Origin of the sequence: Leptospira gomenensis (assembly GCF_004770155.1) — a bacterium.
GTDB classification, from domain to species: Bacteria; Spirochaetota; Leptospiria; order Leptospirales; family Leptospiraceae; genus Leptospira; species Leptospira gomenensis.
Window position 1 is genome coordinate 237,501 of sequence record NZ_RQFA01000037.1, and the last position, 51,200, is coordinate 288,700.

General features: G+C 45.8%; 50 protein-coding genes and 3 pseudogenes (1 of these 53 only partly in view). 19 read left to right on the forward strand and 34 right to left on the reverse strand.

Going from position 1 to position 51,200, the window contains the following annotated elements; all coding sequences use genetic code 11:
• A protein-coding gene (locus EHQ17_RS09600) for a hypothetical protein (protein WP_167881169.1) crosses the window boundary here: on the reverse strand, positions 1-55 show its 5' portion. Its footprint begins 971 nt before the window's first position; 55 of the gene's 1,026 nt are visible here — the first part of the coding sequence; it begins with the start codon at positions 53-55; its stop codon lies off the left edge, out of view.
• A gap of 25 nt (positions 56-80) precedes the next feature.
• Here EHQ17_RS09600 and EHQ17_RS09605 point away from each other — a divergent pair, with 25 nt between their 5' ends.
• Complete coding sequence (locus EHQ17_RS09605; protein ID WP_167881168.1) at positions 81-1,079, forward strand: DMT family transporter; 999 nt, start codon at positions 81-83, stop codon at positions 1,077-1,079.
• Positions 1,080-1,137: 58 nt separating this feature from the next.
• On the opposite strand, the gene EHQ17_RS09610 is transcribed toward EHQ17_RS09605, so the two are convergent.
• On the reverse strand, positions 1,138-2,142 hold the full coding sequence (locus tag EHQ17_RS09610; protein ID WP_135590011.1) for a hypothetical protein: 1,005 nt from the start codon (positions 2,140-2,142) through the stop codon (positions 1,138-1,140).
• 125 nt (positions 2,143-2,267) lie between these two features.
• Entirely contained in the window at positions 2,268-3,272 is a 1,005-nt protein-coding gene (locus EHQ17_RS09615; RefSeq protein WP_135590012.1) for an alpha/beta hydrolase, read from the reverse strand.
• 86 nt (positions 3,273-3,358) lie between these two features.
• Here EHQ17_RS09615 and EHQ17_RS09620 point away from each other — a divergent pair, with 86 nt between their 5' ends.
• Positions 3,359-3,955, forward strand: coding sequence for a TetR/AcrR family transcriptional regulator (locus tag EHQ17_RS09620; protein ID WP_135590013.1), 597 nt, complete (start codon positions 3,359-3,361; stop codon positions 3,953-3,955).
• Positions 3,956-4,002: 47 nt separating this feature from the next.
• Here EHQ17_RS09620 and EHQ17_RS09625 read toward each other — a convergent pair whose 3' ends face one another.
• Together EHQ17_RS09625 and EHQ17_RS20155 are read right to left on the reverse strand one after the other, a co-directional pair.
• Positions 4,003-4,692 (reverse strand): HAD-IA family hydrolase, encoded by a 690-nt coding sequence (locus tag EHQ17_RS09625; protein ID WP_135590014.1) that lies wholly within the window; start codon positions 4,690-4,692, stop codon positions 4,003-4,005.
• The gene (locus EHQ17_RS20155; RefSeq protein WP_246057505.1) at positions 4,689-4,970 is read right to left on the reverse strand and encodes a hypothetical protein; all 282 of its coding nucleotides are present in this window, start codon (positions 4,968-4,970) and stop codon (positions 4,689-4,691) included. The genes EHQ17_RS09625 and EHQ17_RS20155 overlap by 4 nt, the downstream gene beginning before the upstream one ends.
• Here EHQ17_RS20155 and EHQ17_RS09630 point away from each other — a divergent pair.
• Positions 4,864-5,526 (forward strand): DJ-1/PfpI family protein, encoded by a 663-nt coding sequence (locus tag EHQ17_RS09630; protein ID WP_246057503.1) that lies wholly within the window; start codon positions 4,864-4,866, stop codon positions 5,524-5,526. The genes EHQ17_RS20155 and EHQ17_RS09630 overlap by 107 nt on opposite strands.
• A gap of 149 nt (positions 5,527-5,675) precedes the next feature.
• Here EHQ17_RS09630 and EHQ17_RS09635 read toward each other — a convergent pair whose 3' ends face one another.
• Entirely contained in the window at positions 5,676-6,887 is a 1,212-nt protein-coding gene (locus EHQ17_RS09635; RefSeq protein ID WP_167881171.1) for a serine hydrolase domain-containing protein, read from the reverse strand.
• A 220-nt stretch (positions 6,888-7,107) separates the two neighbouring features.
• Here EHQ17_RS09635 and EHQ17_RS09640 point away from each other — a divergent pair, with 220 nt between their 5' ends.
• Positions 7,108-7,605 (forward strand): LIC_10730 family protein, encoded by a 498-nt coding sequence (locus EHQ17_RS09640; RefSeq protein WP_246057485.1) that lies wholly within the window; start codon positions 7,108-7,110, stop codon positions 7,603-7,605.
• A gap of 162 nt (positions 7,606-7,767) precedes the next feature.
• Positions 7,768-8,100 (forward strand): divalent-cation tolerance protein CutA, encoded by a 333-nt coding sequence (cutA, locus tag EHQ17_RS09645; protein WP_135590017.1) that lies wholly within the window; start codon positions 7,768-7,770, stop codon positions 8,098-8,100.
• 22 nt (positions 8,101-8,122) lie between these two features.
• On the opposite strand, the gene EHQ17_RS09650 is transcribed toward cutA, so the two are convergent.
• From EHQ17_RS09650 to EHQ17_RS09675, 6 genes are read right to left on the reverse strand one after another with little or no spacing between them, the layout of a single operon-like run.
• The gene (locus tag EHQ17_RS09650) at positions 8,123-8,719 is read right to left on the reverse strand and encodes a rhomboid family intramembrane serine protease (RefSeq protein WP_135590018.1); all 597 of its coding nucleotides are present in this window, start codon (positions 8,717-8,719) and stop codon (positions 8,123-8,125) included.
• An 18-nt stretch (positions 8,720-8,737) separates the two neighbouring features.
• Entirely contained in the window at positions 8,738-10,747 is a 2,010-nt protein-coding gene (gene uvrB / locus EHQ17_RS09655; protein ID WP_135590019.1) for an excinuclease ABC subunit UvrB, read from the reverse strand.
• Positions 10,748-10,754: 7 nt separating this feature from the next.
• Positions 10,755-11,423, reverse strand: a complete 669-nt coding sequence (locus EHQ17_RS09660) for an ATP-binding protein (RefSeq protein WP_135590020.1) — start codon at positions 11,421-11,423, stop codon at positions 10,755-10,757.
• 45 nt (positions 11,424-11,468) lie between these two features.
• A complete protein-coding gene (locus EHQ17_RS09665; protein WP_135590021.1) occupies positions 11,469-11,930 on the reverse strand; it encodes a tRNA (cytidine(34)-2'-O)-methyltransferase in 462 nt (153 codons plus the stop codon).
• Between the two features lie 24 nt (positions 11,931-11,954).
• A complete protein-coding gene (locus tag EHQ17_RS09670) occupies positions 11,955-13,142 on the reverse strand; it encodes a S1 RNA-binding domain-containing protein (protein WP_135590022.1) in 1,188 nt (395 codons plus the stop codon).
• Entirely contained in the window at positions 13,139-14,545 is a 1,407-nt protein-coding gene (locus EHQ17_RS09675) for a hypothetical protein (protein WP_135590023.1), read from the reverse strand. Before EHQ17_RS09675 ends, EHQ17_RS09670 begins: the two co-directional genes overlap by 4 nt.
• A gap of 2 nt (positions 14,546-14,547) precedes the next feature.
• Between EHQ17_RS09675 and EHQ17_RS09680 the strand changes: the two genes are divergently transcribed.
• Entirely contained in the window at positions 14,548-15,234 is a 687-nt protein-coding gene (locus EHQ17_RS09680; protein WP_135590024.1) for a histidine kinase, read from the forward strand.
• Between the two features lie 8 nt (positions 15,235-15,242).
• Positions 15,243-16,010 (forward strand): glycosyltransferase family 2 protein, encoded by a 768-nt coding sequence (locus EHQ17_RS09685; protein WP_135590025.1) that lies wholly within the window; start codon positions 15,243-15,245, stop codon positions 16,008-16,010.
• Between the two features lie 57 nt (positions 16,011-16,067).
• Here EHQ17_RS09685 and EHQ17_RS09690 read toward each other — a convergent pair.
• Positions 16,068-16,592: pseudogene (locus tag EHQ17_RS09690) on the reverse strand (DUF1564 domain-containing protein); the annotation flags it as partial.
• Positions 16,593-16,946: 354 nt separating this feature from the next.
• Here EHQ17_RS09690 and EHQ17_RS09695 point away from each other — a divergent pair.
• Positions 16,947-17,553 (forward strand): annotated as a pseudogene (locus EHQ17_RS09695) (flagellin N-terminal helical domain-containing protein).
• A 196-nt stretch (positions 17,554-17,749) separates the two neighbouring features.
• On the opposite strand, the gene EHQ17_RS09700 reads toward EHQ17_RS09695, so the two are convergent.
• Positions 17,750-18,142 (reverse strand): hypothetical protein, encoded by a 393-nt coding sequence (locus tag EHQ17_RS09700; protein WP_100746508.1) that lies wholly within the window; start codon positions 18,140-18,142, stop codon positions 17,750-17,752.
• Positions 18,143-18,349: 207 nt separating this feature from the next.
• Between EHQ17_RS09700 and aroE the strand changes: the two genes are divergently transcribed.
• Positions 18,350-19,222, forward strand: a complete 873-nt coding sequence (aroE, locus tag EHQ17_RS09705) for a shikimate dehydrogenase (protein ID WP_135590027.1) — start codon at positions 18,350-18,352, stop codon at positions 19,220-19,222.
• Between the two features lie 8 nt (positions 19,223-19,230).
• Entirely contained in the window at positions 19,231-20,520 is a 1,290-nt protein-coding gene (locus tag EHQ17_RS09710; RefSeq protein WP_135590028.1) for a folylpolyglutamate synthase/dihydrofolate synthase family protein, read from the forward strand.
• A 40-nt stretch (positions 20,521-20,560) separates the two neighbouring features.
• On the opposite strand, the gene EHQ17_RS09715 is transcribed toward EHQ17_RS09710, so the two are convergent.
• The 8 genes from EHQ17_RS09715 to EHQ17_RS09750 form a co-directional block, all read right to left on the reverse strand.
• Positions 20,561-22,150, reverse strand: a complete 1,590-nt coding sequence (locus EHQ17_RS09715) for a PEGA domain-containing protein (protein ID WP_135590029.1) — start codon at positions 22,148-22,150, stop codon at positions 20,561-20,563.
• On the reverse strand, positions 22,143-22,904 hold the full coding sequence (locus EHQ17_RS09720; protein WP_135590030.1) for an ABC transporter permease: 762 nt from the start codon (positions 22,902-22,904) through the stop codon (positions 22,143-22,145). Before EHQ17_RS09720 ends, EHQ17_RS09715 begins: the two co-directional genes overlap by 8 nt.
• Positions 22,904-23,794: an ABC transporter permease subunit gene (locus tag EHQ17_RS09725; RefSeq protein WP_135590031.1), complete on the reverse strand. Its 891-nt coding sequence runs from the start codon at positions 23,792-23,794 to the stop codon at positions 22,904-22,906. The genes EHQ17_RS09720 and EHQ17_RS09725 overlap by 1 nt, the downstream gene beginning before the upstream one ends.
• A gap of 2 nt (positions 23,795-23,796) precedes the next feature.
• On the reverse strand, positions 23,797-24,258 hold the full coding sequence (locus EHQ17_RS09730) for a PTS sugar transporter subunit IIA (RefSeq protein ID WP_135590032.1): 462 nt from the start codon (positions 24,256-24,258) through the stop codon (positions 23,797-23,799).
• Between the two features lie 86 nt (positions 24,259-24,344).
• On the reverse strand, positions 24,345-25,244 hold the full coding sequence (locus tag EHQ17_RS09735; RefSeq protein WP_135590033.1) for a hypothetical protein: 900 nt from the start codon (positions 25,242-25,244) through the stop codon (positions 24,345-24,347).
• Positions 25,237-26,391, reverse strand: a complete 1,155-nt coding sequence (locus tag EHQ17_RS09740; RefSeq protein WP_135590034.1) for an oxidoreductase — start codon at positions 26,389-26,391, stop codon at positions 25,237-25,239. Before EHQ17_RS09740 ends, EHQ17_RS09735 begins: the two co-directional genes overlap by 8 nt.
• A 6-nt stretch (positions 26,392-26,397) precedes the next feature.
• Positions 26,398-26,679: a hypothetical protein gene (locus EHQ17_RS09745; protein ID WP_100745478.1), complete on the reverse strand. Its 282-nt coding sequence runs from the start codon at positions 26,677-26,679 to the stop codon at positions 26,398-26,400.
• Positions 26,680-26,822: 143 nt separating this feature from the next.
• On the reverse strand, positions 26,823-28,352 hold the full coding sequence (locus EHQ17_RS09750; RefSeq protein WP_342776114.1) for a cellulose synthase family protein: 1,530 nt from the start codon (positions 28,350-28,352) through the stop codon (positions 26,823-26,825).
• Between the two features lie 687 nt (positions 28,353-29,039).
• On the opposite strand from EHQ17_RS09750, the gene EHQ17_RS09755 reads away from it, so the two are divergent.
• Both EHQ17_RS09755 and eat read left to right on the forward strand, forming a co-directional pair.
• Positions 29,040-29,774, forward strand: coding sequence for a motility protein A (locus EHQ17_RS09755; RefSeq protein ID WP_135590036.1), 735 nt, complete (start codon positions 29,040-29,042; stop codon positions 29,772-29,774).
• A gap of 270 nt (positions 29,775-30,044) precedes the next feature.
• Complete coding sequence (gene eat / locus EHQ17_RS09760) at positions 30,045-31,400, forward strand: ethanolamine permease (RefSeq protein WP_135590037.1); 1,356 nt, start codon at positions 30,045-30,047, stop codon at positions 31,398-31,400.
• Between the two features lie 17 nt (positions 31,401-31,417).
• On the opposite strand, the gene EHQ17_RS09765 is transcribed toward eat, so the two are convergent.
• From EHQ17_RS09765 to EHQ17_RS09785, 5 genes and pseudogenes are all read right to left on the reverse strand, one after another.
• Entirely contained in the window at positions 31,418-31,759 is a 342-nt protein-coding gene (locus tag EHQ17_RS09765; RefSeq protein WP_135590038.1) for a DUF1292 domain-containing protein, read from the reverse strand.
• Positions 31,760-31,836: 77 nt separating this feature from the next.
• Positions 31,837-32,115 (reverse strand): annotated as a pseudogene (locus EHQ17_RS09770) (HNH endonuclease); the annotation flags it as partial.
• A gap of 17 nt (positions 32,116-32,132) precedes the next feature.
• Complete coding sequence (locus EHQ17_RS09775; protein ID WP_135590040.1) at positions 32,133-33,125, reverse strand: type I phosphomannose isomerase catalytic subunit; 993 nt, start codon at positions 33,123-33,125, stop codon at positions 32,133-32,135.
• A 5-nt stretch (positions 33,126-33,130) separates the two neighbouring features.
• Positions 33,131-33,853: a J domain-containing protein gene (locus EHQ17_RS09780; RefSeq protein WP_135590041.1), complete on the reverse strand. Its 723-nt coding sequence runs from the start codon at positions 33,851-33,853 to the stop codon at positions 33,131-33,133.
• Between the two features lie 9 nt (positions 33,854-33,862).
• A complete protein-coding gene (locus EHQ17_RS09785) occupies positions 33,863-34,567 on the reverse strand; it encodes an LIC_12936 family protein (RefSeq protein ID WP_135590042.1) in 705 nt (234 codons plus the stop codon).
• A 122-nt stretch (positions 34,568-34,689) separates the two neighbouring features.
• Between EHQ17_RS09785 and EHQ17_RS09790 the strand changes: the two genes are divergently transcribed.
• The gene (locus tag EHQ17_RS09790; RefSeq protein WP_135590043.1) at positions 34,690-35,022 is read left to right on the forward strand and encodes an STAS domain-containing protein; all 333 of its coding nucleotides are present in this window, start codon (positions 34,690-34,692) and stop codon (positions 35,020-35,022) included.
• Positions 35,023-35,335: 313 nt separating this feature from the next.
• Here the strand turns inward: EHQ17_RS09790 and EHQ17_RS09795 are convergent, their stop codons facing one another.
• A complete protein-coding gene (locus EHQ17_RS09795) occupies positions 35,336-35,926 on the reverse strand; it encodes an LIC10729 family protein (RefSeq protein WP_135590044.1) in 591 nt (196 codons plus the stop codon).
• A gap of 31 nt (positions 35,927-35,957) precedes the next feature.
• Between EHQ17_RS09795 and EHQ17_RS09800 the strand changes: the two genes are divergently transcribed.
• On the forward strand, positions 35,958-36,902 hold the full coding sequence (locus tag EHQ17_RS09800; protein WP_135590045.1) for a bifunctional riboflavin kinase/FAD synthetase: 945 nt from the start codon (positions 35,958-35,960) through the stop codon (positions 36,900-36,902).
• On the opposite strand, the gene EHQ17_RS09805 is transcribed toward EHQ17_RS09800, so the two are convergent.
• A complete protein-coding gene (locus tag EHQ17_RS09805; RefSeq protein WP_135590058.1) occupies positions 36,876-37,316 on the reverse strand; it encodes a globin in 441 nt (146 codons plus the stop codon). The genes EHQ17_RS09800 and EHQ17_RS09805 overlap by 27 nt on opposite strands.
• Before the next feature lie 584 nt (positions 37,317-37,900).
• On the opposite strand from EHQ17_RS09805, the gene EHQ17_RS09810 reads away from it, so the two are divergent.
• Positions 37,901-39,640, forward strand: a complete 1,740-nt coding sequence (locus tag EHQ17_RS09810; protein ID WP_135590046.1) for a SpoIIE family protein phosphatase — start codon at positions 37,901-37,903, stop codon at positions 39,638-39,640.
• 4 nt (positions 39,641-39,644) lie between these two features.
• Positions 39,645-41,441 (forward strand): SpoIIE family protein phosphatase, encoded by a 1,797-nt coding sequence (locus EHQ17_RS09815; protein WP_135590047.1) that lies wholly within the window; start codon positions 39,645-39,647, stop codon positions 41,439-41,441.
• Here the strand turns inward: EHQ17_RS09815 and EHQ17_RS09820 are convergent.
• Positions 41,438-42,394 (reverse strand): hypothetical protein, encoded by a 957-nt coding sequence (locus tag EHQ17_RS09820; RefSeq protein ID WP_135590048.1) that lies wholly within the window; start codon positions 42,392-42,394, stop codon positions 41,438-41,440. The genes EHQ17_RS09815 and EHQ17_RS09820 overlap by 4 nt on opposite strands.
• 18 nt (positions 42,395-42,412) lie before the next feature.
• Positions 42,413-44,332: a flagellar filament capping protein FliD gene (fliD, locus tag EHQ17_RS09825; RefSeq protein WP_135590049.1), complete on the reverse strand. Its 1,920-nt coding sequence runs from the start codon at positions 44,330-44,332 to the stop codon at positions 42,413-42,415.
• A gap of 134 nt (positions 44,333-44,466) precedes the next feature.
• Here fliD and EHQ17_RS09830 point away from each other — a divergent pair, with 134 nt between their 5' ends.
• The 3 genes from EHQ17_RS09830 to EHQ17_RS09840 all read left to right on the forward strand — a co-directional run bounded on the left by EHQ17_RS09830 (position 44,467) and on the right by EHQ17_RS09840 (position 47,491).
• The gene (locus EHQ17_RS09830; RefSeq protein WP_135590050.1) at positions 44,467-45,183 is read left to right on the forward strand and encodes an MIP/aquaporin family protein; all 717 of its coding nucleotides are present in this window, start codon (positions 44,467-44,469) and stop codon (positions 45,181-45,183) included.
• 65 nt (positions 45,184-45,248) lie between these two features.
• A complete protein-coding gene (locus EHQ17_RS09835; protein ID WP_135590051.1) occupies positions 45,249-46,016 on the forward strand; it encodes a hypothetical protein in 768 nt (255 codons plus the stop codon).
• 764 nt (positions 46,017-46,780) lie between these two features.
• Entirely contained in the window at positions 46,781-47,491 is a 711-nt protein-coding gene (locus tag EHQ17_RS09840) for a hypothetical protein (RefSeq protein ID WP_135590052.1), read from the forward strand.
• 554 nt (positions 47,492-48,045) lie between these two features.
• Here EHQ17_RS09840 and EHQ17_RS09845 read toward each other — a convergent pair.
• The 3 genes from EHQ17_RS09845 to EHQ17_RS09855 form a co-directional block, all read right to left on the reverse strand.
• A complete protein-coding gene (locus EHQ17_RS09845; protein ID WP_135590053.1) occupies positions 48,046-48,669 on the reverse strand; it encodes a hypothetical protein in 624 nt (207 codons plus the stop codon).
• A 356-nt stretch (positions 48,670-49,025) separates the two neighbouring features.
• Positions 49,026-49,829 carry a hypothetical protein gene (locus EHQ17_RS09850; RefSeq protein WP_246057492.1) on the reverse strand — a complete coding sequence of 268 codons (804 nt, stop codon included), beginning with the start codon at positions 49,827-49,829 and terminating at the stop codon, positions 49,026-49,028.
• A gap of 92 nt (positions 49,830-49,921) precedes the next feature.
• A partial coding sequence (locus tag EHQ17_RS09855) for a polymorphic toxin-type HINT domain-containing protein (RefSeq protein ID WP_246057494.1) occupies positions 49,922-51,200 on the reverse strand: 1,279 nt, incomplete at its 5' end.

Consider the following 51,200-nt stretch of genomic DNA (forward strand, 5'->3'; position numbering starts at 1 on the left):
ATAAAGAAAGAAAAAGAATACGTGGATCCCGTTCGCCGATTGTATTTCGGATCATTCTTATCATTTCGGAAAGCCTCTTTGTGTTTGCTTTTTACATCTGTCTATCCGCGAATCGAAATTTTAGCAACTCGAATTCGTATAAATCCGACTTGCAGGGCAAACGTTATGCGTCGTTTTATAAACGGGGAGAAGGTATGGGACTATTTTGGGGTTTGATCGGAGTTTTTATTTTCAGCCTAACTTTGCCCGCCACGAAATTTACGGTGGGCTACTTGGATCCTATTTTCGTGGGATTAGGAAGAGCGGTCGTTGCGGGAACTCTTGCACTACTCACGTTATATGTCACCGGATCGCCGATCCTGCCGACTCGATTACTTCCACGTTTGCTAGTCGTCTCCTTAGGGGTGGTCGTCGGATTCCCGGTTTTTTCCGCGTATGCGATGCAATCCGTACCTTCTTCACACGGAGGAGTGATCACTGGAATCCTTCCTCTGGCAACCGCAGCCGCGGGAGTTTGGATCGCCAAAGAATCGCAGACGATTTTATTCTGGATCTCGGGCGCATTCGGTTCTACGTTAGTCGTGCTTTATTCTATTTGGAACGGAGAGATAGATTTAAAAACGGGGGATATATTCCTGCTTCTCGCCGTTTTGTCCGCTTCAATCGGTTACGCGGAAGGCGGAAGATTATCCAAAGAACACGGAGGATGGAAGGTAATTTCCTGGTCTCTCGTAATCTCTCTTCCGATTTCGGTTTTAGCGAGCGCGTTCACCTTTCCGACCGATTGGCTGCGGACGCCCGCTTCGGCTTGGATGGGATTTTTATATACGGCCGTATTTAGCATGTTCCTCGGTTTTTTCGCCTGGTACAAAGGACTCGCCATGAGCGGAATCGGGAAAGTCGGTCAGATCCAATTGATCCAGCCGTTTTTGACATTTCTATTCTCTTCGTTTTTGTTATCCGAAAGGATAGATTCCCTCACCCTGCTCGCCGGCTTCCTGGTCTCGACCACCATATTCATAGGAAGAATCCGCCTCCGTCCTTCCGGAAAAACGAAAAATCAAAAAGAAATCGAATAATATTTTTCTAATTTATAGTTATTTAATTTAAAATTCCATAATTTTATAAAAAATTCGATTAAGCCTCCGGCGTCAATCCGTGTGACGCATCCTCCGTCAGAATTTCGAACGCGGCCTTACCGGAGGAAAAAAGTTTCAGAAACGAAATGTCTTCCTTACGTTTTAGGGAAAGTTCCGCATCGGCGATCTTGCTGTTCAAACAATACTTCCAACCCCCGGGAGGATTCCGATATCGCAAACACGCGAAGTCGTCTCGTTTCGCACGGATCCGACCTTCTAATTGGATTTCCTCCGAGGAAGCCGAAAAACTCCAATCGAAGTAACCGTATTTTGCTCGGCCGAAACTTTTTAAGGGATGATTGAGTTTATAATCCTTACCGCGAAAACGTAAAACGATCGGCGTAATCGAGGGAGTCCAGAACGGACCGATCTTAAGATTGGCCGTAGCCAATTCCAAAAAAGAATCCGGTTCTCCGTCGAAACCGGCCACTTGTCCCCAAGCGTATCGATCCGTATGTTTGGAACCCCAGTTGTGGTTGTGACTCCCGGTCCAATCGGAAATCGAAACATTCATATCGCCTAACAAGAGTTTGCCGGAAATGCGGACCAGCGGATTGCCCACGAGAACCTTGGCCTTAGGAAAACCGCCTTCGTATAAATTCTCCGGAAAAAGGAACAAAGGCTCGTTTTCCCCGGAGAGTTTCAGGTCCCAGAAACAATCTTCCTTACCTTTCGTATTTCCCGCCTTTCCGATCAGATGCACATCCGAAAGAACCGAATCTCCGATTTTGACGGACAAAGGTTCGGCGCCGAACTCGCACACGTCGATGGGGAACTCAGATTTAGAAACCGAGTGCGCGTTTTTTTCACCGTCGAAATAGATCGCCCAAAGTTCTCCGATTGTGTTCTCCGGTTTTTCCCTAGGCGAAAAAATCGTATAACGGATCCAAACTGCTTTTCTTTCCGAAGGATGATTGCCACGCACGAACCAACTTTCGTAGTGTCCCCCACGACCCTCTCGCAGAAAGCGGGCTCGGTTATAATCGGATTTGATACGCGTCATAAAACCTTCTTTGTAATGGAAGCGAAACCGAATCCTAACGCCGAATAAAACGCGGATTTTTTCGCAGTGTTCCGTCTTCGATATACGAAGGAAGATTCTTCCTCAAGAAAAATTCCTCGCTGAACTTATTTTTTCGAACGTATAAATTTTCGTATTTCCTCTTTAAGAACGGACAAGCCGGGCTCTTCGTAAGGAAAATGTCCAGCGCCTTCGAGAAGAACCGCACGTTTCGGTCCGGCGATCTCGTCGAAAAACGGTTTGCTGATTTCGAACGGAGTCCAAGGATCGTTGCCTGGATGAAGAAGCAAAAGAGGACAAACCCGAAAGAAAGAAGGTTCAACTTTAGGTGAAAACTCGGAAGCGGTTCTAAGCCAACGAAACGTAACATGACTGCCTCCTGCATACGGATCCGTTTCGAAAACTTCTGAAAACTGCGGATCATTCGTGATCAAATTCATCTTACTCAAAAAACGGATCGGAATAGGCACGTCGTTTGTGGCGAAAGAAAACCAAGAAGTAAAAGGAATTCCTAATATTCTTAAAATGGGATGAATCGAAACGGCATTCTGCACCTCCGTTTTTCTAAGATCGGCGAGCGTGGTGACGATCAAACCGTCCACGTTTCCGTTTTCGGCGGCCGTTTGATAGGCGAGCATTCCGCCGATGCTAAGGCCGAAAAGAAAGATCCTTTTATCGGGTTCGCGTTCCGCTTCGATCAAGTCGCTTAACAAAAGAACCCATTCGGAATAATCCATCCGGAAATTCAAGGGCGTTTCCGTTAAACCGAAACCGGGAAGATCCGGGGCGACTACCTCGCATCCCGAATCGAAAGCGACCTTCGCCATCGGAGCGAGAACGCGTCCGTTTCCTCCCCCTCCGTGAATAACGATCACCTTACAACGCGAACCTGGATTGGGATAACGATCAAGATGAACGTTAAAGCCATTCCAAGCCCGATATTCTTCCGAAGGACTTTCGTTTTGTTTCAACTTCAGAGTGTCGGGTAAAAATTTACGATAGGATTCTAAAATCGTACCGTTTTTATCCGCATAAAAACCCCCTCGTTGCGGAGGAAAATCGCCGCAGGCGACGAAAAAGAAAATCGCCAAAAGAATCGTATTTAGTTTCATACCTACAAGTCCTTTTCCGAGGAGCGAATCGGTAATTCAAGAAATACGTTTTAGAATTTTCTAAATTATACAGGTGTCAAATTTCAATGTCCGAAAAGATCGAAAAAAATTATAAATCTCTGATAGAAAGTTTTCTCCGTCTTTTTATGACAAAGGATTATTCCGAGATAACTATAGGAGAAGTTTCCGACGCGGCCGGAATGACAAGGGCGAACTTTTACGGTTACTTTACCGGCAAGGAAGAATTGCTCTGGAAAACGTTTCGATACGTTTTTTTGGAATCGAGGGAAACGATCGAAGAAGTCGATCCTTTGACCCTATTGTCCGACGGAAAACCTCTCACGTTTTATCTTTTCGAAAACGTAAGTAAAAATCGGAATTTTTATCGGAAGATATTCCAACAATCGATTCCTTCGGAATTTCATTGTAAACTTCAGGATTTTCTTGCGGCGGAATCCTATCGCACGCACGTTTTTCTTCGCGAGAAATACGAAAACGGAACCTATCCGTACGAATTCGTTTCGCATTATCTTTCCGGCGCCGCTCTGGGCTTGATATCTCATCTGATTAGGAAGGAGTTGGATTGGAATTCGGAAACTCTTGGAGATTGGTTTACTTCCTTGGCCGCGCCGGGAATCGTTGCCGGATTTAAAAACGAAAATTCTTCGGAAGCGGAAAAATAATCATAAGATTAGAATATATCGATATATTCAAGAGTAACAGAACGGCATCATAAAAGCGGAATGAGCTCGGAAAGACTGCTAATATCCCCGTCTTCCCGTTTTAGATACGATCTCCATCCGAGACGTTTAGGAACCACGATATCGAATTCGTATTTATCGCCGCAGTATACGAGGGATTCTCCGGAAAGACCGACAAGACGCATCGCTTCTTCGAAAATTTTCGGAGAAGGCTTTTCATATCCGAATTCGGCGCTCACTATTACAGGATTAAAATATTCTAATATTTTCTTGGCTTCGAGAAGGGATCGAAGACGATGATCCCAGTTGGAAATGACTCCGAGCCCCCATCCGTTTTTTTCGCAATAGTCTCGTAGTTCCCAAAAACCGGGATCGATATCCCAAAGTTCCGGGTCCGCAAATCTGTGATAGATGATCGGAAACGCATCCTCCAAAGAAACCGGCTCGGGTATGCGGCTCAAAAAGTCGGAAAGAAGTTCTTTCCACCAGCCCGGAGTCCCTCCCGGGTGATGTTGATACTTATCCTTATTATCGGGAGGAGCGTTCCCATTCATACGATCCCAGGACGCCGAAAAAGCCTTACGATAGGCGCCGTCTTCGTTAGCTTCCTTTTTGAATCCGGCTTCCCGAAGGATTTCCGAATACGTTTCTCCCGCGGCGCGTTTCAAATGAAGAATGGTGTCGCCCACGTCTAAAAATAAATATCGATCCACGTTCACGGACTCAGTTTTTTATACCCGTACGTTTTTGCACCTAGGTTTCGACTCCCGGTTCCTGCTTCCTTCTCCGGATCGTTCGTTCTTTCGGAATAAAAATGACTTGTAAGTTTCGAAATAAAATGACAGACTCTTCCGGCCATGTCCGATTCATCTTTTTCCATAGGAATTTTCATTTTTCCCGGAGTCACCCAACTCGATTTCACCGGTCCGTTCGAAGTTTTTTCCAGAATTCCCAAAGCCAAAGTTTTTCTTTTTGCACAGAACACGGATCCGATCATGACCGAGTCCGGAATGAAATTTCTTCCCGACTACGATTTTAAACGTTGTCCTAAACTCGATATACTTTTGGTTCCCGGGGGCTCGGGCACGACTCACCTGATGGAAGATCAGGAAGTCCTGCAATTTCTTCGAAAAAAAGCGGAGGATTCGCGGTATGTCACTTCGGTTTGTACGGGTTCTTTGGTGCTCGCCGCGGCCGGACTTTTGGACGGATATAAGGCGACGACCCATTGGTTATCTTTGGATGTATTAAAATTATTTCCCGTTCAGATCTCGGGAGAACGTTTCGTCAAGGATCGAAATCGGATCACGGGGGGCGGAGTTACGGCGGGAATCGACTTTGCGCTTTTTTTGACGGCGGAATTTTTCGGTAAGGAACAAGCGGAGGAGATCCAACTGATGATCGAATACAATCCGGCTCCGCCCTTCACCTCCGGTCATCCGACCACGGCGACCTCTCAACTTGTGGAAAAAGTGAAAAGTAGTCGGGAAACAGCACAAAACAGAAGAAAGGCGGCTGCCATTCGAGTGTTAGGATCGAAAGCGAGGGTATAACGCAGTCAAACCGACGAATCCGAATCGACCGATTCGTTCCCGGAAGCCGGCGCCTCTGGTGCTCGCCGGGCCGGACCGCGGGGTTTAAAACGTCGGAACTCAAAAGTGCCGTGCGAGCGGCGCGGATTGTAGGAACTCCCCGGAACCGATCAAGGACGGGAAACGATCAGATGCGGTTCGTCCAAATCCTTCCAAAGAGCCGAGTTCCCGATCGTCACCGAAACCTCTTGTAGTTCGTGTAGGAATTCCGACTCTTTCTCCGGATTTTTTTTCCTGTCCTTGGAAACCAACGATTCCTGAACGCTCGCTAAAATTTTATCCAACAAAAAATGAATCGGCTTATCCCAGATCGCCGCAGTTACGACGATCACCATTCTACGATGGGGAATCACGTACACGAACTGACTTCCTTTACCGTTGGCCATAAACGTTTTTTTGCCTTCGAACTGATGCGTCCAAAGTTGATATCCGTAATTCTGCGTAGCGCCTGGACGAATCGCTTGACGAATCCAATCGGGTTTAACGATTTTTTTACCTCGAAACGTTCCATTGTCCAGATAAAGAACCCCCAACTTCAACATATCGATCGGACGAAGACGAAGACCGAACCCCGCGGTTTGTCTTCCGGACGGAGACGTATACCATTCATAACCTTCGAAACCGAGCCATTCAAAAAGCGTCTTTTCCGCGAACTTGAGTAAGGTGGTTCCGGACTTATTCTCCAAAACCGCGGCGGCAAGTTGCGAATCTCCGTTGCTGTAATCGAATTTCGTTCCCGGTTTATCCTTTACCTCCGGAAGAAGCGCGATTACGAGCGGATCCTCCGCGGTGCGGATATCGTCGCGTTCGGGGAATTCCGACCAACGCATTCCGGAAGCCATATGAAGAACGTCGCGCAACCGCAACGACTCCTTCCCTTCCAAAAGTGGAAACGGAAGATTGCCGAGGGAACGCAACGAATCCATCACCGGCTCGTCCACCGTTTTCAAAACACCTTCGAAGTTGAGAATTCCGAGCAACGTGGAAGTCACCGTTTTCGTGACGGAATAAACGCTGTGATTGTGGTTTCGAGTCACTCCGCCCGCATAACGTTCCATCGCCAACTTGCCGTCTTTTAGGATCAAAAGCGAACGAACTTCGATTCCTTCTTCTCGAATCGACTTTGAAAGTTTGGTCAAAGGCGTCGAATCCAGACCGACTTCTTCCGGAAGAACGACGGGAAATCCGGCAAACGGAGTTCGATCCAATTGTTTCGGAACGGAACGTCTCGCCACACTTTTTAAAACGACTTCCCCTTCCGAACCGGCGGACGCACAGGACAGAACGAACACGAGCCAAAGCGGAAAAAGCCAAATTCTCATCTTGGAATTCAGTCTTTTCTTAAGGATCGTGAAATCGATTCTTTTTCCGACCGGTTCCGAGTTTTTGAAATTTATTTCCATAAGAAAGATCTCATAGATTCATTTTATAAAAGAGATATAAACTCGGAAAAATTTTGACGGGTTTCTTTCTTTTTTTGACTGTTTTTTACGGAATAGTAGAATACATTCAAGGGAGGGCGAAGGTCCGACACTCGACAAAATGAACCGTTCCCAATTGATTCCGATTCTATTTTTGACGGTCGCGACGGTGTTGCAAATCACGACGACCGCTTGTATCTTTCGGGTGGATTGGGGCGATGCTCCCAAAAACGTCAAAAAAACTCGTTCTCCGGACGCGTATCCTCGGGCAGAAGATGCAAATTTAACGCAGTATGAACGGGACAAACGGAATCGGGAAAATAAAAAGTCGGAACTCCACGCGAATTCGGGGGGAATGGAATTGGTCCATCAGGGAGAAACGAATCGTTCCTTTGAAAAACTCTGCACCCAGCTCCTTTCGAAATGTCAAGCGAATTGTATGGAAGAATGGTATCCGTATACTTCTATTTTTGTTCCGACCATCGCGTATCGATATGCGAAACAGCTACAGTGCATGGATCGCTGCAATCAATTCTGCAATGTTCCTATGCCGAGTCGAATTCTTTCGGGAGAGACCAGGACCACTCCTACCGTTCCCGCCTCGCAAAACTATTACTGAGGAGTTCCTACGTAAGAAGTCCGCCTAACACTCCTCTGACGAAGCCCTACCGAACTACAACGGAGCAGTTCCTACAAAAGACTTCCATCTTTCTCCTCTTCTATAAGAAAATTTCTTGCCATGTTATACAATGAGTCCATTGTTTTCCTTCCGGAGACGAACATGGCAGATTCCAATGAAATCATCGTATTTACGACCTTAAGCGATCGCGATCTCGCAGAAATTCAAATTTCCGAAATGTTACAGGACGGAATCATCATATCGGGAACGATCTTCCCCGAAGTCACTCTGATGTATCAATGGGACGGGAAAATCGCGATGGATACGGAAAACAAAATCATGATCAAAGCCAGATCCGATCAATACCCGAAAATCGAGGAATATATCATGAAACACCATCCGTATCTCGCTCCGGAAATCATCAAAATGGACGTGAGTTTCGGATCGGAAAACTATCGCAAGTTCATCAAAAACAAAATCGACAAAGCAGGCTGACAAGCCTCCGAAAAACGAAAAACTATTCGCCCCCGAAAATTCTCCCCAAAACACGTCTCAAAATTTCCGGATCGAGCAAAAGGGCGAATGCAACGCCGCATAACGCACCCCAAAGATGTGCGTCGTGGTTGATTCCGCTTCCTTCCGAATTTTTGGACGCATAAAACGTATACAACAGATATAAAACCGCGTAAAGGACTCCCGGAATAGGAATCGGAATAAACATCATATACAAGGACATTCCAGGATAAAACAGGATCGTGGCGAACAAAACTCCGCAAACGCCGCCGGAAGCGCCTAACGTTCTGTAATACGGGTTATCAATATTTTTTCTCCATGAAATGGCGCTCGTAATCAGAATCGTCCCGAGATAAAAAAGTAAAAAGCGAATCGGACCGACCGTATATTCCAAATTTCTACCGAAGGAATAGAAAGCGATCATATTGAACAGAAGGTGCATCCAGTCCGCGTGGATAAAACCGGAAGTCAACAGGGTGTAATAATTTTTATCCCGATTCAAACGATACGGAGTCAGGATGAATTTATAGAGTTTATCCTCCGAAGAAAAAGCCCAAATACTCAAGCCCGCGGTCAACAAAACTATCAATAACGTAATCAAATCGAATATCCTTGGATTCTATTTATCGTTCGGGACGGAACCGGTTTCGTCGGTAACGATAGACATCATCTTATCCCGTAAAATGGCCGCCCTTTCGAAATCCAAATCTTTGGCGGCTTTCATCATCTCTTCGCGGAGTTTGTCCCTGAGCTGCTCTTTATTCGCGAACTTCTTAGGATTGAATTTTTTCTCCACGTCTTCCAAAATCAAATCTTCGGAAGTCTGTTCCTTTTCTTCCCGTTCGATGATGTCCGCCACTTCTTTTTTGATGGTCTGCGGAGATATGCCGAACTTCTCGTTATGCGCGGACTGTATCGCCCTTCTGCGTTCGGTTTCTTCGATCGCCGACTTCATAGAATCGGTGATTTTGTCCGCATAAAGAATCGCGGCTCCGTTCACGTTCCTCGCCGCGCGACCGATCGTCTGTATAAGAGATTTATAATTTCTTAAAAAACCTTCCTTGTCCGCGTCCAAAATCGCGACGAGAGAAACCTCCGGAATATCCAAACCTTCCCGAAGAAGATTGATCCCGATCAAAACGTCGTAGATCCCTTTGCGGAGATCGCGAATGATCGCCACACGATCCAACGTTTCCACTTCCGAATGAAGATACGCGACTTTCAAACCGATCTCTTCGTAATAGTCGGTAAGGTCCTCCGACATTTTTTTCGTGAGCGTAGTGACGAGAACCCGTTCTCCCGCGTCGATACGTTTACGAATTTCCACCAAAAGATCTTCGATCTGATTTTTCGTGGGTCGCACTTCCACGATCGGATCCAAAAGTCCGGTCGGACGGATGATTTGTTCCACCTTACGCAAACTTTTTTCCAATTCGTATTCGGCCGGGGTCGCGGAAACATACAACGTTCTCGGAGTAAGCGCTTCGAATTCGCCGAAGTTGAGCGGCCTGTTGTCCAAGGCGCTCGGCAAACGAAAACCGAAATCGACTAACGTCTGTTTGCGGGCCTTATCCCCCGCGAACATTCCCCCGATCTGGGGAATCGTAGTATGAGATTCGTCCACGATCAGAAGAAAATCCCCCCGAAAATAATCGATCAGACAAGCCGGGCGTTCTCCCGCTTTTCTGCCCGTAAGATGTCTCGAATAATTTTCGATTCCGTTGCAATAACCCATCTCCTGCAGCATTTCCAGATCGTAGTTCGTTCTGGAAAGGATCCGTTCCGCCTCGAGAAGTTTTCCGTTCTTCCGAAAAAAATCGACCTGCGCTTCCACCTCCGCGCGGATATTCTCCACGGCTTCCTTAACCTTCGGCCCGGAAGTGATGAAGTGTTTGGCGGGATATATATAAGCTCTTTCTAATTTAAGAATCGTTTGTGCTGTGATCGGATTGATTCTGCTGATCGAATCGATCTCGTCTCCGAAAAATTCGATTCGGATTCCGTCGGTATGATACGCCGGATAAATTTCGATCGAATCGCCTCGGACTCGGAAATTCCCCCTCGAGAAGTCTATGTCGTTCCGATTGTATTGGATATGAAGCAGTTTGCGAATCACCGCGTCGCGTTCGATCGTGTCCCCTACTTTTAGGGAAACCACGGAATTTGTGTATTCCTCCGGAGAACCCAAACCGTAGATACAGGAAACCGAACTTACGATTACGACGTCGTCCCGTTCCAAAAGGGAAGAAGTCGCACGAAGACGCAATTTGTCTATCTCGTCGTTGATCGAGCTGTCCTTTTCGATGAACGTATCGGAAGAAGGAACGTACGCTTCCGGCTGATAATAATCGTAATACGATACGAAGTATTCCACGGCGTTTTCCGGAAAAAATTCCTTGAATTCCCGGAAAAGCTGAGCCGCCAAAGTCTTGTTATGCGAAAGCACCAGAGTGGGGAGGCCGAGTTTTTGTATGACCTGGGCCATCGTGAAGGTTTTTCCGGAGCCGGTCACTCCGATCAAAGTAACTTTTTGTTCGCCTTTCAGAAACGAGGAAGCGATCTGATCGATCGCGTTGACCTGATCGCCGGCGGGTGAATACGCGGAATGAATCTTAAAAATTGCGGACATAAAGAAGTTAGGAGATTTTTTTCTTAGCGGTGAACTGCGCCTGTTTTCTTCCTTCGAGAATTTCCAGATCCAATTCGTCGAATAACTTCTGCATTACCATCATACCGCGCATCAACGTCGCGGTGGACGAGAATTTTCCGCGTTCAATATCCTGTTCGAGATTGAGTTCCTTCAGATTGTTGACCATCTTGATGGAAAAGATCTGACTGCGATCGATCGAATATTCCACTTCCACTTCGGTGCCGTCCCCGTATTTCACGGCGTTTTCCACCGCTTCGAGCGTTCCGATACAAAGATCCATGACGATCTCTTCCGGAGTATCTTGGCTTTTCAGAAAAAATTCCAGTCTGCTTCGAACGTATTGCATCGATTGAAACTCGATCTTGCCGAGAAGAACGTAATTGTCCTTGGCGGGAAATTTTTTTCCGGCGATTTGATCCGGATGAATGTGGAATTCTTTTTGATTGAACTTGCTCTGTTTCGCATAACCGGAAGCGGAGAGGGACTCCAGAATTTCGGTTATCGTGGAAGTTTCGACATCGGGCTCGTCCTTGAATTTACGGAGAGTTTCCATACGGATCCAAGCGAAAAAATCGGCCGCGGCTCCGGTCAACCCTTGCGAAAGCATCGACTGAATCTGCTTTTCGATTTCATCGCGGTTGAGATGGAAGCTCATACTTTATCCATTGAGATGCGTAATTCAGAACGTGTAAATCCGTTTTTACCAGGAGCGGATTTGACGCATCGCCTCGTAGGAAATCACCGCCACCGAATTGCTCAGATTCAGACAACGGGAGGAATCTTCCATCGGAATTTTTAAGATCCGCTCCGCATTCCAGGATTTTTTCATTTCTTCCGGAACGCCCGAAGTTTCGCTTCCGAAAAGAAAAGCGTCACCGTCCTTATAACGCACCGAAGTATACGACCTGGATCCGTAAATCGAAACGAGATACAGATCCGAATCGGAAGGTAACGCAGCTTTATAATCTTCTAAAGAAGAATGTTGTGAAATTCTGACCTTATCCCAATAGTCCAAACCCGCCCTTCGGGCGGCCTTTTCCGAAAGATCGAAAGCCGCTTGACCGACGATATGAAGTTCCGCGCCGAGAGCTACGCAGAGTCTGGCGATATTACCGGTGTTCGGAGGAATTTCGGGGCGATACAAACCTATGTGCAACGACATCGACAGTTCAGAACTCGGTCCGTTTTATTTTCTCTTTTTCGAGGAATGTTTTTCCTCTTTGGAGGAATTTTTGTTTTTGTTGAGCGAATTCTGAAGAAGCGCGCCGAAAGAACTCGTGGAGCCGTTCGAATCCGTACTTAGGTAACCGCTGTAATCCAAACGTTCCTGAATTTCTTTCGCCTTTTGAATCGAAAGCGAAATTTGTTTTCGTTCCGGATTTACTTCCATCACGAAAACTTCTACCGCGTCTCCCGGTTTGAAACTTTGATTGAGGGGAATCCGATTCGGAATACCGGTTTCCCTACCCGGCACGAGACCGTTGAAGTGATCGTCCAGCTTTACGAAAAGTCCGAACGGTTTTAAGGAATCGATCGTACCTTTCACGATATCACCTTCCTTAAACGGAACCGTCTGCGCCCAAGGGTCCTTTAGAAAATCCTTAACCGTTAATGCGAACTTCTGATTCTCCCAATCGATTCGAAGGACCCGCGCTCGCAACGTTTGACCGACTTGGAATTCCTTATCCAAGTCAGGATTTTTTTTATAGGTGGCTTCCGAAATCGGAATCAACGCCGAAAGACCGTCCATCTCCACGATCAGACCGAAGTTCTGGATGGACTTGACCTTACAGGTAACGAACATCCCCTCTTTGAGTTCCTGTTTGAGAACTCCCAACTTCGCTTCCTTGGCACGATCGGAAATTCTTTTTTGGGAAACCACGTGTTTCCCTCTCGTTCCGACGTCCTGTATGAGAAACTTGACTCGTTTACCTACCAATCCCGATTTTTTGAACTCAGGATCGATTTGTGAAAAAGGACAGAACGCGGCGAACTCTCCCATCCTGACTTCCGCTCCGGATTCTCCCTCGGAGATAAACTGTCCTAGGACCGGGATCTCCGCTCGTTTAGCAATTTCTAATAAATCTTTATTTAATATATCAGGATTCAAACAGGTCGTAAAATGGATGTCTCCGTGATCCTCCCTTAGAAAATACGCTTCGATTTCCTCGCCCGGATTCGGAAGCGCGGAATCCGCGAATTCTTCGGAGGAAATGATCCCCTGCAAGTTACCTTCTTTAGCCGTCACAAAGACGAAATCCTTTTTGGCGGCGTTTACGACCGCCGCAACTTTGGTTCCCGCTTCCATAGCGCGTTTCTTTTTAAAGGAAGCGTCTAACATCTTTTCGAAGAGTTCTTTTTCGGATTCTTTCATTTTTTTCCCCTTTTTTTTTGTCTGGAAGTCGGTTCTCTTTTTTCGGGCGGAAAGGAAATCTCTCCGGCGACGACCTTGCGGAGGGATTTCAAATTCTTCAAATCGACGAGAGGATCTTCCGTAAAAACGTTAATGAATGCCGGTTTGCCTTCTCTGATTTTTCCTTCGTGTGGAGCCCCCAGGAAAGAGCAGGTGGATTCGGTCGCGATGCGGATCGTTTCTTCGTTGCCTAGAACCGAAGAAAGAAGTTCCATTTCCTTCCAACCTCCGATTCCGGGATGAACGTGGAGATAACCGGTCCCGGACGCGAGGAGAATTCCCTGACTGAGATTCTTTTGTCTTTTTAGGAACGCGAGATAGGATTTGAATTCCGCCTCGGCGGCGTTTCGTTCCTCTTCCTTCAAGTTGGAAAGTTTTCCGGCGAACTCCGGCTCCGGCGCGATATTTTTGGAAAAGTAGGAACTCCAATCCTTCAGAGCCGCCAGATCCGTTTCCCACTCGGGAGTTCCCGCAAGTTTCTGATAATAATAGACGGACAACATCGGCCCCCAATTCAGGTTTCGAAAAATTCCCGGAGCCACTCTTCCCGAAATCGAATCCGGAATCGGATGAAACAACGTGGGAACTCCCGCGTTGATTCCTTCGAGAATACTGAACTCGTCCCCGAACGCGGATAACGCGAGGGTGACCCCGGCCCCGTCGGCGGCCTTCTTCAACTGATAAAGAAACGGCCCGTCGAAAACGAAGGATTCTCCGTCTTGAAATCTCGAAAAAAGATGCAGAGGAGAATCGGCGTTCTTTTTAAACTTAGACAACGCGTCCTGCGAAGAACGAATCACTTGATAACCGGGAAGGTTTCCTAAATTTTTCGTTTCCGAACTTTCGGCGATCCAAGGAGCGGAAGACTTTCTTATCCAAGGAGCATACTTACCGGCCTTCTGCGCGTCTTTCCACAACGTCCCCACCCACGTAGGATCTCCCACCGAAAACACGGAAGAAAAACCGTGCGCCAAAAAGGATTGAAAGGAAAGATAAACGCCGGCCCGATCCTTTTGACCGCCGAGAGAATCCGCGGAAAGAGTGACGTTCGCGTCGCAAAACCCCGGAAGCGCAAACGAAACTTTCCCCGAAAACGAATTCGCTTTTTTGATAGAAACGATTCGACCGTCTTCGATTCGAATCTCGGAAACGTCGGAATATTCTTTTTTACCGGGAAGCAGATAACGCACACCGTTTAGGGTCAAACTCTCCGCTTGAATCGACTCGAATACAAACGATAGAATGAAACAAAACGCAAACGGCTTAAAAACGAAACGAACGAGTTTGTAATGGGAAAGACGCTTCTTTTTTCCCTTTCTAAAAATCACTCTCTTGACAAACGAAACAGATTCAGGAATGTTCATGGATGATGGGGCAGGAAATCCGAGATATATCCGACAATATCCGGTTAACGATCGAGAACGGAAAAATCCTGTCTCTAAAAACCCATAGGATGACTCATTCTGTCGAAGAGCATATCCAAGAGGCAGTCGGACTGATTCTGGATAAGGTGACTCATCCTACTCTCGTTCCTACGGTTTATACAATAATAAAAGAGTTGGCAATCAACGCCTGCAAAGCAAACCAAAAAAGGATTTTTTTCGAAGAAAAAGGTCTGGATCTCAATAATGCCTCCGATTACGAAACCGGCGTGCGGGAATATAAGAAAATATTCAGCGAAGCGATGTCCGAACGTTACGGAAAAAAGGCGAAGAAAGAAGGTTATTACTGTCTGATCAGTTTTTATTATTCCTTCGACGGAATTCGGATCGAAGTGATCAACAACGCCCCCGTAACATCCCAGGAGGAAAAATCCCTTCGGGAAAAATTGGAAAAGGGGATGCGCTACAATGATATCGCGCAGTTTTATTTGGACAACGCGGACAACACGGAAGGCGCAGGGATCGGACTCGCACTCATACTCATCATGTTGAAAGGGGAAGGAATCGATCCTTCCTACTTTCGGATCATCATCCGCGAGGACGTCACCATCGCGAGATTGGAAATTCCACTCACTCCGGACTTTCAAAGCATTCGAAAAATCAAACCGTAAAAACCTAGATGCCACTTCCCCTATCCGTTTGTATCATCACCCTCAACGAAGAAGACAATTTGGAGCGTTGTCTCAAACCCTTGGACTTCGCGTCCGAAATCGTAATCGTGGACTCCGGTTCCAAGGATAAAACCGTGGAAATCGCGAAACGATACAAGGCGAAAGTTCACGAGCGCCAATTCGACGACTATGTAAGCCAGAAGAATCACGCTTTGTCCCTCGTCAAAAATCGATGGGTTCTCACACTCGACGCGGACGAGGAAGTATCTCCGGAACTCAAACTTGAAATCGAAGAATTGTTCCGGAACGGAGAACCGTCCGCAGACGGATATTCCACTCCCCGCTTGACGTGGTATCTGGGTAAATGGATCCGCCACGGAGGCTGGTATCCCAACCGGAGAATCCGTCTGTTTCAAAAGTCCAAAGGCGAATTCGGAGGAGGCCTGGTCCACGAAACCGTTCAACTCCGAGGCATATGCAAAAAATTGAATGCGCCGGTATATCACTATTCTTATAAAAACATCGGGGATCATATTCGTTTCATCAACGCGTATTCGGAATTGACCGCCCAGGAAAAATACAAGGCTGGGAAAACGAGCGGATTATTCCACGCGTTTTGGGAAGGATTCTACAAGGCTTTTTGGATGTATACGATCCGTTTTGGATTTTTGGACGGGAAGCAGGGATTCATCCTTGCGATTTTCGGATTCTATTATAACTTTCTAAAATATATCAAGTTGTACGAGATGAATCGGAAAGATAAAAAGCGGGACTAATCGTCTGCGTGGAGCTTGTAAAAAGCCCTTTTTTCCTTAAGTTTACGAAGGGAACCAATCTGTGTCGTCCAAAGTGTTAAAATACGATTCTGGGTCGCAGTGTAATGCGCGGATCACCTGATTGTTCGGTAAATCTAGATGCAGAATATAACTGTAACATCTGTGGAATGTGGGAACTCCCTCATTCATAACATTCACGATCGAATTTCCGACCTCGGCGGCTTCCAACAACAACAGATAATTAAAAAGATAACAACGAGATACTCCGTGGGCCTGCGCAAGGACTCCAAAAAAAGTCCAGCTTACAGTGTTAAGCCGAACATTCACTCGTTTCATCTTATGTTTCCCCGGACTTGGTTGATACAAGGTTCGACCGGCCTTCTTTCCAATACGTTTTGTAGCCGTAAGATACTTTCCATAGGTCCTCAAAAGATGAGGAATTTTCTTGGGAAGAGTCCTAACTTCTTTTTCGGAGAAACGAAGCCATGTTTCTTCCGGAATTAAAAGAGTAACGGTCTCCGAACGGCCTTCTTGAAGCGTAGAACTAATTTTCGAGTCAGCATTGAGTAATAAGAATCCCATACAAAAAACGGTTCTCGAAGAAGTATCAATGAGTTAAAAATTCGGATAAAAAAGGATTTTTTTTCAATGGATACGAGTTCTGACTCAAAAAACTCGTTAACAATCAAAGTGGATTGGTTCGAACATTCTATTGCATTAAAAGAACCTACGGAAAAAATACCATGTTATCCCTTGCCAAGCGATATCTCGGATTGAAGATAAATTCTTATAAAAAAATATCTCATACTCACAGAATCATTTAGAGTTTGTACTAAAGCCTGGAAGAAAACTGTGGCAGTTCCCACATTTTTCTAATTTTAGGAAAAACTTTTAAATAAAAAAGATCCCCTTTCCCCGAATAGGCCAGAACTCTCGATTATTTTGTTTTCTTTTTTTACGCAAATTTCCCGCAAATCCTTCGGTGAAGAACGTATTTTAGAAAAGAAAGTTTCGTTCACTCAAATCGAAGGAACTCCAACTTTTCTACAAACACTGGAAATAAATTTTCAGATCATCGCTGAAATCTTACAAAAAATTAGAATATTAGCCGTCGCAAGTTCTCACAAAAATCATACGAAAGAAGATCGAAATCAAATCGATTTAGAAGTTCAGGAATTATTAAAGGAAATCCGTAGAATTCGAGAAAGCGCTCGTTTCAAAAATATTCCTTTGATAGAAACCGAAAATCCATCTCGACCAATAAACATATCATAACAAATCGGCTCGCACAGTTCTTGAATCCTTTTCATTACCTGAATCGCAACCGGAGTAATTCGGTCTTCGTACTGGGAGTTTAAAAAATTTTCAAAGTATCCTAAACGTAAAAATGTATCCTGAAGCGCTTCGATCTATGAATGTTATGAATCAAGCCCTTTCAAAAATATTTTTTGAAAGGGCTACAATCGGAGCTCCGTGGGAGCGATTGAATTACGGAAAACGTTTGCGAGACTCGTCGTCAAAAATGGATCGAAAAAGCCGATAAAATCGAAAACGTAGATCGAAGTAAGTTCTTCTTTTAAGAAAAACTTTTTCGTTCAGTTTGTAAGAGTTCCCACATTTCAAAAAAAATTTTACCGTTGTCGCGAATTGATGAAAACAATCGACGGCCGTTCACAGCAATCCGTTTTATTGAACCGGTAACCCGAATGAACATGGCACAATCCGGGCCGATATGTCTACTAATCTCTTCTTTCTTTGTTGTGATTGATACGGTTCATGATGTAAAGAGCGAGTAAACCGCCCAGTAAAACCGCCAAAAGGTTAACGTTCGAAATCTGGTAAATCCCGAACTTCGGAGAGATCAGCCAAAGAACGACCGATCGAATAAAATCCTGAAGCAGAGAAAGAATGATCAAAGAACCCAAAAGCGCGACGATCAACGCTCCCCAAAATCCTCCGAGTAGATCCTTACGTTTATAATAATAATAATACCAAGAAAGTCCGCCGGAAATACCGACTACAAACAATACGTCTAAGATCGTCGTCCACCACGGAGAGCCTGAAAAAGAAGCAAGCGGCGTCAAAAAGAGTTGTGCGCTCAGTCCGTGTAAAAAAGAATCGGGTAAATTCAGTAGGCTCATTCCAATACAGCATTTTCGGGAATTGTCATTTAGTCGAGACATTTTACGACTTACCCTAAAACTTGCTTCTTTCAGTAAGCAAAAGTCGAGGCTTTCGGTCCTGTCTCCCTCTTTTATAAGAATCTACTCCACACGATTCGGATTCCAACGGACCACGAGACGACTTTTCGAAAACCAAACGGAACGAGAAAATTCGCTTTGAAACAAAACACAACACCTTCCACTAAATCGTTCGGTATAGTAGGATATCCTCTTTCTCATTCCCTTTCCCCTCTTATACACAATTCACTTTATAAGGAGAAAGGAATCGATGCCGCATATTCGGTCTTTGAATCTCCCGAATTGAATCGTAAAAAGATAGAAGAACTGATTTCCGCGGGAGTAGAAGGGATTTCCGTGACCATTCCACATAAGGAAACCGCGTTCTCGTTATCGGATCGGGCCGATTCCGCGTCGGAAATCATGAAGGCGTCCAACACTCTCGTCTTTCGAAACGGTTCGATTAACGCGCATAATACGGACGGAGAAGGAGCCCTGCGCTCCGTTTTGGAATCGTTTCCCGATTCCTTGGAGACCGGAAAAACTCTGATTCTCGGAAGCGGAGGAAGCGCCCGGGGAATCGCCTACAGCTTCGCGAAGTCGAATCGATTGCGGGAACTCCTCATTTGTTCCAGAAACGAAACTACGGGGAAAGAAATCGCGGACTTGATCGGGGAAAATTCTCCGGTTCGAGTCGGATACGTTTCTCCGACATCGATCTTCGACTTCCGGAACGAAATTTCACTCGTAATCCATACGACTCCTTTGGGAATGAAGGGACAAGCGCCCGGGCCGTTTTTAGAGACGGATTTTTTTCATCCGGGAATCGTTTTGTTCGATATCGTGTACAACCCGCTCGTAACACCGCTCGTCTCGGCGGCACAAGAGTCGGGTTGTCGGATTATCCCCGGTTCCGAAATGTTGTTGTTTCAAGCGATGAAACAGTTCGAACTTTTTACTGGAACGATTCCGGACGAACGGGACATCCTCAATACGAGGAAACGATTGGCTCAGGCGTTAAACGGCCGTTAGAATAACCGATGAATCCGTCTTTTTTCGAATTCGTATCGACGCTTTCCAATCTCGAAAAAACCAGGAATTTCGACGTGTTCGCCGGATATTCTCTATCACCATATTCTAATATTCTAAATAAATACGGATGGAATTCGAGGTCTTCCTCCACGCTCTGCAGAATCGGAGTCGTCGGAACCAACGCCAAAGGATCGATCACCCATTATCTGGGGGAATACTTCCGTCTTACAGGATTTAAAACCGGATTGTACACTTCTCCGCATCTGCTTTCACCTACGGAGAGAATCCGTATCGGTTCTGAAACCGAGCCGTTCCGCGAAATCCAGGAAACCGAACTCGACGAATTGTTAAACGAATCCCTGCACGTCGGAGCCGAAGCCGATCTGAAAACGATGTCCTTTTTCGAGTTTTTCACCTCTGCCGCGTTCCGTTTTTTCGAAAAGGAAAAAATCGGGATTCAAATCTACGAAGCCGGTTTGGGAGGTCGATTGGACGCGACCAAACTCGCGGAGCCGGACGTAGTAATTTTGGGAAGTATAGGATTGGATCACGCGGAAATACTGGGAAGAACGAAAGCCGAAATCCTAAACGAAAAGTTAGGGATCCTTTCCGAGAATACCAAAGTTTTGTATTGTCTGGAACAGAAGGAACCGGAACTCAACGAAATCGTCCGAACCGTGGCGGCAAAACGGAAAATCGAATACAACATCCTTCCCGAAAAACCGGCCAACGCGGATTATCTCACCAAAAACCGCAACTTCTCCTTTCGAGTATATAAGAATATTCTAAATTTTGAATGGATGCGAAGATCGTCAAAGGAATCATCCGCAAAAAATCCGTCGTCTCCGAAACCGTCGGCGGAAACGGCGATTTTACGCGTTTCGGAATCGGATCCGCGGGTCGTTGCCCCTCCGGGAAGATTGAACGTGGTCCGAAATTCGCCGCTCCTCGTTTTTGATCCGGCCCATAACCCGGATGCGTTTCGCGAAACCCTACGAAGCCTAAAGATCCTTTACCCCTCTTTGCGGTTTCGCGTCTATGTCGGTTTATTAAAGGACAAGGACGGAGAAACGATCCTGAAAATTCTCCGGTCAACGCTCAACGATGGGGATTTAGGAATTTCCGGATTCCGTTTTCTCGACGAGGAGGGATTTTCCGTTCCGAATTCCTGTTCTTTCGAAGAAATCGAAAACGGCTCCGAATTTCGACGGCTTTTATCCCAAAAGGAAAAAGAATCGGATCCGATTTTGATCTTAGGAAGTTTCCGTCTTTTTGCGATCGTTCGGGATTTCCTTTAAGGAATACGGCCGTAAATCGAGTTTGTCGCGAAAGTATATTCTAAAATCTTAAATTAAATTTTGCGTATGAATCCAGCTCCACGGATTGTCCGGGAATCGCATACGGATTGTTTACTCGGGAAGGAGCCACTCCCACGTCCAAAGTTTCCTCGTCCAAACCCAGAAAGTAGAACGTCGCCGCGAGCACGAGCATCGCAGCGGCTCCGTATAACATCAGCCCGCCCGAGAATTGCTGATGTCTTCCGAAATTTCCCGCCAATCTTTGGTATTTACCGGCGTCTGCGTTGGTTTCCCGTATGATCCGTTCCTCATAAAGATACATCGCGACGAACTGATCCTGAGGAACCGTATTCGCGGCCAGAAAAAGCGCGGTCAAATTCACCCGACTTCCCGCCCGGTCGTAGAGATCGTTGGCCTTAAGATTGAAATAATAATAACCCGCGTAAAACAATAGGGTTCCGTATAGGGAATAAATGGAAAAGTCATTGTATGTATGATCCAAAAACAAGTTCTGCTTGTTTTTATAATACACGACGCTCTCGCCCGGATTCAGTTTCAAATCGAGTTTCGTTTCTTCGTCCTTTTTGATTTCCACACCTTTAAGAATATCGATATGTCCTTCCATTGATAAACGAAGTCGATTGTATCCCGTTTTAACGGCGACTTTCGATAAGGGCGTTTTTCCCAAAAACTCGGAACCGAGATATACGTTCGCTCCTTCCGGATTGGATGCGACGGAAATAAAACCTTCTTTGGGAGTTCGAGTAAGAATCATTTCGAAACTTCCGCCGTTCGATACGGAAACCCTTCTTTCCTCGCTTTTGAATCCGTCCATATAATATTTTACCGCGTGATTACCCGGCAGCAGATCGTTTCTCTGCAACGGAGTTTTACCCAAAAACTGTCCGTCCAAAAATACGAGAACCCCGTCCATAGTTCCGGATTGAAAGGAAAACGAAACGGTGTTTTTTCCGATAAGTTCCTTCTTGATTTCTGATACGACGTTATCCAATTCCTGATACGATCGCCTAACGCTTGTTTTAGCTTTGAATTCTTTTTTGGATGCGTCTTTGGAGGAACGAAGGACCAATCTTAATTCCATCTGAACTTCGTTTTTCTTTTCGTAACTACCGGCGAGATGGTAATAACATCCCTGTTTATTTCCCGATAAAAAAAGAATGTTCTCTTCGGGAGGAGGTTCTTCGGAAAGAAATTCCGTTTTGACGTTGAGAAAACGGGGATCTTTTTCGGGGGAAGTCTCTTTGGAATTTTTGACTTTCTCCAAAGTATCTCCGTCCCATTCCCCTTTTTTGAGACGTTCGTTGCCGGAAGGTTTACCGAAACCGTGTTGTACACTTTTAGGAACTACGTCGGGATCGAAAATTTGAAATAAACCTTTGAGACCGGAATACAAAACGTTTCCGTATCCCTTGCTCAGATAATCCAAGGAGGAATCCGCGTTCTGATTTTTGAGAGGAAAGATGCAGAGTTTTCGTTCGGTTTCGAAGGTGATTCTTTCCCGCATTCCCGCCTCGGGGAAACGGTAGTAATCGTCGATGCCCTGGGCTCCTACGGCGAAGGACGCGCTTAGTATGGATACGATTAAAATAAATGCGGATACTCTATTCATCTTTTTTAAAGTTCAACGCCGTTACCAAACCGACGATCCCTAAAACGGGTAGTAACAACGCCAAAGGCGCGGCATACGCATAATCCCTGGCGAACGAAATCTGTTCCCCCAAACCGGGACCGAACCGATCACCCGCAGCGCTGACTCCCAAATAACTGAAGAGCGCCAATGTCATAACAACCCCCGGCAGTCCTGTAGTAAACAGAACTTTCAACACCGGCAATGTGGAAGGAAAAATGTGGTTCCTAAAAACGTTCGCCCGCGACGCTCCGAAAAAAGAAGCCGCCAACACGAAACCGCTTCCGTCGATTTCGCGGATTTTACTTTGTAACGTCTCGTACACGAAAGCCCAGTCTCCCAATACGAGAGCGATCAACAATACCATAGGACCGCTGCCCAACGCGTGCAGAGTCAAAAGGGCGATCAACAAAGAAGGAACGGAAACGAAAACCGAGGAAATCGGCGCGAACAAAAACCTCCCCGTAAACGGAAGCGCGTATTGGATCATGCAGATCAAGGAACCGAAAAGAAGCGTGATCAACCTTGCGGGAAGGGAAAAAATCAACGTCGAAAAAGCCCCGTACGAAAAAAGGGAAAACACGTCCCTACCCAAACGGTCGCATCCGAACGGATGAATCCAACTGACCGCGCAAAAACTTTCCTTTAAGTAAATCTCCGTCGGAGGGTTTTTCCAAAGAACACCGCCGAACACGAGTAATACGAAGCAGGTTCTCAGAACTCCGGGAACGGACATCAAGATTCGCTCTCCTTACCGGTCAGATTCTCCTGAAAACGGATCGAAAGGCGACCCAAGACGTAAAAGGTAAGTCCGCTATAGAACAAAAGCGCGCTCAAAAGTTCCTCATCCATGGTTTGGATCGCGTAATACATGGATTTTCCTATCCCGGGAAAGAAAAAAATCTCCTCTACGATCATCGCTCCGGAAAGCAGCGAACTAAAGTCCAAAAGTATAAGGACCGCCAAAAGAGGAAGTATTTTTAATAAAACATGATTCCATAATATTCTATTTTTAGAATATCCTCTGGCTCGTAAAACTCTCGCATACGGGGATTTCATCTCGAAAGAGGCGGTCGTCGCGGCGAACTGATGCAACCTCGCCCACACTCTGGAACCGAGTGCGATCCCGGGAAGGACCACATAGGTGGTGTTCCACGGCTCGTAACCGCCGGGTGGAAACCATTCCAAACGAACGAAAAATACGAGCAAAAGGATTACCGCGACCGCGAACACCGGCGTGGAGAGGATCAAATTGCTCGCGAAAAGAAACGATCCACGGCCGCTTCCTTGTTCCGATTTGGAAACCGAAAGCGCCGTAAAAATCGCGAGCAAACTTCCGCAACCCACCGAAAAAACCGCGAGATGAAGCGTCGGCGGCATACGATCGGATATGTGTTTCCAAACCGATTCTCCCGAAGCGGTTTTTGCGGATAACGTGAGAATTCCCCGAAGAAAGGATAGGATCGAGGAAAGGAAGGTCTTTTTTTCGAGAAAGGTTTCCGTTTCGGAGAACGCGGAATCCGCGTAAATGTATTCCCGGTTAACGGAGCGAAGGTGACCGAACAATACCGAGAAAAAAATTAATGCGACAAGAAATAGGACAAACCTGGAGAATTCTCCCTGCACGATCAGACGTTCCGGGTGAATGCTTTTTGAATTTCCTCGAAGGACTTGGAACGGATCAATTTTTCCCTATCCTCTTTTACGTTAAGCGCCTTTGCGATCTGCGCCAGGGTTTTGATATGTTCCTGAAATTTCGTCTTGGGGACGATGAGAAGAATGAAGATATGAACCGGTTGATGATCGATGGAGTCGAAATCGATTCCCTGAGAATTGAGCCCCATCACACATTTAAGTTCGTCCACGAGATTGACCGAACAATGAGGAATCGCAACACCGCTGCCTATCCCTGTGGACATTGACTTTTCCCGAGCCAACAAGGATTCCAAAATTTCTTCCTTATTCGCGTTTTCAATCTGCTTCGTTTCTACGGCTTTCTGCAGCAGACGGGAAATCACTTCCTCTTTGGTGCCGGATTGTAGATCGAAGATGACTGTTTCCGGATGAAGAAGAGTCAAAAGTTGATTCATAACGAACCCTCCGATCCCGAACTCGTCGGTTCCACGTCATCGTTTTTTTTATCGTATAAGTTCATCGTTTCAATTACAAACGCAGCCTACGCAGGTTGCCCGAAATTATCGATCCTGCTTCCCAGAAATATACGGATTAGGATGGCTTCAATGAAAAAATAGAAAACCGTATAAGAGAAAAGCGGTAAAGGAAAGGAAAGCAACGCTTGTATGACATAAAAAAGCGCGGCGGTCGCCCCGACGCTGATCCAGGAGAACGTCGTTGCCGTGTGTAAATTTCTTCCCGGAGAAGCGAACAGGATCGCAAACCCCGCCCAAGCGGCCAAGATCACCGGAAAAAATTCTCCGGCGAGGGGACCGATTCCCCAAATCAATCCGATCCCGAAAATCGCCGGAATCGAAAACGAAATCGGTCGTTTTAAAAACGCTGGAATAAAAAGAAGAATGGAGAACGGGCCCGCGGCTTCCAATACGGAAAATCTCCAAGGAGAATAACCTTCCCGAGAAAAGGAAAGAACGCTGAACTGATCGGAGATGGATTCGTTTCGAAACGATTCGAGAGAACCGTACGTAGGACCGGAAAAAATATCTACGGCGGGAAGCAGAAGATATAAAAGTAAAAAGATAAGAATCTGAACGAGGGAAAGCGGAAGTTGGATCCTCAATCGATTCTCCAAAGGAGAATACAAAAAAATTCCGATCACTCCCGCGAGTACGGCCCAAAGGATCGTGCCCGGATGTAAGGGTAGAAACAATACGAAAATTCCGGTGTGAACCGTCCACTTCAAAGGATAAACAGTTCGTTTAACGATCGTATATTGATAAACGAAACAGGCCGCGAGTACGATCCCGTACGTGATCCACAAGATCGCGGAACCGAAAAAAAGGACGCCCGTAAGACACAGAACGCTCGTAAGTATGTCGGGTAAAAAAGGATCCGATTTTCTAAAAAATCCGGAACGAGTTACGAGCAGATAATCAGACACGGGCCGTTCCCTCCTCTTTCGTCTTTCGAATCCGATCCCGCAGGGAAATACCGGAGGGACAAAGAAACGTGCAGATTCCGCATTCGATACAAGCGGACGAGGAGAATTTCCCCTGCCCGGTGACGAGCGCGATCGGATTACATTCCAAAGGACAGTTATATGTACATTCCCCGCATTCCGTACAGGGAAGTTCCCGTTGTTCGCGGATTGCTCCCGATACGAAAAGGATCGAGTGGTGTTTGTAAATGTCCAAAAAATATTCCTCGGAAGAGGAATGAAACGTACCGCCGTCGAAAAAGGAATTGAAGGTGAAGTTGGGGTATTCCCGTTTTTTTTCCTGGAGAAGAAAGCTGAGACTTTGTCCGTCTCGGAATTTAATCGGCGATTCCTCTTTTTTTAAACCGCCGTTTTTTCCCACGTAATAAATGCTGATATGTCTTTCGATAAAGGGAATTCCCTTAAAAAGCGCCCGATAAAGGTGGTATAAGGTTTCCGGCCCCAGATAAAGGATTTTTTCCTTTTGAAAGTTTTTCTCACCAAACGCCCGTTTGACGAAGTATTGCGGAAAACCGGAAGGGTATTCGTATTTTCGAAACGGAACCGGAGAAAGTACGTAATCTCTTACGGACGCTTTCGGAAACCACAAGGACAAACATTCTAAAAATTGAATATGCAATGTTTTGTATTCTTCGACGATCATCTTTTTGAAATCGACGGCTTGTGTTTTCGTATACGGAGAAAGTACGATCGTCGATTCTTGAAACGTCCTAAACAAAGCGGAAAGAGTCGTATCCGGAAAATCGAGGGAAATCAACCCGGTTCGGTCCATTTTTTCCAGTGTTTGATCGAGACCGAGGGGAGAATCCGAACTTTGATCGCCTAACAGCTGAAAGCTGCCGTCCTGTACGATCCTGATCTTGGTGGAATGTTCCCCCTGGATCAGACTTGCGATCCCATCCACCGGAGAAAGAAGAGTTCCTACGGATTGGCGGACAAGCGGTTCACCCGCGCGTACACGCGTGGGGAATTCTTTGAGATACAAAGCGCCGGGTTCCGGGAAAAGAGTGAACGGTTCCTCCAGGACGGTCTTACGGGAAAATTTTCCGTGGACCAGTCCCGGTTTGAGAGTAAAAGCGGAGGGCTTCAAAACTCTTTAGGTGAGAGTTTTCACCATGTAGATTTCGTCTTTGATCGGAAGTTCTTTCTTAAGATTTTTGATATAAGGAAGAATCTCGCCCATCGGCTCGTAAAACTCACAATTTACCTGCATACGGCGGGCAACGGTGAAATATTTATAGAGCTTTTCTTCTCCGGATCGTTTGGACCATTTTTTCTTCGAACATTTTACGCGGAGAATGTATTTGTCTGCCTCGGATTCATACTGTCTTACGGTAACGCAGTGTAGGCAATTGGCGCAGTAAACTTTCTCACTCATCGGGGTTCCTATAAAAGTAGCGGTATTTTGTCAATTTTTCAGAAAAAAGCGCGAAGTCAAGCCGGAAGCAACGATCAGCGAGGTTCCGGAAGCCTCCGTCTCGGGAGGAAGAATTTCTTCCGCCCGAAGTGGATCTATCCTTTTTAGGCCTGAGCCGGAAGTTCTTCCGTCGAGCCTTGTTTGGAAGCGCCGAATTTCCAGAGGGCTTCCTTAAGGGAAAGATATCCGACGTAGAAAAAGCCGAGCGAATAGATCAGCAAAAATCCTACGATTTGCGGTTTTCCAAGAACAAAGGAAAGAACCACGGTTCCGAGACAGTAAATTCCCATGAGAAATTCGAGCACAACATGAAAGTCGAGAGGAACCGTATATTTCAGACGTTCTTTGATTACGTCGGTGTTCTTTTCGATTTTAAGTTTCGGAGTTCGTTTGAAGGAGGATTGAATTCCTAAGACGGCTTCCAACCAGGCTCTCGTATTTACGATGGCGATTCCCGTTCCGATCATGATCAAAATCGGAAGATAGACCATTCTTCTTTTCCAATCTTTATGAAGAGTTTTCTGAGAATACGCGTAGAAAATCATCGGACCGATCGATCCTACGGAAAGAATCGCCGCCGTCCCCATCAGAATTTCGATCGGAAGATCGTAAAAACTGAATCCGGACCAATAGTCCATCAACAGTAACGGAGCGCTAAAAAGGATATTGATCACCATCAACGGGTGAACCGAATAATTGATCAAGTGTACGATAGCTTCGGATTTGATTCTCCAAGGAAGATCCGCGCGAAGAATACGCGGAAGCAGTTTCACCGCGGTTTGAATCGATCCCTTGCACCAGCGGAACTGTTGCGATTTGTAAGCGGAAATCATCGCGGGAATTTCCGCTTTACATTCGATATCCTTAAAATAACGGAACTTCCATCCTTTCATTTCTGCACGATAGGAAAGGTCGAAGTCTTCGGTGAGAGTATCATGCTCCCATCCGCCGGAGTCGGTGATACAATCCTTTCTCCAGATTCCCGCCGTTCCGTTGAAGTTCATCCAAAGGTGAGAACCGTTACGAGCCACCTGTTCGATCATAAAATGACCGTCGATTCCGAACGATTGTGCTTTAGTGAGAACGTTGTAGTCCGCGTTTACGTGACCCCAACGAACTTGGACCATTCCAATATTAGAATCTTCGAAATAAGGTACGGTTTTGATTAAGAAGTCCGGATCCGGCATAAAATCCGCGTCGAAAATTGCGATGTACTGTCCGCGCGCCACCTTCATTCCGGCTTCCAACGCCCCGGCCTTGTATCCGGTGCGTTCCGCTCCGGAGCGATGCAAATGATGAATGTCGAACCCGAGAGATTTATAATGTGCAATTAATTTCCTGGACTTTTCCACGGTTTCGTCTGTGGAATCGTCGAGAAGCTGGATTTCGAGTTTGTCTTTGGGATATTTGAGCGCTGCGGTCGTTTCGATCAATCGATCTACAACGTAGAATTCATTATAAATCGGCAGTTGTACTGTGACTACGGGGAGATTCGGATCGTTTAAATCGAGGATTTTGTCTGGTTCCGATTCGCAATATGTATGGTTCTTTTTGTAGAGATATACCATGATATAGGTATGAATCCCGAAGAAAAAGAGAGCGACGATGTCGATCCCATAAATGGCCAAAAACAGTACAGTTACGACGGTCAGCATGATGTAAGCCAGAAAAAATTCTGCCTTTTAAAAGTCAAAGGTTTTGCACCGCAAAAAATTTTTAGTTTTTAAAAGCGAGGTCTTTCTTTTTTTATACGGGGGCTAATGTAGGAACTCCTCGCGCCGATACTTTTCAATGGATGGACAACAACCTCCCTGGTTTGAGTTCTTCCACTGCGAATTTTCATTTTGAAACGGACGGGGGGCGAAAGTTGTACCGTCCCCTTTTTTTGTACGGGCTTTGGTTTCTGGATTTCGTGGATTTGTTAGAGTTCCCACAAACAATACACGGATTTGTCTTTTTACATCGATCTATTTTGGATTCTTGTGTGAGTTCCCGCACAGTTTGGGACTCATTCTATTTAAAGAACAAAGTAATGCGGGAACTCACACCATTTCCCGGAAAATCCGCGCCAGGGATGATCGACGCGGGGTCGGGCTGTTCGGAACGAACGACCGAAGAGCACTTCTATTTCTACCCGTAAGGAGAAATATTGAGTTTAGAGCCCGGTGGTGGGGCGCTGGTAAGCGAACCTAAAACCAAACCGCATGCAAGCCAAAGTGAATTTCCGCCAACCATACCAACCATACGCCCGGACCTTCCCCTACTCCGCATGCGACAGAATTTTCTTGTAAAAACCCGACTTTGCGGGAACTCTTACCGAAATGAATCCCACCCTTGTCGGACTCTCCATTGCGTTCTTCTCGGTTTTGATCGCGATTTTTTTGGAGGGAGCGCACTTTCTTTCCTTTTTTAAAATCTCCGCCATTCTGTTGATCCTGGGAGGAACAGCCGGTGCTACGTTTGCCAGTTTTTCCTTAGAGCAAATCAAAGATTTGATTCTCAATTTACAAACTGCAATCTTTCCGGGACGCAAACTTCCTTTGGGTGAATTGTTTTTGGACTTTGCCGAGCGCGCTCGCAAAAACGGCCTTCTCTCCTTGGAAGACAATTTGAAGTCGATCCAGGATCCGTTTCTACAAAAGGGAATTCAGCTCATCGTGGACGGCACCGATCCGAGAGCCGTGGAGGAAATTCTCTTCGAATCGGCCATTTCCATGGAGGAGAAAGAAGGGAATTCGGCGAAAATCCTGGAAACAGCGGGTGGCTTTTCTCCGACCGTAGGAATCATCGGAACCGTCATGGGTCTTGTCGGAGTTTTGGAAAATCTCGGCGCGGGAACCAAAGCGCTGGGAGAAGGAATCGCAACGGCCTTCATTGCGACTTTTTACGGAATCGCTTTTGCCAATCTTCTGTTTTTTCCTCTCGCGAACCGAATCAAGGCTTGGTCCAAGGAACAATCCGATCGAAGACAAGCGATCATCCGCGGCGTCATCGCGCTCCAAGGCGGGGACAATCGTAGAATTCTTATGGAAAGAATGACACCCTTCCTCGACTAACGGAACGCCTACGCGTTCCCGGTTTTTGCAGGGAGTTCCCGCAAAATAAGAATCGGCTCTGCGCACGGCTCTCGCACACGAAAATGATTCGTTTTTCGTGTGAGTTCCCACACCACTTTTTCCGACAAAACATCCGCTCTCAAAAACCGATTGCAATGCGGCGCGATTTCAAACCGATCGTCGCGCCGACCCGCTCCTTTTTTCCTACAACGGTCGTCCATCCGCAGAAAACTTGTTTTCTTTCTAAATCGTAGAGGTGCTTTTTTCTCCATGCCCGCTCTACAAAAAACGCTCGGCGCCTTTCATCTCTGGGGAATCTCCGTCGGCCTCGTAATTTCAGGCGATTATTTCGGTTGGAATTTAGGATGGGCGCATGCCAACTTTTGGGAATTTCTGACGGCCGTTTCCATCGTGGCGATCTTTTACTCCTGTTTTTCCCTATGTTTTACGGAACTGGCGGCCGCGATTCCGCACGCAGGAGGACCTTCCGCGTATGCACGCGTCGCCTTAGGGCCCTGGGGAGGATGGATCGCCGGCTTTTTCACTTTGGTGGAATTCGTCCTTGCCCCTCCCGCGATCGCCTCCGCACTCGGAGGATATTTTCATTTTCTAGTTCCGGAAGTTTCCGTCTCGGTTGCGTCTAACGTGTTTTTTCTGATTTTGATCGGAATCAATCTTTTAGGAATAAAACAGACCGCACGTTTTGAATTGTTCGTCACGTTGACCGCAGTTCTCGGATTGGTATTCTACTTCGCGGCCGTGTTTCCCGGATTCGAAGCCGCCAAAATAATCGGCCCCGGAAATACATTCCATTTTTTGAATCTATTTCCCGCGCTTCCGTATGCGATCTGGTTTTTTCTCGCCGTGGAAGGAGTGGCCATGACGGCGGAAGAAGTAAAACGACCCGAAAAAGACATTCCGTTAGGTTATCTTTCCGGCATAGGAACCTTGGTTCTGTTGGCATTCGGAGTGTTGTTTTCCACCGCTGGAGTCGTCTCCGTAGATGAGGTCGCGCGCCTCGATTACCCGCTTTCATTCACATTAGGAAAATTGTATGGAGCCGAAACCTGGATCGTTCGCGCGTTTACCGGAATCGGGCTTTTCGGATTGGTCGCCTCCCTTTTAGGAATCATCCTCGGATATTCCAGACAGATCTACGCCCTTTCCAAAGAGGGATATCTGCCGGAGACACTCTCCCGCCTGACTCGTAAAACGAAAACTCCCTACTACTCCATTCTTGCGGGAGGAATCGTAGGTTTGACTTCGCTCCAATTCGGAGATACGGGACAACTGATCACTCTTTCCGCGTTCGGGGCATGCGGAATGTACTGCGTCAGTATGATTTCCTTTTTCCGATTTAAAATGAAAAACCGGAATCGCGCGACAACGTATCAAGCCCCCCTGTATCCGGTTTTACCGATCGTGGCCTTGGTTTTAGGATTCGTCTGTTTTATTACGGTAGCAGTTTATAATATACTTTCGTTCTTGATCTTAGCCGGCGGACTTCTTTTATCGATCCTGATACACAAGTCGCGAGGAGGATTTAGAAACGAAAAACTTTCGGAGTCTTCCTTATCCGCGGAAACGAAGGAAGGCATTTTAGCGAGAGGAGACACGGATTTTTAACTTAGATAGAGGACGACTCACACGATATCGACGTTCAGCTCGGCGAGGATGTCCGCGATCTCTCGTTTGCTCCGAACTTCCACGAGCCGCTCCTCTCCGAATTCGTCCGCTTCGAGACGAACCACAAAGTAACCGGCTTCGTCTTCTCCCCGCAAAGCGCTCACATCCAAATTGATCAGTTCCTTATCCTCTTCCAAAACTGGAGTCAAAAGAAGATAATGATTCTCGTCGATCTCCAGCGCCTCGGCGACTAAAAACGGATGTGAATTCCCTTCCTCGTCCAAAAGTTGAACCGTTTCACCGTCGGATTCCTCGTGATCCCGGAATTCCTCTTCCGAATTGGAATCGTTCGTGCTCATACGTTCCTTGTTTGTGAATCGGAATCGGATGCGGAATTAAAATCCGAACTCGGTTTCGAAGCGGGATCGGCGGCTCCGTCGAACTCGAACGGAAGTTTGTTTTTTTTCGCGAAATTACATTCCCTACACGCGGGAACCAGATTGGCCTTGATGGACTTTCCTCCCTTGGCGAGGGGAATCAGATGATCCATCGTCAATTCTTCCGGAGAGAATTTATTTCCGCAGTAGTGGCAAACTCCGGCGCCTTTTTTCTTTTTCCACCACGGCGTTTTCTTCAAATCCTTGGCGATTCTTCTCTGTTTGGAAAGTTCCTCTTCGCTGATCCAGACGATCGGTTCTTCGGGTTCTTGATTCATGAGAAAATTATGATTTTCTAATCTTTATAAATTCCCCAATCGGAGCCTGGCCCGGAAAGGGAAAGTTTGACGGATTCGGTTTCGGTCTTCGCATGAATCCCGTGCGAACAACCGGACGCGGTCAATAGAACCGTGTCTCCTTTGGAAAGTTCCTCCCCTTCCAACGCGATTTTTCCCTCCAACACGATCAGGATTTGAAACAACGGATCCCGATAGAGAGAAGGGATCGTAAACGATTTGCCCAAGGCGGAAAGTTCCAGGGTTTCCATACAGAACTTATCGTTTGCCGTTAGACGAAACCGCTTTCCGTCCGTCCACTCCTTCGGCTGAGGAACGAGAAAATCCCCGTCGTTCGGACCGTCGTAATCCAGAACGTCCAGGGCCTTATCGAGATGTAACTCCCTAGGTCTTCCGTAATCGTAGACTCGATACGTGGAATCGGAGGATTGTTGCACTTCCATCAAAAGGATTCCCGCGCCGATCGCGTGGATTCTACCAGGATTCAAAAGAAAAGAATCCCCAGCGCGCACCGGAATTTCCCGAAGTAGTTCCTCCGCTTTGTGTTTTTCCACGAAGTCCCGAAATTCTTGCCGATCCGTTTTGCGCGAAAAGCCGCAGACGAGTTTGGCGCCAGGTTCCGCCTGTAAAACGGTCCACGCTTCCTTTTTTCCGGCGCTGTCCGGATCGAATTTTTCGGCATACTCGTCGTCGGGATGAACTTGGACCGAAAGTTTTTCCTTTGCGTCTATGAGTTTAATCAGAAGAGGAAACGGTTTTCCGAGAAACGATTTTCCGAGGATCGCCTCCGTATTTTTTTCATACGCGTCTCGAAACGTTTTGCCCGCTAAGTTTCCGTTTTTTATGATCGAGAGTTCGTTTCCGTAATCGGAAATTTCCCAGGATTCACCGATGTTTCCTTCGGGGATGGTTCTTCCGGGTAACTCGCCGAGTTTTCTACCGCCCCAGATTCTTTCTTTGTAAATAGGAACAAAACGGAGTACCTTTTGCATACGACCTATTTTTTCTCTCCTTCCAGAAGTTCAATTTTTACTTTCAGACGGTTTTTCTTAAAATGAACGAATCCGTCCGGCTTTAAACCGGAAAGATCCAGTTCGTAAATTTTACCGGGAATCAGTTTTCCTGCTTCGGCCTCGAGATTAAGATTGCGAAAACTCTTATATGTTCCTTTGCCTCCGCAAGAATCGCAGAACACGTTGGAACCTCTGCAATCGGGACACAATACCCGAACGACGAGCGGAATTTTCGCGGAGATCCGCAGATTCAACTCTTCATGAGTTAAGAGAATTCTAATATCGTAAAATATTCCGGAATATCGTTTGCGTTCCCGGTTTCTCATACCGGCACGGAGAAGACCGCGTTTGGCGAATTCCACCGCCTGGCCCGCGTATAAAATTCGCGAAGCGGGGATCTGTTTTTTTTTCGGAGAAGAAGCCGATCCGACCTTCGGGTTCGAAGCGCGCATCCGAAACAGAATCTCGGGATGACGAGCGAGATATTGCAGATCGTATTCCTTTCTCCGCAAAGGATGAGTGAGGACTTGATACGAGTACGCCAGTTTTTGAAAAAGATCGGAGGAGCCTGTTTGTCTGTTATCCGGATGAAAAATTTTCGCCAATTCCCGATAACGCGATTTTACTGCTTCCAAGGAAGAAAGCGGAGAAAGACCCAGATTTTTATAATGATCCGGGAAATCGAATTTCGGTCCCGGTTCATTCACGAAACTTCCTCAATCCTTGGGAAGATCTTCCTGGTACGGACCGCCGTTCTCCACTTCTCTAAGAGTGGTTTCCACGTCTTGCGCGCTGGTTCTGATGCTTCCTTCCACATACTTATCGATTCTGCGAATGATTTCCAAAAGATTGGTTCTGTAAATCCGAACGAGTTTCACACGTTGTGCGGGTTCCCGAATGGTGGCCACATTATATACCGTTTGTTTGGTTCCGGAATCCGTTTTTTTCTTGATCACGAGTTCGATCGCATCCGGGGTTTGTTCGGCGGTCACTTTATCGTTTTTGAGAATACTGATTTCCTCGTCTTGAGCGCGCATCTTGGAAATTAATGATTTCCTGCTCCAAAAAACGATGGATTCCAATTTTAAGGGAGAATTTTGAGCGTTCCCTCCGCTGACTTTTAGAACGAAACGCAAATCCAGCATATAACGGTTTCTGCTTTGCGGAATTTGATCCTCATACGCGGGGATAAACTGACTATAAAGATTGTCCTGGATCTGTTTTCTTCGGTTGAGAAAGGCAAGACGGCTTTCGATTCTTTTGTGAAAATCCGTGATATCCTTGCCGAGAATTTCGAGATCCTTCACTTGACCGGGTTCATACGGAAGAATTTTCACTCTTCCATCCGATTCGAATTCTTGAGCGGAAATTCCGGCGATCGCGGAAATAAAAATCAGAATATAAAATAAAGAGACTTTCATATATAGTTTCCAGACAATCGTTCTTTAATAGTTTCGGAGGTTCTGGGAATTTCCCCATAATTTTATCAAAAATAGATTGAACTTATCGTCAAATTCTGGGAAAAGGGAAGGAAAGGATCGGTATGGAAATCAATCATAGAAAGTCTGGAGAAACAAATATTGTAAGTCTTTCGGGCAGTCTGGACATATATACATCCATCGATCTCAAAACCTTTTTCGAAACCAATATCAACAAAGAAAATAAAAACGTAGTCGTAAATCTGGAAAAACTCAACTACATCGATTCCTCCGGAATCGGAATGCTCATCAAACAACTCAACTATGTGCAGGACTTAAACGGCTCTTTTTTTATCGCCAACATGAAACCGGCGATCGAAAAGGTGTTTAAGGTAGCCGGATTGACATCGTATTTCAAGACAATCAGCCCCGCCGAATTCTCGTCCAATTTTCCTTAAGATCTCTATTTTTTAAAATTTCTCCGGTCGAATTTCCGGTCGCGGCAAAAACGGCGTGGGTGATCCTACGTTTTTTCGGAATACGGAAAGACTTCCGACCGGATTTTCGAAGGATTTTTCGATTTGGAAGGAATGGGATAGGATCGATTCGAGTCCGTTTTCCCGAAGAGATGTTTCGCGGGGAGTTCCTACATTCCAACGATTTACGAGCTTCGGCTTTGTAGTTTGTGACGACGTTTACCGTTCAAAATACCGCCGTTACACTCTGAAATCGCCAAGCCTATCCGTTCCCACTTCCGCGAACCCGATTCATTCATCGATAAAAAACGTCCCAGATTCCCCAAAACCGACCGAGTTCCCCGGCGTTCGGAAGAAGTCGGAAGTCCATTCTCCCTTCGATCAGCTCGCCCGGATCCACGCGAAATCGAATCGGAAACTGATTGGAATACCCGTCGCCTCCGGGAAAACGCACCATCTTTTTTAGGATTCCGTTCATAAAAATCCGCAATTCTCTCGGCTTCAAACCCTTAGGACGCTCGGTGAATGTAAACTGAGTGAGATCCAACTGAACGTAAATCGGCTCGTTCCGGGAAGGATCGGCGGTCAGATAAAAACGCAGACCTTCCTCGGGAATCATTCTGCAAAGCCCGTCCAACAAATGTCCCGTCCCGGCTCCGGGCGCAGAATCGGGTCGATCCCGCTCCAACTGCATTCCGTTGTGAATCGCCCAGGTCGAAAGTTCCGCGAAGGTTCGAAAGTCCTCCGACCGAAGCGGCTCGCCTTCTTCTCCCCGATGATCGAAGTTGATGAATTTTTTAAATTTCGGATTTTCTTCCGACCGTAGAAACCCCGTATTGGTAAAAGTCAGACAAAGAAATATAAGAACGAATCGATAGAAAAGCATCTACTTTAATATCGACAGGATCGGAAAGAATTTGATCACAATACGGACCCTGGAACAACCGGAAAAACGGATTCGGAACGAGTGTGTGGTCACGCTCGGAAATTTCGACGGAATTCATCGGGGACATCAGGCGCTTTTGGATCGGGTCCTCGCCGTTTCCCGGGAAACCGGTCTTTCGTCTTGTGTCGTAACCTACGACCCCAACCCCGCCGTGGTTCTCGGCAAAAATCCTGAATTAAAAAGTTTGATGAGCCTTTCCGACAAAACGGATTGGATCGCCGCAAGGGGAATCGACTATCTCGTAATCCTTCCTTTCGACAGACTCCTCGCGGAAATGAGCGCGGAATCCTTTTTGGAAAACATACTTCTTCGAGATCTGAAAGCCAAAAAAATCGTCATCGGATTCAACCACTGTTTCGGTAAGGGAAGACGCGGGAACTACGATCTTCTTTTAGAATATTCTGAAAAACTAAACTACTCCGTGGAAAAAGTGGACCCCGTGTATTTGGGGGAAGTAAAACTCTCCAGCTCCTATCTGCGAGGACTGATCGCGGAAGGAAAAATCGTCGAGGCGGAAACTTGTCTCGGAAGACGTTATTCCGTCGAAGGCGCCGTCGTTTCCGGTCACAAACGAGGAAGAACCATCGGATTTCCGACGGCTAACGTAAAGACGGATTCGGACCTACTTTTACCGGGCATCGGAGTTTATGCGGGAACTACCACCGTTGACGGAGTCGAATACCCTTCTATGATCAACGTCGGTCGGAACCCCACGTTCGGAGAAAATCCGCTCACGCTCGAATCGCATATCTTCGACTTTCAAAACGACATTTACGGGAAAACGGTGCGCATAACGTTTACGGAGAGAATTCGGAACGAGGCAAAATTCGAAGGAATCGAGGCGCTCGTCGCCCAATTGAAGAACGACGAAACTCAAAGCAGAAGAATTCTAAAAAAACTGGGCGCCCCTTCCTGATTCCATCGGTTGCGAGTCGGAACACTTCGCGTAGGTAAGACCGAAAATTTCCTGCCAGCTGCTTTCGATTTCCGAAGTGTACCAAGGTCCCAGCCATTCTTCCAAAGCCGCGAGCCAGGCCTTTTCCAAAACCGGAATTTCCTCCGGGTTTCCGCAGATCTTAGTACAATGAAATCCGAATTGTTGAATCGATTTGTCGAAATAAAATTCCTGAGACGCCGAAATCACGATGTCCCGAACCGCATTCATGAAATTTCTCGCGTCGTCGATCTTAAGCACTTCGAAGATTTTTTCGTATTTAGGAGTTGTTTCCTTCAGAGATTCAAAAAATAATTCCGCGAATTTAATCTTTTCCAAATTGATAATATCAAAGGATTCACTGATCCCTTTTATTTGTTCTTTGCTGATCTTCATTTTAGGCTCGCCGAGTTCGTTTTTTATACTGCCTAAAGAATACTCGTTCACGAAAAAATATGCCTCCGAGTTTATAAACTGAAGTAAGCGAAATACGAAAACGGACAGGCCTTATTCTCCAAATGGATCGAAATCATAGAAATAACATTCGTTCTTTCACGATCAATCCCAGATGACGGAAATTAATTCGTTATATCGACCGGAAGAAAACGATTGAGCAAGCGAAGGAAGAGCTTTGGTTCGATCGGTGGTTCCGTTGATATTTCCGGTAAAAATCGCGAAAGAAATTTCTTTCCTGATAACGATCCCGGATTTTACGTTCGACGGCGATGGGGAAAGGGACGTCTCCGACTTTCGTTCGCAATCGATTCGAATTCGGATCGGATCGAAAGACGAACTTACGACTCGGACGACGATCTGTAATCGGTTCGACGATTCCGAACGATTTGAGAAACCTTAGGTAAATAAGTATTTTATTGTTTAAAATCCTTCGTCCAAAGCAATACTTGGGTGGGAATTCCGATTTGCGGACGTATTCTCCGACTTCGGAAAATTTGCGGCGACTCGACGGATTTTTTTTTCGAATGAATTATTATCTCTACTTTCCTCTTGCCGCATTGTTCGCCAATACGGTTTTCATCGCCTTCGTATACGCGAGAAGGACCGGCAACCCCGTCATCCGCTCCTATCTTATCTATTCGATTTCGCTCAACGCGTGGCTCGGTACGTATCTCTTTACTTGGTCCTCTCCTCCGGAAGAATGGATGACCTGGTCCTTCAAAATTCTTTCCGCGACCTGGCTCCCCGTAGGTGCGTTGTATCTCGAGTTCGTCTACGCTTTTTTAAACCGAACTCCCGGACCCTTCCTCTGGTTTTTTAGAATCGGAATTCCGATCTCATATCTTCTCACGGTATCCACGGATCTCGTGATCCAAGGGAAGGTTTCCTACTACTGGGGATATGAAAACGAACCCGGTCCATTGTATCTTTACGTGATCGTCGCCTTCGTTGCGTTCCCCGGATTTTTAGGCCTCGGGATTCTCACGAAAGCGTTTCTGTTTTTACGCAAAGACCTAAGAAGACAAATCGGTCTCGCGATCCTCGGCACCGCAATCGCCATGTCTTTGAGCGTTTATTCCGAAATTATAGAAACGGACGCACAGGGAAGACTTCTTTCCGTGCCCTTGACTCCCATAGGAGTGGTCGTCCAATCCTTTTTGATATTCATCGCGATCACACGCTACGGATTTCTGCGCATCAACATCGAGGGACTTGCCGTCGAACTTTTCCGGGACATCCACGACGGAATGATCCTCGTAAAACGGGATCGTTCCCTATTTTTTATCAACGATTCCGCGATTAAAATATTAGGAATCGATAATGCTCTTCCGGCGTTTTTTTATCCTTCCGATTATCTGAAGGGATATCAGGAAAGCCCCAATCATCTTGCCAAGGAATACCGACCCGTATTCAACCGAAAATGTAGAGGTGTGGAACTGACGCGTTCCGATATAGAACTGGCCGGCAACGAAAGCGGTTATCTTTTTATCCTTAGGGACATCACCGAAAAGATAGAAACCAGGGAGAAGATAGAAAACATCTATTCCGCGATCAGCAAGGATTTGGAGATCGCGAAAATCGCGCAAACCTCTGCGATATCGACCAAGTTTCCGGAAAGTTCCGAATACAAGTTTCATTCCCACTTTCAACCGTTCGAATTGGTGGGAGGGGATTTTTTACGCACGTTGGAAAGATCCGACGGAAAGTTGGACGTGTTTTTCGCGGACGTTTCCGGACACGGGGTTTCTTCCGCTATGGTCGCGGGAATGTTGTCCATTTCTTTCCAGCTCGTATCCGAAACGAAAGGTTCGCCCAGGGAATCTCTGGAGAAAATACACGAACTCCTCCGTAACGCGGTCTTCAACCATCACGTCTCCGCCGTTTATCTTTCCTTCGACCCGAAAACAAGAATATTAGAATATTCTTATGCAGGACATCATCCGATACTCGTTTTTCGTGAAGGAGAGATCGTATCCTTGGACGGAACCGGCAGGATTCTTCTGATCACCCAGGAAACGGAACTGTTCAATTATTCGTTTCAGCTGCGAAAAGGGGACGTCCTCTTTCTCCATTCGGATTGTCTTTTTGAAGTCAGAAATTCCGAAGGAGAGATTTTAGGCTACGAAACGTTCTTGGATCAACTCGGAGAAATCGCGCTCCATACTCCTTCGCAAATTCTCAAAACTTCGATCGACAACGCGCTTGCGTTCGGACGCGGAAAATTGACGGACGATCTCGCCGTCCTGATCTTGGAGGTGTTTTGAGAAGATGAATCCGTACGCTCTCATACCGTTCACCGCACTATTGATCAACGGTTCCCTTTTCGCTTACGTGAGTTCCTTAAAGGGAAAATCCAGAACCGTGGATCTGTATCTTCGTTTTTCGTTTCTGCTTTCCCTCTGGCATATCGCCCTCATCCTTTATTGGTCTTTCTTGCCCGGCGATCTTCCCGTTTTAGTGTTCAAGGTCTCGTCTTTCGCCTGGATCTTTATAGGTTGTCTTTTTTTCGAATTCGCGGTCCAGTTCACCGGTTCTTCGTTCCGATTTCTGATTTATTTTTTTAGGGGAATCTCTCTAGTTTCCTTTCTCGTGTCGATCGGAACCGACCTTGTGATTTCAGGCACGTATCGCGCGTATTGGGGGGACGTAATCATTTCTGGTCCGTTGTATCTTCCCATCAGCAACTTCGTGGTCGGCGTTCCCACGTTAGGCGGTTGTCTGATTCTGATCGTGAAAAGTTTCCGTTCCTCCAATCCGTTGCTGAAAAAACAATCCAGATTGGTCGCCTACGCGACCGTGATCACATATCTTTCCAGCTTCGTAACAACTCTGCTTCCCAGGTATTTCAACTCCTCTCTCACCTTTCCGCCGTTAAGCGGAAGCGCCGCATTGTTTCAGTCGATTTCCATCTTCGTCGCAATCCGTAAATACGGTTTTATGGATTTAAAACTGGAACACGTCGCTCTCAAACTTTATTCGGAAATCCGGGAAGGTGTACTCCTTCTTTCCTCCAAGGGAACGCTTCTTTTTTCCAATCTTTCGGCGCGGCGTATGTTGTCGCTTCCCGAAAACGTTCCGACGGGGACGTCGATCGACCTGCGGAATTATCTGGACGGATTCCCTTCGGATTCCTATTTCGAACGCAAGGAGTTTGCAAATCTGAGAATCGTCGAAAACGACGGCGAGGAGCGTTCTTTCGAGGAGTTTGGTCACACTCCCGAATACAAATATCTGGAGGTTTCCTCTTCCTCCATTCCGCTTTCGGGAAACAAAGGCGGTAAAGTGTATATTCTGCGCGACATCACGGAAAAAAAGGAATCGCTCGAGAAAATTAGAAAATTATTATATAGACTGGATCTGGATCTCGACCTCGCGCGCCATATACAGGAGATGATCACGACTAGGGATTTTCCTGATTCGCCCGATTACAAAATCTATTCGCACTTTCAGCCCTACGTAAAAGTGGGAGGCGATATCCTGAAGGTGAAAAAAGAATCGGACGATAGTCTTCATATCCTGTTCGGGGACGTTTCCGGCCACGGAATTTCCGCCGCTATGGTGGCCGCGATGACTTCGATCGCATTCGACGCCGCGACGAAAAGGACCAAGTTCACGGACGAAAACCTTCTGTTTATGCACGGTTTATTGAAGGACACGATCACGTTGCACTTTCTTTCCTCCGTATATCTACGTTACGTCCCTTCCGAAAGAAAATTAGAATATAGTTATGGAGGTCACCATCCCGGCCTTTTGATCCGCAACGAAAAATGCGAAGTGATAGAGGGTTCCGGCGGGATCCTCTTTGCGATCGCTTCCCCAAAGATCCACAGATACGAATTGACTCTTCAAAAAGGGGATCGTGTTCTTCTTTATTCGGACGGACTTTTCGAAGTGCGCAACGCGGAGGGAAACATATTGGGAAGAAACCAATTTTTGGAGGCGGTCAAATCGTTGATAAGCGAAGACACTTCCTCCATGATCCGCTCTCTTCTCTCCTACTCCGGTTCTTACGGAGCGGGAGAGATGTCCGACGACGTTACCGTTTTTTGTTTGGAAATCCTTTAGGCGATTTTTTCCCGGATCAACTTTAGAAAAGGAAGAAACTCGTCTAACGCGCTCGGAAGTTCGTATTCGATGGAATCTCCGGCGCGTATGATGTCCTTTTCCTCGAGTGCGACCGCTATCGCTGCGAGGATCTCGTTCAACTCGCCCGTTTTTTCCTCGAAGCCGATTCCGTCGATGCGTATCTCGGAGAAATCCAGGTCGGGTTTTCTCAACTTCAAAGTGATGAACGAAGTCAATAGGACGTTGATCTGTGATACGGCTTGAGTCAAAAGTTCCGAAGCGACCTCGTCCTTTCCCGATTGATACGCTTCGTTTACCTTGATAAAACTTTCCTTAAGCGCACCCACGTTGCCTATGAACGTATTCAGAATTTCCTTCAACGTAGGCAGATCCAGATCGAGAACCTGAGTTCTCGCGACAAGATCCATGACGAAAAGTTTCAGATCGCGCAGATGTTCCAGGAAGGTTTCGATGTTGTCCGTGTTATCGAGGGCAGTGCTGAGTTTCGACACTTCGGAGACGATCGCCTCTACGCTATTTCCGGTTCCCATCGGTTTTATCTGATCCAATTTCAGGTGCAACATATTGGAAGCGGAACGAAGTACGTTCTGGATCCATCGAACTCCGTCAGACAATTCCTTGGTTTCCTTTTCGGTGAGTGAATCCCTTCCGAACAAAGTCGATCCGACTTTATCCACGTAAAGATCCAATTCGTGTAGTGTGGAAACGAGAAAGTCCATCTCTTCCCCGACGATAAATTCCATTTTACCCGCGGACTCGATTCCCTGTTCGTTCATCGTAGAGGATTGGAACTCTATCCCGTCCACGGTGCAGCCCAGAAGATATTTCCCTTTCGACTCCACCCACTTGGAGATTTCTCCGAATACCTCTCCGAGTTTTTTTTCGTCCTCGAGAGAACTATCTAACAGATGTTCGTTGATGTAAATTTCCATTTTATTATCCTCTCCGCGTTATTCGCTCTTTGCGCCTTTTAGATTGTTATTGAGATACGCACCGACGGCTTTATTCCTGCCCACACCTTGTTCCATGTAAAGGAATTTGGATTTCAGTTTTTTTTCGTAACTCACGAGATGGTTTTCGAATTCCTTGATCTTCTTGTTGTTGTCCGCGACCTGTTCTTCGAGCATCTTAACCTTACCCGATACGAAACCGCCCGCGTACTGAGTGTACGGTTTTATGTGTTCGAGAAGATCGACCGCGACTCCAGTGTCCATCCTCGCGTCCGAGTTGGTATCGATCGCGAATAGGCCGCGTACTGCGTCCGGATTTTCGGAAAGTTTGGCCTTCAGTTTTTCCTCGTCCAAAACCAGGAATCCGTCCTGAATATCGGCCCATTTGCTGCCGACGGAACCGGTGCTGATTCCGATGTCGCTTAACATTCTGATGGAATTTTCTCCGCTGGTCGGATACGAGGAACTGGCCGCGGTCTTCATTCCCGCGATCAGACGCAAAACGGTATGTTCTCCGGATAAAAGACCGGTTTTGGTTTTTCCTTCCCAAAAGGTCTGCCCGATTTCGCCTCCGTCCTCCTTTGCGTCCTTAACCTGCGCGTTTTTATCGACGGCCGTGGAGTCTTTGGAAAACTTAAGCACCGTGTTGTAGGCGGCCACGAACTCCCTGATCATTTCAAGGCCCTTGTCTGAATCCGTTTTGATATCCACGTTAACCGCGCTTTCGGTTTTTTTGTGAAGATTGAGAGAAACCCCGTCGAGTACGTCGGTGAGACCTTCGTTTTTCGGCCGATTGACTTCGATTCCGTCAACGAGAAAAACTGCGTCCTTCGCTTCCACGATTTCTTTGGTCGGCTTTGCTCCGCGTAATTCGCCGGGAACGACGATCCTAAACGATTCCACGTTAACCGTCTTTCCGCTCGAGTTCGCGAAAAGAATCTTATGCGCCTTTTGACCGGAGGGGAAATTTTTCAGGACGAGGACGAGTTTTCCCTCCTGTTTGGAAGGACTTTCGAAAATCATCTTTTCCTTGTCGTTTTCTTTATAAAGAATTCCTAATTCTAGTTTGTCTTCGGGAGCGAACGCGACCTGTGTGAGAATTTCTATCTTCGCGTTTTTTTTCAGCTCCGTGGTCGGAATTCCGAATTGAAAGGAATTCGAGTTCGTTATTTCGAGAATCTTTTTTCCGCCCTCTTCTTTGAAGACGGGTTTGGAATCGGCGGAGGCTCCGTATTTTTCCGCCTGAAAGACGGAGATCTGATCCGCTTCCGGAAAAAGTTCGATCGACTTCGGAGGATCGGCCGGTTCCGTCGCTCCGACAAGACCTGCGGCCTGCAACACTCCCGCATCGTCCTCGAATTTTAACTTATGATCCTTGCCCGAAGCCGCTGCGATCAGGGTAAGAACGTAGTTCTCCCCGTCCACTTTCACCAAACCGGTGTTAACGAGTCCTGCCGCAGAGATTTTTATGATGGAGGCGAGATCGCGGATCGTCCCTCCGGAAAATTCGACCTCTTTTTCGGAATCTCCGGAATGGATCTTGAAACTTCCCGCGGGTATCCGCTTGTTGACGTCCACCTTGTCTCCCGAGATCTGATGAAATGTGGCCAGTTCCTTGATCTCGATCTTACGTTTACCGGCGCTCGCGGAACGGGACGCGTCTCCGCTGACCACTCCTTCCGGTTCGGACACGATACTTTTCATCGCAAAAGGTGCGGTGAAGGATATGAGGGCTCTCGTTTTGTTTTGGAGGTCGGTCGTTACCGTTTTAAGATCGCTCCACGCTTTCACCTGCGCCTTGTTAAACGAATTCTGCTGTTCAAGCCGGCGAATGGGTTTCGCTTCCAATTCCACCAGTTTTTTTACGATCAAATTGGTGTCCTGACCGGAGCTGAGTCCGGGAATCGTAAATGCGGGCATCTTGTTCTCCTAAGTTCCTCATCGGTCGAATCGGAAAAAAGATAAGGGAAAATGAAAAAAACCGAAGCGAGAAAAACCGATTGCCGATCCTAGAATTCCGTGGATTTTAGTCCCCAATTTCGTAGGGGGAAGGAATGATATCGCCTGTTTTCGGGGAATTTTTAGGGACCTTCGTATTGATCCTTTTGGGCAACGGTGTGGTCGCCGGAGTCTTGTTGGAAAAAAGCAAATCCAAAGACGGAGGTTGGATCGTGATCACCGCAGGTTGGGCCTTTGCGGTCATTTTAGGGATTTTCACTTCGAATGCCTTCGGAAGTTCGGATGCTCACCTCAACCCTGCTGTCACACTCGCGTTCGCCGTACAAAACGGGGATTTTTCCAAACTTCTTCTCTACGTTCCGGCGCAAATCGCGGGCGCGTTCTGCGGAGCCGTAGTCAATTATTTGCATTATCTTCCTCATTGGAAGGAAACGAAAGATCGTGGAAAAATCCTCGCGGTTTTTTCCACCGAGCCGGCGATCTCCAACGCGACCTCCAATTTTTTCAGCGAATTTTTAGGAACCTTTCTTCTCATACTCGGAATCGTTTCCATCTTTTCATCGAGGATGTCGGGACTACAAACCCATATCGGAGCGTTTTTGGTGGGGATTCTTGTTTGGAGCATCGGACTTTCCATGGGTGGAACGACCGGCTACGCGATCAATCCGGCCAGGGATCTCGGACCCAGGTTGGCGCATTTTCTTCTGCCCATTCCGGGGAAGGGACCTTCGAATTGGAAATACGCGTGGTTGCCGATCGCCGCTCCTCTCGCCGGCGCCGCGACGGCCGGATTATTTATGAGATTTTTATAATATTATGTAATTTTTTTAAAGCCGGCATATTCGGTTTTTTACGGAAGCCCGCTTCGGAAATTTGTATGGTCAATAAAACGTTTCAGATCCTCCTTTTTACGGTCCTCATAACTTCGTTGTCGCGCTGTTATTCGAGTCCGCGTTATCTCCTTCGAGAACCCGTGGACGGCGTTCCGAAAGGTTTGGTCGTCTACGGGATTTTTCTATACGAAGAAAAGGAGGTTCCGCTACTGGGCAAACGATACGAGTATATCATTCCGTTTCCGATTTACACGACCCTGAAAAGAATCTGCAAACGAGAATCGGGTGTCACGGAGAACTGCGGAATCAATCTGGTTCGGGACGACGAAGGACCGGAAATCGCATTGGATTCGGAGAACGTCTTCCGACTCGCGAGCAGGACCGGATTGTCCTCGGACGGAAAATATTTTCCGTATCACGTGCTAGGCGACATGAACGGATCCTTTCATTACGAAATCATAAACATCGGTTCCTATTCGACCTCCAGCCGCGTCGGTACGGACGGAATCCGAAGGAGCGAAAGCAGTTATACGGATTACACCGTTTCCAATCCGGAACATTATCCTATCCTCGCTCCCGAACGAAAGATAGACTTTCGGGGGATTTACGCGTATCACGCGACGCATATAGACCGGGCTCCGTATTGGATCGGGAATTTGGAGGACGGAATTCCTATTTTAAAAAAACTGAATATTCCAAAACTCAACAAACACTTTTTCAACGGAAAAGAACCGAGTTTCGAAAACGCCCGGGAATACGCCCTCGAACTCCTAAGGAAGGACCAATCCGCAGGTTATTGGGGCAAGGAGTGAACCGCCTCCGATCCGACCCGCGATATTTTGCCATATACTTCCGGCCGCGTCCCGGCGAAACCGTGCCGGCAAGGGACAAACACACTTTCGTTACGCCGGGTCGCGCTCTCCGCTTCGGTCAAGTTATTTCCGCCATTACTTTAGAACATTATATTTTACTAATTTAAATAACTTGACCCCGCGTCGATCGCTCGCGGGGACGGGTTCGTTCCTTTACGATTTTCCGATATTCGTCCAACTTTTACCGCGGAATTCCTTTAAAAACGGTATTTTGCCGGGCAGGACCGCAGAGGACGCTTACTCTTACGCGGCACAATCGTTTCAAAATTGATTTTCGGATTTGTTGCGATTCCGTTCGGGCAACGTCCGTCTTAGATACGGTCCGATTGTGGTGGGGGTTCGCGCCGTTTTATTCTTTCGATTTCCGCGGGCTTTGGAGACCGTTTTTTGCGGTTTCGAAGACGAACGTTTCGGTTCGGGAAATTTTCGTCCCTCTTCTGCGGGCGGTCGGAACGCATGGTACGGATTGCGGAACGGGCAGTTTTGCGTTTGTACCTCGCGCTCGGCGTCGGAAATCAGCCGTGTATTTCCCGAATACGGCGAACGCTCCCGGATCGCGAAAAATTTACGTTCTACAAAAGAACAAGAGTCCGTCTAAAAAGTTTCGGTCCGAATTCTTCGGTGTCGAATGAAACAGTAAATTCAAAATTTATTTCCTAAATCCTGTTCTTCAGTCTAAGAAATGGACTCCAGGGAAAGAATAAATGAATAAGTTAATTCCATTCTTAATTTTGAATATATCATTTTCTATATACGGGGAAACTAAAAAGGTGCAATTTTTTGGAACGGCTACGGATTTAAATTCGGGAAAAATTCTTTATTACGATCATCACGAAGAAGTTTGGGAAAATGGTAATCACTCGTATTCAAAGATCCAATACAAGGATCCGGAGGGAAACGTTTTCGCAAAAAAGAAAATCGTATTTTCTAAAAATAAAATGATCCCGGATTTCCAATTGGACGATCTGCGAGACGGTTATTTGGAAGGCGGCACGTTCTTAAAAACCGGATCCGCGCGTCTATTTGCACGGAGATCGTCGGAAAAACCTTTGGAAGAAAAGACGATTTCGTTTTCGGAGCCCGCTTCGATGGACGGAGGTTTCGATTATTTTATCAGAGCTTATTGGGATTCGCTTCTGGAAGGCAAAACGGTTCGTTTCCGCTTTTTGGTTCCTGTGGAAAAAGACACGTTTGCATTTTCCGTCTCCAAAACGAAAACGGGAGATTACAAAGGTAAACCCGCTCTTTTTTTGAGGATGAAAATCGACAACGCTCTTCTTTCCGTTTTCGTAAAGCCGATCGATATGGTCTACGATATGGAGTCTAAAAGAATTCTAGAATACAAAGGCACTTCAAACATTAACAATGAACAGGGAAAAAGTCTCAACGTGAAAATCGTCTACGACTTCCGTTAACGTGCGTTTTTTAAGAAAATTTCCTTCGGCTGTTGTCCTTAGTCCGAAGGATTCGTTTAAAGAGGGATTCGTTTAAAATTGCACTCAAACCCTTGGGTCACACGATGACTCCGTTACGGTCCATCGTAACCGCCTAACAAACCACATGTGGACTGCTTGCGGAAGATCCTCCAACGATAAGTTCTTGGAGGTTTTTTCGTGTTTTTTTCCGTTACTAAGCCCGAAAAGAATGTTCGATTAATGAACGTTAGGTGCACGATCGTATTTTTTTTGTGGAAAACCGTTTTTGGACGAGGTACTATAAATCACTCTATTTCACCTCGGTCCAATTTTTTTTCCTTTCTTTCGTCCGGGATATTTTAACCGATTTTTTGTACTTGGATAAGATACAATTGATTAGGCGGTTACAATATTCCAAAATTTTTCGCACCCAAATCGATGAAAATTCGACATAGGCTCAGTTTTATTGCCGGAATCTTCTGTCGGTTTCATTTACACGGGTTTAGCTTTTTTTGGATTCGCAGAATTTTAAGTATCAGCCAAATACGAAACGATTACGGTTTAGTAACGGTTACTTTCTTGATCGGTGTGAGAGGGTATTTTTCAAACGTAAACCCGGCTTTCAAAAACGTATTCTTACAATCTTCAAGCCCGCTCGTATCCTTGTAATCCAGTTTCAATCTGTACTTTTCATCTCGTGTCAATAATCCTAAATAATGGGATTTTCCCGCTGATAAATTAAATTCATACGAATCCCCCAATCGAGTCGGACGATACCGATTCCGAGCCTGGTGTTGTTCAAATCTTCCTGGAAGAGTGTACGGATGATCACCTTTATAAATTAAAATAGAACATCCCGAAAAGCTGCCCGTTTGCTTATTGTATGATAAGCTAAAGATCGGTGTCTCGTTTCCAAACTCGGTTGGCATCCCAGGCGGAGGAAGTATGGAGACGTATAAAAACGCTGGATTTAACGGATTATTCACTTCATCATTAATAGGTTGTATATTTGAATTGATCAACAAAATCCCGGAGCCTTCCTTGTCTTTAAAGCCGTTCTCAGATATAAACTTTTCAAAACCCTCCACTTCACTCACATTCTCTATTTGCAGGGGCACTCGATAAAAAGTACAACCTAAACTCTGCAAAACAAACAATAAAATTATTATATTCCTCATTCAATCTATCCTTTTACTTTAGTAAGTCTTAATATTCCAGAATCCAGAATCCAGAATCTCTCAATGTCGTCTTTCTGTAAAAAGATTCATCTCAAAAATTCCAACTCTTCAATACATTGAAGAGTTGCTTCTGTCACCGACTTTGTCAAGGTAAGATCGAGTTTTACGGTTTTTTTACGGCACCAACGCGGTCATCAGCTGAATGTCCGTACGATTGGACCCTTTGCAAATTTTATGCTGGTTCACTATTGTGAAGCAGCTGTCTAAATCTCACCCGGAATGCGCTGAGGAGAGTCGTTACCTTCACTTCTCCTACCTCCAAGATTATCGAAAGACGAGTTCTTGGACTAGGGCAGTCATCGTGTAATTGAATCTAATAAAGTGTATACCATACTACCAAATACTTCTGAATTGGATATCATCCTATTATACTTTACTTTAACTGGAATATCTAATGTATTAATTATATATATATAACCCAGATCAATTTTAATTTCTTCTTTTTCAAGAATTTCTTTACCCGTAAATTTACGAAATGTCTTAAATTTAATTGGAATAGCGTTATATTTCTTTTCAAATATTTGATTCAAATTTTTTATTTTTTTAATTTTCCCATTATTAATTGAATATAACGCCACCTTGCCCTCTATTTTATCTAATGCAATTTTAAGTCCGTACGAAATTAGATATTCATTAACTACTGTAAATGGACAATTTTCAAATTCATAATTTTTATATCGATTCAATGAATATACAAATTCAACTTCATTCGAATCATTGATGTAATATTTAGAAGAACAGATAGCTTTACTTTTTTTTACTATTTCAATTGATGGAAAATTTATTCCGGTAAATCCATAATTATCCGCACGGCCGTAAAATCTCCCTTTTATTGTCTTTCCTATTTGATTCTTGATATCCTCTGTAAAATTAATCTCTTCCCCACTATCATTCAATTCGAATGCGGAAATTGTTGCCATATTTCGATTTAATTCCGTAGCAAACTCCTTTTCGCCACCAGAAGAGTTGATAAAACTATTATTTAAATAAATAACAGATGGTCGTAATTTTTTAATTTTATCGACCATTTTTATCAGACTATCTCTAAACTTCTTACGCTCCCCCATATATTCATCACTTTCTGCATCAATATCGACCAAAACAATCTTCTCCTTTTGATTCGATATCTCTTCCAATTTAGGATCAATATAATAATTGCATGATACTATGCTAATACCTAATAGAATGTATTTCACCATGCTCTTGTCCCAGTAGAAGAAGGCAAACTGCCTGTATTATTTTCAGATTTACCAAAATTAAATAGCCGATTCCAAAGATTTGGTTTAGTAGCCGCATATTCAGCAGATGCCCTAACAGCTTCAGTGCCATTCACGGTTCCTTTATAAGAATACTCTTCGCCATTCGGACCATAGATAAACTGCCTATGACCTAATCCATCTATCATAGCGTTTCCAGTCTTCGGATCTATCCAAGTAATAGGTGCGTTTTTTGAATCCAAGACCCGAACAGTCAGTTCACCGTATTGTGTTTGAATCTTATCGCCATCCTTTAATACTCTAACATTAGGTCTGCCATCTACACCCCCATTAGTAACTTCATCAGAAGTCGAACGAGTTTTCATTTCTCCGATCTGAGTCCATACCCATTCTCCCTTTTCATTTTGATGTCGTGCATAAACACCGGCTCCCATTGCTCCTTCTAAGCGATCTAACTGGTCAGATTCTTGCTTCGTTAATTGTACTCCACGACTTAACTTATCATAGTAATTATTCAATTTCTGCTTCATAATTTCTATAGGATTCTCTGGAACACTCGTATTATGCACAAGAATATTAGAATTTGATACAAAGTATGTATGGAAATCCTCTACATGAAAGTTATAAGTATCAATGCTATCAACTTCAACGCGATTGATTTCTTTAATTGTTATCTCTTTTAAATTGGAATTAACAACTCTATCTTTCTTAGTTAGATCCTTTGCTAAAACAAAACCTTTTTCTTTAATATAGAAAGGGTGTCCTTCAGTTGTTTCAATAATTGTATTATCTTCCAAACTTATTTTAATTAGTATGTCCGTTTTGTTTCTAAACACTTCTAAGACTTTTTTATAGCCCAACTCAAGAGTTACCTCATTGAATGCAAAGACAATATCTCCAACCTCAACATTCTCGATAGTTTTCGTATTATCCTGAGTTAAAATCTTTGTTCCTTTTACAAAACATGCTACTTCATCCATCGCAGCATTATAAAGAGCAATTGCATCCAATCCTCTCGCTGTAGTCCTGTCAACACCATTGTTCGCAGCCTTCCCTCCAAACAACCCCGTAATCCCGTCCCAAGCACCTGCAGCCTTGTTCCCGATCCAATTCCCAGCTCCCTTCACCGTATTCCAAGCGCCAGAAAAAGCACCGGTAATATTGTCCCACAACGTAGGTTCTCCCTCTCTACCCCCCAAGTTGTAACCCAAACCGTCCATGATGTTCAAGAACAGATTCCCTTGGTTCTTCTGA

What these genes read in the sequence shown, in the direction of transcription:
- EHQ17_RS09730 (WP_135590032.1), bottom strand. Translation starts at nt 24,258, where the DNA reads ATGAATCAACTTTTGACTCTTCTTCATCCGGAAACAGTCATCTTCGAT.
- EHQ17_RS09820 (WP_135590048.1), bottom strand. Translation starts at nt 42,394, where the DNA reads ATGGAAATTTACATCAACGAACATCTGTTAGATAGTTCTCTCGAGGAC.
- EHQ17_RS09685 (WP_135590025.1), top strand. Translation starts at nt 15,243, where the DNA reads ATGCCACTTCCCCTATCCGTTTGTATCATCACCCTCAACGAAGAAGAC.
- EHQ17_RS09720 (WP_135590030.1), bottom strand. Translation starts at nt 22,904, where the DNA reads ATGTCCGTTCCCGGAGTTCTGAGAACCTGCTTCGTATTACTCGTGTTC.
- EHQ17_RS09815 (WP_135590047.1), top strand. Translation starts at nt 39,645, where the DNA reads ATGAATCCGTACGCTCTCATACCGTTCACCGCACTATTGATCAACGGT.
- uvrB (WP_135590019.1), bottom strand. Translation starts at nt 10,747, where the DNA reads ATGTCCGCAATTTTTAAGATTCATTCCGCGTATTCACCCGCCGGCGAT.
- EHQ17_RS09775 (WP_135590040.1), bottom strand. Translation starts at nt 33,125, where the DNA reads ATGCAAAAGGTACTCCGTTTTGTTCCTATTTACAAAGAAAGAATCTGG.
- EHQ17_RS09745 (WP_100745478.1), bottom strand. Translation starts at nt 26,679, where the DNA reads ATGAGTGAGAAAGTTTACTGCGCCAATTGCCTACACTGCGTTACCGTA.
- EHQ17_RS09845 (WP_135590053.1), bottom strand. Translation starts at nt 48,669, where the DNA reads ATGAGGAATATAATAATTTTATTGTTTGTTTTGCAGAGTTTAGGTTGT.
- EHQ17_RS09665 (WP_135590021.1), bottom strand. Translation starts at nt 11,930, where the DNA reads ATGTCGTTGCACATAGGTTTGTATCGCCCCGAAATTCCTCCGAACACC.
- EHQ17_RS09680 (WP_135590024.1), top strand. Translation starts at nt 14,548, where the DNA reads ATGATGGGGCAGGAAATCCGAGATATATCCGACAATATCCGGTTAACG.
- EHQ17_RS09830 (WP_135590050.1), top strand. Translation starts at nt 44,467, where the DNA reads ATGATATCGCCTGTTTTCGGGGAATTTTTAGGGACCTTCGTATTGATC.
- EHQ17_RS09670 (WP_135590022.1), bottom strand. Translation starts at nt 13,142, where the DNA reads ATGAAAGAATCCGAAAAAGAACTCTTCGAAAAGATGTTAGACGCTTCC.
- EHQ17_RS09805 (WP_135590058.1), bottom strand. Translation starts at nt 37,316, where the DNA reads ATGAAGATCAGCAAAGAACAAATAAAAGGGATCAGTGAATCCTTTGAT.
- EHQ17_RS09615 (WP_135590012.1), bottom strand. Translation starts at nt 3,272, where the DNA reads ATGAAACTAAATACGATTCTTTTGGCGATTTTCTTTTTCGTCGCCTGC.
- EHQ17_RS09755 (WP_135590036.1), top strand. Translation starts at nt 29,040, where the DNA reads ATGAATCCCACCCTTGTCGGACTCTCCATTGCGTTCTTCTCGGTTTTG.
- EHQ17_RS09620 (WP_135590013.1), top strand. Translation starts at nt 3,359, where the DNA reads ATGTCCGAAAAGATCGAAAAAAATTATAAATCTCTGATAGAAAGTTTT.
- EHQ17_RS09610 (WP_135590011.1), bottom strand. Translation starts at nt 2,142, where the DNA reads ATGACGCGTATCAAATCCGATTATAACCGAGCCCGCTTTCTGCGAGAG.
- EHQ17_RS09785 (WP_135590042.1), bottom strand. Translation starts at nt 34,567, where the DNA reads ATGAAAGTCTCTTTATTTTATATTCTGATTTTTATTTCCGCGATCGCC.
- EHQ17_RS09840 (WP_135590052.1), top strand. Translation starts at nt 46,781, where the DNA reads ATGAATAAGTTAATTCCATTCTTAATTTTGAATATATCATTTTCTATA.
- EHQ17_RS09675 (WP_135590023.1), bottom strand. Translation starts at nt 14,545, where the DNA reads ATGAACATTCCTGAATCTGTTTCGTTTGTCAAGAGAGTGATTTTTAGA.
- cutA (WP_135590017.1), top strand. Translation starts at nt 7,768, where the DNA reads ATGGCAGATTCCAATGAAATCATCGTATTTACGACCTTAAGCGATCGC.
- EHQ17_RS09790 (WP_135590043.1), top strand. Translation starts at nt 34,690, where the DNA reads ATGGAAATCAATCATAGAAAGTCTGGAGAAACAAATATTGTAAGTCTT.
- EHQ17_RS20155 (WP_246057505.1), bottom strand. Translation starts at nt 4,970, where the DNA reads ATGATCGGATCCGTGTTCTGTGCAAAAAGAAAAACTTTGGCTTTGGGA.
- EHQ17_RS09640 (WP_246057485.1), top strand. Translation starts at nt 7,108, where the DNA reads ATGAACCGTTCCCAATTGATTCCGATTCTATTTTTGACGGTCGCGACG.
- fliD (WP_135590049.1), bottom strand. Translation starts at nt 44,332, where the DNA reads ATGCCCGCATTTACGATTCCCGGACTCAGCTCCGGTCAGGACACCAAT.
- EHQ17_RS09715 (WP_135590029.1), bottom strand. Translation starts at nt 22,150, where the DNA reads ATGAATAGAGTATCCGCATTTATTTTAATCGTATCCATACTAAGCGCG.
- EHQ17_RS09710 (WP_135590028.1), top strand. Translation starts at nt 19,231, where the DNA reads ATGAATCCGTCTTTTTTCGAATTCGTATCGACGCTTTCCAATCTCGAA.
- eat (WP_135590037.1), top strand. Translation starts at nt 30,045, where the DNA reads ATGCCCGCTCTACAAAAAACGCTCGGCGCCTTTCATCTCTGGGGAATC.
- EHQ17_RS09810 (WP_135590046.1), top strand. Translation starts at nt 37,901, where the DNA reads ATGAATTATTATCTCTACTTTCCTCTTGCCGCATTGTTCGCCAATACG.
- EHQ17_RS09660 (WP_135590020.1), bottom strand. Translation starts at nt 11,423, where the DNA reads ATGAGCTTCCATCTCAACCGCGATGAAATCGAAAAGCAGATTCAGTCG.
- EHQ17_RS09765 (WP_135590038.1), bottom strand. Translation starts at nt 31,759, where the DNA reads ATGAGCACGAACGATTCCAATTCGGAAGAGGAATTCCGGGATCACGAG.
- EHQ17_RS09795 (WP_135590044.1), bottom strand. Translation starts at nt 35,926, where the DNA reads ATGCTTTTCTATCGATTCGTTCTTATATTTCTTTGTCTGACTTTTACC.
- EHQ17_RS09835 (WP_135590051.1), top strand. Translation starts at nt 45,249, where the DNA reads ATGGTCAATAAAACGTTTCAGATCCTCCTTTTTACGGTCCTCATAACT.
- EHQ17_RS09635 (WP_167881171.1), bottom strand. Translation starts at nt 6,887, where the DNA reads ATGAGAATTTGGCTTTTTCCGCTTTGGCTCGTGTTCGTTCTGTCCTGT.